Consider the following 54,106-nt stretch of genomic DNA (forward strand, 5'->3'; position numbering starts at 1 on the left):
GCCGCCGATGGTCTTGCCCAGGCACAGAGCGAGCCTGTGCTTGGTGCTCTCGAAATCCTGGCTGGCCAGCAGCTCGCGCAGATACACCGTCTCGCGCTTGGCGTTGGGCAGCTCGACGCCGATCGCGTTCTTGCCGGGGATCACCGCCACGCGCGCCGAGATCGCGCTCATCGAGCGGGCGATGTCGTCGGCCAGCGAGATCACCCGCGAGGACTTCGTCCCCGGCGCGGGCTCGAGCTCGTAAAGCGTCACGACGGGGCCGGGGCGGACCTGGGTGATCTCGCCGCGCACGCCGAAATCCTCCAGCACCCCTTCCAGCAGCGTCGCGTTCTGTTCGAGCGCATCGGTCGAGATCGAGGTCGCCGGCAGCTTTTTCGGCTCGGCGAGATAGGTCAGGGGCGGCAGTTCGAAGCCTTCGGCGAGGAGCGAGGGCTGGGCCTCGCGCTGGATGCGCTTGCCGGGCTTGGGCGCGGCCGGCGGAGCGGTGACGCGCGGCGCGTTGAGATCGCGCAGATCCTGCGCGTCGTCATCGTAGAAGGGCGCGTCCTCCGGGGCGGGGCGCGCCCCGGGCAGCGGCTCGGGAGCGAAGGCCGGTGCCTGGCGGGCCGCCGCCTCGCCGAATTGCGGCTCTCGGCGGACGCGGCCCATCGCCGGAGCGGGTTCCATGGCGCGGCCGACGCCGCTCGCCACGGGCTGCGGCGCATGCGGCAGGCGGCGCAGGATCATGCCGCGCAGCGCCATCGCGCCATGGGCCAGCCAACCGATCAGGATGACCGCGAGGCCGGGCTCGTCGTCGCGCCGCTCCTCGGTCTCGCTCCAGGATTCATCCTCCTCCTCGCTCTCATGCAGCGGATCCTCGTCGGTGACGAAGCCGAAGCCGGCCGCCGCGGTGATGGAGAGGATGGCGATGCCGGCATAGAGGAAGCCGACGAGGCTGCCGAGCGCCTGGCCGGCGATGCCGACGAGGTTGCGGGTGCCGAAGAGCAGCCCGTCGCCGATGACGCCGCCCATGCCGGTCGGCAGCGGCCAGCGCGGCGTGGCCGGCAGGGCGCTGGCGACGGCGCCGGTGGCGGCGATGCCGATGATCCAGAGCCCGAGCTTGAGCGCGCCGCGGTCGAAGATGTGGAACCGCATCAGCCGCAGCGACCAGATCACCGGCGGGAAGAGCAGCGCCACCACGCCGAGCCCGAGCAGCTGCATCATCAGATCGGCGAGCATGGCGCCGGGCCGGCCGAGCCAGTTGCGGACCGCGCCGCTGGTGGCGTTGTTGAGGCTGGGATCGTCGACCGACCAGGTCGCGAGCGCGATGGCGATCGCGCCGGTCAGCGCGAGCAGGCCCAGCCCGGTGATCTCGGCGGCGCGTCGCGACAGAAACTCCCGCGCCGGGTCGGGCAGGCGGTCCATCAGCGAGGAAGAACGTCGGATCGTGCGCATGCTCTGGGGCCGTTTGGGCTGGTGGCCATGATGGCAAGGGCCGGAGGGAGATCGCGATCCGGCCTGTCCCGCACGTTAGGAAGCGCAGGTTAAGACCCGCTTAACCTTGGGCGTCGATCGGCGCCCGCGGGGCAGCGGGCACGAAAAACCCCGGCGGTCTCCCGCCGGGGCCTCGATGTTTCACGTGAGTCGGGCCGCGCGGGCCGGCTCAGGAATGATAGGCGCGCTCGCCATGCTCGGCGATGTCGAGGCCTTCGCGCTCCTGGTCGGGGGCGATGCGCAGGCCGATGACGACGTCGACGATCTTGTAGAGGATCAGCGAGCCGACGCCGCTGAACACCAGGGTGAACAGCACAGCCTTGATCTGCGCCATCACGGCCGTGCCGAACTCATAGGTGCCGACCGCGAGTTCGCCGGGCTTGCTGGTGTAGTCGGGGATGCCGGCGCCGCCGAGATCGACATTGACCAGGATGCCGGTGGCGATCGCGCCGATGATGCCGCCGATGCAATGGATGCCGAAGACATCGAGCGAATCATCGTAGCCGAGGGCGTTCTTCACCGTCGAGCAGAAGACGAAGCAGACCCCGCCGGCGACGAAGCCGAGGATGATCGAGCCCATCGGTCCGGCGAAGCCGGCCGCCGGGGTGACGGCGACCAGCCCGGCGACCGCGCCCGAGACCATGCCGAGCATCGAGGGCTTGCCCTTGACCGCCCATTCCACGAAGAGCCAGGCGACGGCCGCCGCCGCGGTGGCGACGAAGGTGTTGACCATGGCGAGCGCCGCCGTGCCGTTGGCTTCGAGGTTCGAGCCGGCATTGAAGCCGAACCAGCCGACCCAGAGCAGAGCCGCGCCGATCAGGGTCATGGTCAGCGAATGCGGCGCCATCAGCTCCTTGCCGTAGCCGATGCGCTTGCCGAGCAGGATGCAGCCGACCAGGCCGGCGATCCCCGCATTGATGTGCACGACCGTGCCGCCGGCGAAATCCAGCGCACCCCATTTGAAGAGCATGCCGGCATCGGCGTTGACCGCGTCGAGCGCGGCCTGCGCCGCGGCCTTGCCGTCGGCGGGGGCATCGGCGAGCGCCTTGGCGGCGGCGGCGACGACGTCGGGACCACCCCAGTACCAGACCATATGGGCCATCGGGAAATAGATGAAGGTGACCCAGAGCACCGTGAACAGCAGCAGGGCCGAGAACTTCATGCGCTCCGCGAAGGCGCCGACGATCAGCGCCGGGGTGATGCAGGCGAAGGTCATCTGGAAGCAGACATAGACGAATTCCGGGATGACCACGCCGTTGGAGAAGGTCGCGGCCACGGTCGTCGCGTCGACGCCGCGCAGGAAGGCCTTGGAGAAGCCGCCGACGAAATCGTTGAGGCCGCCGCCATTGGTGAAGGCGAGGGAATAGCCGAAGACGATCCACATCAGCGAGACGATGCAGACGATGGCGAAGACCTGGGTCAGCACCGACAGCATGTTCTTGCTGCGCACCAGGCCGCCATAGAAGAGGGCGAGGCCGGGAATGGTCATCAGCAGGACCAGCACGGTCGAGGTCATCATGAAGGCGACGTCGCCCTTGTTGGGCACGGGGGCGGCCGGCGCCTGGGCCAGCGCGGTGCCGGCGCAGCCGGCGAGGGCCAGCCCGGCCAGACCCGCCCGGAGAGAGGTCTTGAAGGTCATGTCTTGAACTCCTGGAATGGCGCGAAGGCTCAGAGGGCGTCGCCGTCGGTTTCGCCTGTGCGGATGCGCACGGCTTTCTCGATCGCCGAGACGAAGATCTTGCCGTCGCCGATCTGGCCGGTGCGGGCGGCGGCGGTGATCGCCTCGATCACGCGCCCGACCAGCTCGTCGGCCACGGCCACCTCGATCTTGATCTTGGGCAGGAAGCTCACCGCATATTCGGCGCCGCGGTAGATCTCGGTATGGCCCTTCTGGCGGCCATAGCCCTTCACCTCTGTCACAGTCAGCCCGTGCACGCCGATGGCGGTGAGCCCGTCGCGCACCTCCTCCAGCTTGAACGGCTTGATGATAGCCATCACGATCTTCATTGCAGGGTTTCCCCGTTCCGCCGCCCGGTCGTCAGCCCCGGCGAGCCTGTTGCGCATCGCGAGCCTCGGACCGGGCACGCGTCACAGCGTGCAATTCAAGGCGCATGCCAACTCCCGCGCTGCAGCAAGACTGGCAGAACGGGGGCAACGGCGGCGAAAACAGGGAATGGGACCGGGCTTCTGCCTAGGAAAGCGGCAGATGATCGCGAATTAGGCGCCAGCCGTCATGACCTACGGTCAGGACGGGGACGGACCAGCCCTTCCTGTGCGACGGAAGCGACCAGCCGTCCCGCTCGGTCGAAGACCAGCCCGCGGGAAAAACCGCGCGCGCCGGACGAGGAAGGGCTGTCCTGAGCGTAAAGCAGCCATTCATCGGCGCGGAACGGGCGGTGGAACCACAGCGCATGGTCGAGGCTGGCGCCCTGGATATCGGGATCGAAGACCGTCTTGCCATGGGCGATGAGGCTCGAATCGAGCAGCATCAGGTCTGAGGCATAGGCGAGCACGCTCTGATGGATCGCCGGATCGTCCGGCAGGGGCTGGGTGGCCTTGATCCAGACGTTGAATTTCGGCTCGCGGCCGCCGCTGCCGGCATAGCGTTCGAGCTCGACCGGCCTGATCTCGATCGGCCGCTCGCGCAGGTAATAGGCGCGCACCGCGGCGGGCATGCGCGGCAGGATCGTCTCGCGCATCGCGTCGCGGTCGGGCAGATCCTCCGGCATCGGCACCTCGGGCATCGGCATCTGGTGGTCGTAGCCCTCCTCCGCGGCCTGGAAGGAGGCGGACATGGCGAAGATCGCCTCGCCCTTCTGGATCGCCAGCACGCGGCGCGTGGTGAAGGAGCGGCCGTCCCGCAGCCGGTCGACCTCGTAGATGATCGGCGTCTCGGGATCGCCGGGCAGCAGGAAATAGGCGTGCAGCGAATGGGGCTGGCGTTCCTCGACCGTCTTGCAGGCGGCATAGAGCGCCTGGCCGATGACCTGGCCGCCGAACACCCGCTGCCAGCCGACACGGGGGCTGCGACCCCGGAACAGATTGCGTTCCAGCGGCTCGAGGTCGAGGATCGACAGCAGAGAGTCGCTGATTTCCGACATGATGGGCAGCTCGCTGGACGGCAGGCAGGTGACAGGCTCGGCGGCAAGCCGCACAAGGCTCGCGCAGGGTGCATCAGCACCAAGCGGCGATCCGGCGTCAAGCCACCGCGCCGGCGAAGCCGCGGCGGGGAGCCCGAAGGGAGAGTTCTGATGGCGTCGTCACAGCGTGCTGCGCGCGACAGGATCGCGATCGCCGGCGGCGGGATCGCCGGGTTGGCACTGGCGCTGGCCCTGAAACAGGCGCTGGGCGCGCGGTTCGAGATCCTGCTGGCCGATCCCGGGCTGGCCGCGGCGCCGCGCGGGGATAGTCGCGCCTATGCCGTCGCCGCCGCGGCGCAGAAGATGCTGGAGGCCCTGGGGGTCTGGGATGCGGTCGCGCCCACCGCCCAGCCGATGACCGAGATGGTGGTGACCGACAGCCGCAGCGGCGATGCGGTGCGCCCGGTGTTCCTGACCTTCGACGGCGAGGTCGAACCCGGTCAGCCCTTCGCCCATATGGTCGAGAACGCCGCGCTGCTGGCGGCGCTGCTCGCCGCCTGCCAGAGCGCCGGCGTCGTCCTGCGCGCCGAGGCCCTGCGCCGCTACGCCGCCGAGGAGGATCGAGCCATGCTCGTCTTCGCCGGCGGCGAGACGCTGCCGGCTGCTCTGCTGGTGGCGGCCGACGGCGCCCGGTCGAAGCTGCGGGAGCTGGCGGGAATCGGCTGGGTCGGCTGGGATTATCGGCAATCCGGCATCGTCGCGACGCTGAGCCATGAACGGCCGCATCACGGCCGCGCGGTCGAGCATTTCCTGCCGTCCGGCCCCTTCGCGATCCTGCCGCTGCGCGATGGCGGGACGCTCGGCCATCGCTCCTCGATCGTCTGGACCGAGCGGGCGGAGAACGTCCCGGCGCTGCTCTCTCTGGACCAGGCGGATGTGCTGGTCGAGATCGAGCGGCGCTTCGGGCTGGAGCTCGGCGAGATCGCCCTGGAGAGCCCGGTCAAGGCCTATCCGCTGGGCTTCGGCGTTGCCCGCTCCTTCGTCGCGGAGCGGCTGGCGCTGCTCGGCGACGCCGCCCATCTGATCCACCCGATCGCCGGGCAGGGCCTCAATCTCGGGCTGAAGGATGTCGCGGCGCTGGCCGAGACGATCGTCGACGCGGCCCGGCTCGGGCTCGATCCCGGCTCGGCCGAGGTGCTGGCCGGCTATGAGCGGGCGCGCCGCTTCGACACGGTCGCGATGGGCGTCGTCACCGACGGGCTGAACCGGCTGTTCTCCAACGACGTCACGCCGGTCAGGCTGATGCGCGATCTCGGGCTCGGGCTGGTCGACCGGCTGCCGGGGCTGAAGCGCTTCTTCATCCGCGAGGCCTCCGGTCTCGCCGGCGAGACGCCGCGCCTGCCGAAGGGGCAGGCGCTCTGATCGGCCGAATCAGCCGTCGAGCTGGCGGGCCTCCTCCGGCAGCATGATCGGGATGCCGTCGCGAATGGGATAGGCGAGTTTCGCGGCGCGGCTGATCAGCTCCTGCTTCGCCGCATCATATTCCAACGTGGTCTTCGTCACCGGGCAGACCAGGATTTCCAGGAGTTTTGGGTCGATCCGGGTGGCGGGGCTGTCGGGGCTGGTCTGCATGGTTCTGGCCTTTCGGGTGAAATGGGGCCCTGCGCCGCATGGCGCAGGGTGGGATGATCAGCGCCGCGGCAGATCGGCCAGCATGCCGGCCGCGACCATCAGCTTCGGCAGGGACAGGCCCGACATGGCGATGGCGTTGACGGTGCTGCGCGTGCGCTCCGCCTCGGCCCCGCGCCGCTGCAGCCAATCCTCGAGCGCCTCGGGCCCGGCGGCGGCGGCCGCGATCTCCTGGGTCAGGCCGGCATGGGCGTCGATGAGCGTCTCCACGGCGCGGTCGCGGGCGAGATGCTCGTAATCATCGGTCGCGGGGACAGCCAGCGCCGCCTCCTCGAGATGCGACAGGCCGAAGACCGAATCGACACCGAAATGAATGCGCGCGACCTCGCCGATGCTGCGGCCGGTGCGCTGCGCGATGTCGACGATATCCGTGGCCTGGGCGAGAGCCGGCAGGCTGGCGACGCGGCTCGCCAGCATCTCCGGCACGCCCTGGGCGGTCAGCACCGCGATGCGCGCCGTGCGCGCCTGGGCGACCGGCTGCGGCAGGATCGCCTCCAGCTCGGCGGCGAGCGCAGTCACGCCCGCGGCGTAATGCGAGACCGTCGCCTCGATCGCGCCCGGTCTGGCGACGCCCCGCCGCAGGAACCAGCGCATCCGGTCGGTGACGAGGTCCTGCGCGTCGCGGTAGAGGCCGAGCTGGATCGCGCCGGGGATCTGCGCGTCGAGCGCGTCGATGGCGCCGTTCAGGGCGATCAGGTCGAAGGAATCGCGGGCGATCGCGTAGGCCGCCGCGATCTCCGGCGCCTGCGCCCGGGCCTGGTCCATCAGCGAGGTCACGATGGCGGGACCGCCGCGATTGATGATGGCGTTGGCGAGCTGGGTCGCGACGATCTCGCGGCGCAGCCTGTGGCTGGCGATGTCGGCGGCGTAGCCCTCGCGCAGCGCCCGCGGGAAATAGCGGATCAGCTCGCTGTTGAGATAGGGATCGTCGGGGATGGCGGATTCCAACAGCGCATCGTGCAAAGCGAGCTTGGCATAGGCGAGCAGCACCGAGAGCTCGGGCCGCGTCAGCGCCTCGCCCCGCTTCTCGCGCTCGGCCAGCACCGCGTCGCTCGGCAGATATTCGACCGTCCGGTCGAGCCGCCCGGCCCCTTCCAGCGTCTGCATCAGCCGCCGCATCGCCGGGATCGCGGCGGTGCCCTGGGCCTCCGTCAGGGAGAGCGCGAGCGTCTGCAGGTAGTTGTTGCGCAGGACGAGCAGGCCGACCTCGTCGGTCATGGTGGCGAGCAGGGCGTTGCGGGCCCCCTCCTCCAGCCGCCCCTGCCGCACCGGATCGGCGAGCGCGATCTTGATGTTGACCTCGACGTCGGAGGTGTTGACCCCGGCCGAGTTGTCGATCGCGTCGGTGTTGAGCCTGACGCCGTTGCGCGCCGCCTCGATGCGGCCGCGCTGCGTCGCGCCGAGATTGGCACCCTCGCCGATGACGCGGGCCCGGATCTCCTGGCCGGTAATGCGGATCGCGTCATTGGCGCGGTCGCCGACCTCGGCATCGGTCTCGTCGCTGGCGCGGATATAGGTGCCGATGCCGCCGAACCAGAGCAGGTCGACGCGCGCCTTCAGGATGGCGCTCATCAATTCGGGCGGCGTCACCTCGGCGCGGGGCAGATCGAGCAAAGCCTGCATCTCCGGCGAGAGCGGGATGCTCTTGGCCTGGCGGGAATAGACCCCGCCGCCCGCGGAGATCAGCGCCTTGTCGTAATCCTGCCAGGAGGAGCGCGGCAGCGCGAAGAGGCGCTGGCGCTCGGCCAGCGAGACGGCGGGATCGGGCGCGGGGTCGAGGAAGATGTCGCGATGGTCGAAGGCGGCGACCAGCCGGGTCGCGGGCGAGAGCAGCATGCCGTTGCCGAACACGTCCCCGGACATGTCGCCGACGCCGGCGACGGTGAAGGGCGTGGTCTGGATGTCGATGTCGACCTCGCGGAAATGCCGCTTCACCGCCTCCCAGGCGCCGCGGGCGGTGATGCCCATGCCCTTGTGGTCATAGCCCTGCGAGCCACCGGAGGCGAAGGCGTCGCCGAGCCAATGGCCCTTCTCCAGCGAAATGGCGTTGGCGGTGTCGGAGAAGGTCGCCGTGCCCTTGTCGGCGGCGACGACGAGATAGGGGTCGTCGCCATCATGGCGGACGGTGTCGGCCGGCGGCACCACAAGCTCGCCGTCGAGATTATCGGTCAGCTCCAGCAGCGTCCGCACGAAGATGCGGTAGCTCTCCGTCCCCTCCGCCAGCCAGGCCGCGCGGTCGCCGGGCGGGGGCAGCTGCTTCGGGAAGAAGCCGCCCTTGGCGCCGACGGGCACGATCACCGCATTCTTGACCTGCTGCGCCTTGACCAGGCCGAGCACCTCGGTGCGGAAATCCTGCGGGCGGTCGGACCAGCGCAGCCCGCCGCGAGCGACCTTGCCGAAGCGCATATGGATGCCTTCGACGCGCGGGGAATAGACGAAGATCTCGTAGAGCGGCCGGGGCAAGGGCAGGCCGTCGACGCGGGCGCAGTCGAATTTGAAGGAGATGGTGCTGCGCGCATAGCCATCCGCGCCGATCTGGAAGAAGTTGGTGCGCAGCCCGGCATCGATCAGGTTGACCAGGCGGCGCAGGATGCGGTCCTCGTCGAGGCTCGTCACCCCGTCGAGCGCCGTCTCGATCGCAGCCCTGTGCTCGGCCATCCCGCTCTCGCGCGCGTCGGCGGACAGGCGGGGATCGAATTTCGCGATGAACAGCCGGACGAGCGCGGCGGCAATGCCGGCATGGCGGGTCAGCGCATCGGCGATGTAATCCTGCGCATAGGGCGCCCCGACCTGGCGCAGATAGCGCCCGAGCGCGCGCAGCAGCGCCGCCTCTCGCCAAGCCAGCCCCGCCGCCAGCACGAGCTGGTCGAAGCGGTCGGATTCGGCGAGGCCGCGGAACTGCGCCATCAGCGCCGCCTCGATCGCGGGATCGAGCGTGGCGACGTCGATCGTGCCGCCATCGCTGCGCTCCAGCGTCATGTCGTGCAGCCAGATGCGCGCCTCGTCGCTGCCCCGGCCCGTGCCGGGCTGCGGCATGATGTTGTAGGTCCGCTCGTTGACGACGCGGAAACCCATATTCTCGAGCACGGGCACCCGCGCCGAGAGGGAGATCGCGGCACCGCGCGAGAACACCTTGAGATTGGCGCGCGTCGTGGCGTCGCCTTCGCGGCGGTAGAGATTGACGGCGCGGGCGCGCTCGCCGCTCAAGGCCTGCAGCACCTCGATATCGGCCAGGGCATCGGAGGCGGAGAAGCGCTCGCGATAGGCGGCGCCGAAGGCTTCGGCATAGCGCTCGGCCAGCGCGCGGCCGGCCGGGCCGGCCTTCTGCCGGTCGAGCACGTCCTTGAGGCCGTCGCTCCAGGTGCGCACGATGGCGACGATCCCGGATTCCAGCGTGTCGCGGTCGATGCGCGGGGTTTTCCCCTCGTCGCGGCCGATGATGTAATGGGTGCGCGCCAGCGGCCCCTCGGGATAGGCGGGGTAGGCGGCGGAGATGCGGCCCTGATAGATGCGCGCCAGGAACTCGCCGACGCGGCGGCGGACCTGCGTGTCGTAACGATCCTTGGGGATGAAGACGAGGATCGAGACGAAGCGGTCGAATTCGTCGACCCGGGCGAGGGCGCGGATGCGCGGGCGCTCGGTCAGCTGCAGGATGTCGAGCGCGAAGCGCTCCAGCGTCTCGCCGTCGATCTGGAACAGCTCGTCGCGGGGAAAGGCGTCGAGCACGTTCATCAGCGCGCGGCCGGAATAGCTGGCGGCGTCGAAGCCGGTATTGCGGGCGACGCGGGCGACCTTGAGCCGGAGATAGGGGATGGTCGAGGCGCTGCCGGTATAGGCGTTCGAGGTCAGGAGGCCGACGATGCGCAGCTCGCCGTCCAGCCGCCCATCCGGCGTGAACAGCTTCACGCCGACATAATCGAGATGGACGCGGCGGTGGACACGGCTCTTGACGTTGGCCTTGGTGATGATGAGCGCCTGGGGCTTGGCCAGGAAGGCGCGGATCTCCGGCGTGATCGCCACCAATTCGCGGTTCTTGCGCAGGACCTTGACCGTGGGATCGCGCAGGATGCCGAGGCCGGAGCCCTCGATCGGGTCGGCCGCCACGTCGCCGCCCGGGAAGCGATAGGCCCGGATGCCGAGCAGGGTGAAATTGTCGCCGGCGATCCATTCCAGGAACTGCAGCGCCTCGTTGACCTCATCCTCCGGCAGCGGCGGCGGATTGGCGCGGTAGGACTGGATGACCTCGGTGATGCGGCCGCGCATCGCGGCCCAATCCTCGACCGCGCGGCCGACATCGGCATAGACCCGCTCGAGCCCCGTCTTCAGCCGCTCGCGCGCCTCCGGCGAATCGATCCGGTCGAGATGGATATGCAGCAGGCTTTCCCGGCGCGTCCCCTCCGGCGCCCGTCCGGCCGCCTCCCCGGCCAAAGAGAGGAAGCCGCCATCGGCATCGCGCGCCACGGCGAGGATCGGATGGGCGACGAGGCGCGGCTCATAGCCCTGGTCGGTCAGCTCGGCCAGGGTCGAATCGAGCAGGAAGGCCTTGTTGTCGTTGATCACCTCGAGCACCGTCAGCTGGCGCTGCAGCCCGTCGCGCTCGAAAGCCTCGTCGCGGAACTGCAGGGTGATGGCCTCGGGCGGCCGCGGGCTCGCGAGATGCGCATAGGCCGCGGCGGCGGAACGCGCCAGCATCGGCGCGGGCAGCGCGACGAGATCCTCGGCGGCGACCCGGCCATAGAGCAGGCCGATGAAATCCGGCGGCAGGCCGAGATCCGGAGAGGCTGCAGCCTCGATGGCCGCGACCGCCGCCTTGGTCGCATTCGTCAGACGCTTTGCCATGTCCCGCCCTCTGTTATTTTGCCGCAGCGATGGCATAGGCTGAGGAGCCTTTCAACTTTCGTCGCAGACGCTACGTCAAATCGATTGAAACCGCGCGAGCCAAACCGGCCCCGGCGACGAATCACCGGGCGGCGCAGCCCCCTCAGGAGCGATCATGACCAGCAAGCATGACAAACCCATCGTCGGCGAGACGCCGGCGCGCCAGGACGAGCCGCCGATGGTGACGGCGCTGCCCCTGCCGCCGGGCACGCTCAGCGCGGAGAACCAGGCCTATTTCGAGAAATGCCAGGAGAAGCTCGGCTTCATCCCCAATGTGCTGCTCGCCTATGCGCATGACGATGCCAAGCTGACCGCTTTCGCCACGCTCTACAATGATCTGATGCTGGCGCCGTCGGGCCTGTCGAAGCTCGAGCGCGAGATGATCGCCGTGGCGGTGTCGAGCGTGAACCGCTGCTATTACTGCCTGACCGCGCATGGCGCTGCGGTCCGACAGCTCTCGGGCGATCCGGTGCTGGGCGAGCTGATGGCGATGAACTACCGCGCCGCCAATCTCTCGGTGCGCCACCGCGCCATGCTGGATTTCGCGGTGAAGCTCACCGAGACGCCGCATCTGGTGGGGGAAAGCGACCGCAACGCCCTGACCGCCGCCGGCTTCGGCCCGCGCGATCTCTGGGACATCGCCGCGGTCGCGTCCTTCTTCAACATGTCGAACCGCATGGCCTCGGCCGTCGATATGCGGCCGAACCCGCAATATCACGCGCAGGCGCGGTAGCAGCGCGTGAGATCGGGTGCGGGCGGCGGAAAAGAAAACGGCCAGCGGAGACCGCCGGCCGTGAGGTAGCCCGACTACGCTGGCCCGGCCATCCGAACTCCGGGGGGCTGGGGGGCTGACGATCCGAAGATCCTCAGGCCGGGCCGTCGAGGCAACGATGAGGAGTTGAGCCTGCCAGTGCGGCGCCGGATGGGCGCGTTTCCGGCGAAATTGCGGCGAGGCTGACGAAGCCGTGAGCGGCCGGCCGGGACCGGATCGGCGGCGCAGTTCGCCCGTCGCATGCCGGGGAGCACGTATCTTGCCAGCGAAGGAAGGCGGGCGCATCATCCCGCGACGAACCACCGGGCGGGCGCTGTCGCGCCGCTGATCGGGAGGCGCCATGAGTGACAGCGAAACGCCGCAGGCGACGGCGTCCGGCGGTGTGGTGGCGTTCCCCGCCCCTTCCCGCGCCGCCACCGTCACCTTCGACAGGCGGGAATTATCGGAGCTCCTGAACCTGTATGGCCGCATGGTCGCGGCCGGGGAATGGCGCGATTACGCCATCGATTTCCTCAAGGACAAGGCCCAGTTCTCGGTCTATCGCCGCTCCTCGGAGGTGCCGATCTACCGGATCGTCAAGGATCCGGCGCTGGCCAAGCGGCAGGGCGCCTATTCCGTCGTCGCGGCCACAGGGCTGGTGATGAAGCGCGGGCCGGAGCTCTCGCGTGTGCTGCGCGTGCTGGACAGGAAGCTCAGCGTCGTCAGCTGACGAAAGCCCTGCCGCGAAGACCCGCGTCACACAAAAAAACCCCGGCCTCTCGGCCGGGGTCGTCGTTTCTGTCGAGGCAGGAGCGGCTCACTCGTTGCGGTTGCCGAACAGGCTCAGCAGCATCTGGAACATGTTGACGAAGTTCAGGTAGAGCGACAGCGCGCCGTTCACCGAAAGCTTCGCGGCCGATTCCGAGTCGAGGTCGGAGTAGAGATACATCTCCTTCAGGCGCTGGGTATCCCAGGCGGTGAGGCCGGCGAAGACCAGCACGCCGATGACCGAGACCGCGAAGCCGAGCGCGCTCGACTGCAGGAACAGGTTCACCAGCGAGGCGATCACCAGGCCGACCAGGCCCATGATCAGGAAGGAGCCCATGCCGGAGAGCGACTTCTTGGTGGTGTAGCCCGCCAGGCTCAGCCCGCCGAAGGCCGCCGCCGTGATGAAGAAGACGCGCGCGATCGACTCGCCGGTGAAGACGAGGAAGATCGACGACATCGACAGGCCCATCACCGCCGCGAAGGCGAAGAACATGGCGCGCGCGGTCGAGGAGCTCATGCTCTCGGCCTTGAAGGAGAAGAACATGATGAAGGCCAGCGGGGCCAGCATCACCACCCATTTCAGCGGGCTGGCATAGAGCGCGGTGCCGAGCGGGGTCAGCGCCGTGACCTTGCCGGTCGGCGAGACGCCGGCGACGGCCAGCATCGAGATGCCGATGGCGACGAGGCCGGTGATGGCCAGGCCGATCGTCATGTTGTTGTAGACGCCGAGCATGAACGAGCGCAGGCCCTGATCCATCTCGACGGCGCTGGTCTGCTGTGCGCGGCCGGCACCCCAGACTGGAGCATTGCGGTCGAAGTTGCTCATCGAGCGAGTTCCCCTGACGTTGAAACCGAAGACGGGATCGCCCCCGGCGAACCTCATCGTCGCGCACGATCGTGGCGACGGTGAGAATATGAGGGGGATCGCGGCGGCTTTCAAGGGCCGTCATGATTAGCCGCGTCGGCTTCCAAGAAACGCCGGCGCATCCTCATGCTTAACGGGGCCTGCGGCATGTGTAGCAGGCGCCGCCGCGGAATCGATTTTACAAATTCCTTAGGTGAGAAGCGGGTGCTTTCGACAGTATTTGTAGCGTCCCGACAAGGCCAAACAGAACAGTCACGGCGATCGCGGCAGTGGCAGCCAGTATAGCGCCCGTGGGGTCGCCGACGAAGGCGATCTTCATCACCTGAGTCACGACCCCCCAGCCCGCCAGCGCGCCGGCAACCATGCCGAACATCGCCGAAACCAGGCCGATGGCGGCATATTCCAGGGCATAGGACAGCAGAATGAAGCGCCGCGTCGCGCCCAGCGTCTTCAGGATCATCGCGTCATAGAGCCGCGCCCTTTGTCCCGCCGCCAGCGCGCCGCCCAGTACGAGCAGGCTCGCGGCGATGGCGAGGCCCGAGGCACCGCGAATGGCGGTGGCGAGCTGGCCGACGATGGTGTTCACCGCTTCCAGCGCGTCCTTGACCCGCACCGCGGTCACCGCCGGAAACTCCACGGCGAGCCGGCGCAGCAGCGCGGCATCGCTGCCGGTTTCGGCTCCGGCCGCGGGCGTGACCGTGGCGAGATTGGTATGCGGCGCGCCGGCGAAGGTGTTGGGCGAGAACAGCATCACGAAATTGATGCCGAGCGAGCGCCATTCGACGGTGCGCAGATTGGCGACGCGGGCGGTGATGTTGCGGCCGAGCACGTTGACGGTGATCGTGTCGCCGAGCTTCAGGCCGATCCCGGCGGCGATCGGCGCGTCGAAGGAGACCAGCGGCTCGCCGCGATAATCGGCCGGCCACCACGCTCCCTCGGCGAGCTGCGAGCCTTCCGGCATATCGGCGGAATAGGTGATGCCGCGGTCGCCATCGAGGATCCAGGCCGCCTGCTCGCTGGCCTTCACCTCCTCGGCGCGGACGCCGTTCACCGCGACGATCCGCCCGCGCATCATCGGCACGCGCTGCAGGGCGGCGCCCGGCCGCTCCTGCGCGACGAAGGCGTCGAAGCGCGCGGATTCGCTGTTGGGAATGTCGAGGAAGAAGAAGCTCGGCGCCTTCTCCGGCAGCGCCTGGGTCAGCTGCCGGGTGATGCTGGCGTCGATGAAGGCGAGTGCCGAGAGCAGCGCGACGCCGAGCCCGAGCGAGAGCACGAGCGAGGGGGTCAGCGCGCCCGGCCGGTGGCTGTTGGCCAGCGCCATGCGCAAGGCGGGGCGTTTGGGGCGCGGCATGATCCGCGCCAGCGCCATCAGCCCCACCGAGACGCCGCGCAGCAGCAGGAAGACGCCGGTCATCACCGCGATATAGATCAGGGCGATGCGCCGCTCATAGGCGAAGCCGAGCGCGACGCCGATCAGCCCGGCCAGCGCCGCGGCGCCGACCAGCAGATAGAGCAGGCGCGGCCTGCGCGTATCGGGCTGGATCTGGTCGCGGAACAGGGCCGAGACCGGCACGTCATGCGCCCGGCCGAGCGGCAGGATGGCGAAGACAAGCGCGGTCAGCAGCCCGTAGAGCGCGGCGATGGCCAGCTCGGCCGGGGCGACCGTCGCCTCGAACGGCACCGGCAGGATGCCGGCCAGGACATAGCCCAGCGCGAAGGGGGCGGCGGCGCCGAGCACGAGGCCGATGCCGGTGCCGAGCATGGCGACCAGCATGACCTCGGTGAGGTGGATGGCGACGACGCGGCCGCCGCTGGCGCCGACCGCCTTCATCGTCGCGAAATCGAGCTTCTTGGCCTCGACGAAGCGGCGGACCGCATTGGCGACGCCGACGCCGCCGACCAGAAGCGCGGTCAGGCCGACCAGGGTGAGGAATTGCGTGAAGCGTTCGAGATTGCGCTGGAAACTCGGCGCGGCATTGTTGCGCGAGCGGATTTCCCAGCCGGCCTCGCGCTGCTGCGTACCGGCCGCCGCGATCAGCGCCTCCAGCGCGGCTTCATCGGCCCGCCCCTCCGGCAGCACGACGCGATAGGTCCAGCGCACCAGGCTGCCGGGCTGCAGCAGGCCGGTGGTGCGCAGCGTCTCCTCGGTCATCAGCAGACGGGGGCCGAAGCCGACCCCGGCCGCGATCTTGTCCGGCTCGGAGAGCAGATTGGCGCGCAGCTGGATGCGCGCCGCACCGACCGTGACCTCGTCGCCGGGGGCGAGGCCAAGCCGCCCGAACAGGACGGGATCGGCGATGGCGCCATGGACGCCGTCGCGCGTCGCCAGCAGCTCGCGTAACGGGGCCGGTGGCTCGGTCGCGACGGTGCCGAGGCTGGGATAGGCGTCGTCGACCGCCTTGATCTCGACCAGCGCCGCGCCCTTCTCGCCGGCATTGGCCATGCCGCGCATGGTGGCGATGCTGGAGACGGTGCCGCGCGAGCGCAGAAAGGCGAGCTCACCTGGCGTCGCCTCGCGATGCACGAGCTGGAAGGCGGCGTCGCCGCCGAGGATGCGGCGGCCTTCGCGCGAGAGACCCTCGGTGAGGCCGCGTGAGGCGGAGGTGACGGCGGCGATCGTCATCACCCCGAGCGCCAGACAGGCGATGAACACGCCGAAGCCGCGGAAGCCGCCGCGCAGATCGCGCCAGGCCAGTTTGAGCGCGAGCGGCAGGAAGGCGGTACCGCCGGCTCGGGCGGGCTGCGGCGTGACGGGTGCGTGCATCAGGCGACCGCCAGCCCGGCCTCGGCCCGGTCGATCCGCCCGGCGCGCAGGCGCACCGTCCGGTCGCACAGCGCGGCGAGGGAGAGATCATGGGTGACGAGCACCAGCGTCGCCGCGCGCTCGCGCCGCAAGGCGAAGATCAGGTCGACGATCGAGCGGCCGGTGGTCTCGTCGAGATTGCCGGTCGGCTCGTCGGCGACCAGGATCGCCGGATCGGGAGCGACGGCGCGGGCGATGGCGACGCGCTGCTGCTCGCCGCCGGAGAGCTGCGCCGGATAATGATCCATGCGGTCGGCGAGGCCGACATTGCGCAGCTCGGCCTCGGCCCGGCTGAAGGCGTCCGGGTTGCCGGCGAGTTCGAGCGGCAGGGCTACGTTCTCGCGGGCCGTCATGGTCGGGACGAGGTGGAAGGACTGGAACACGATTCCGATATGCCGGCCGCGGAACACCGCCAGCCCGTCCTCGTCGAGCTGGCCGAGATCCTGGCCGGACACCCTGACCAGCCCCGAATCCGGCCGCTCCAGCCCGGCCATCGTCATCAGCAGCGTCGATTTGCCGGATCCGGAAGGGCCGACCAGACCGGTCGCCTCGCCGCCGGCCAGTGCCAAAGAAACGCCCTTGAGGATATGGACGCGGGCGGCGCCACGCCCCAGACTAAGATGGACATCCTGCAATTCAATCGCCGGAGCGGGCATATCGCTCATCGTGACATGATCCTGATTTCAAGCTTTACGACCCGCTCGACCCGCGCTCGCGCACCGATCCAGCCTTTCCGGAGCCGCCCCGCCCCCGGCCGATATGGGCGCGCCCGGGCGCTTGTCCAATCATTGGCCGCGGTTTTTCTGGTGCAGGCCTGCTTCATCCTGGGAATGACCGCCATGGCCGAGGCCCAGAACCGACCGCTCAGGCTCGTGGCCCTGGGCGACAGCCTGTCGGCGGGCTACGGGTTGCCGGCCAATGCCGCCTTTCCCGCGGTGCTGGAAAAGCAGCTGCGCGCCGCCGGGCTCGCGGTCGAGGTCGCCAATGCCGGGGTCTCGGGCGATACCTCGCAGGGCGGGCTGGAGCGGCTCGACTGGTCGGTGCCGGACGGGACCGACGGCGTGATTCTCGAGCTCGGCGCCAATGACGCGCTGCGCGGGGTCGATCCGGCGGTGACCGAGAAGGCGCTGGACACGATCATCACCCGGCTGAAGGCGCGCGACATCCCGGTGCTGCTGACCGGCATGTATGCGCCGCGCAATCTCGGCGAGGCTTATTATTCGCGCTTCGACGCGATCTATCCGAGGCTTGCGCAGAAGCACGGGCTGGTGCTTTACCCCTTCTTCCTGGAAGGGGTCGCCGGTGACCGCCGGCTGAACCAGCCCGATCTGCTGCATCCTACGGCAGAGGGCATCGGCGTCATCGTCCAGTCCATCCTGCCGACCGTGCGGCGCTTCATCGCGACGCTGCCGGCCAAATCCTGACCGGGCGCGAGCCCGCTCTCCCTCTCCCGCGCCGTCTGCGCCCGTCTTCCGGAGTTGCCTCGCCATGGACTACCGCCGTCTCGGCCGAACCGATCTCCAGGTCTCGGTGATCTGCCTGGGCACCATGACCTGGGGCCAGCAGAACACGGAGGCCGAAGGCCATGAGCAGATGGATTACGCGCTGGACCAGGGCGTCAATTTCTTCGACACCGCCGAGCTCTACTCCATCCCGCCCAAGCCCGAGACGCAAGGCTCGACCGAGCGCATCATCGGCAGCTGGTTCAAGGCGCGCGGCAACCGCGACAAGGTGATCCTGGCCTCGAAGATCGTCGGCCGCTCGGGCAATGACTGGTTCCGGGACGACAAGGGCCCGACCCGCGTGACCCGCCGGCAGATCGCCAAAGCCGTCGACAAGAGCCTGAAGCGGCTGCAGACCGATTACATCGACCTCTACCAGATCCATTTCCCGGAACGGCCGATGCCCTGGGGCTCCAATCCGACGCGCTTCAGCAAGGCGGCGTTCGAGCGGCCCGATGACGAGACCTCGATCGCCGAACAGCTCGACGGCTTCGCCGAGATGGTCAAGGCGGGCAAGATCCGCCATCTCGGCCTGTCCAACGAAAGCGCCTGGGGCACGATGAGCTTCGTGCGGCAGTCGGAGGTCGGCGGCGGGCCGCGCGTCCAGTCGATCCAGAACGCCTATAATCTCCTGAACCGGACCTTCGAGACGGCGCTGGCGGAGATCGCGCTGCGCGAGGATGTCGGGCTGCTCGCCTATTCGCCGTTGGCGCAGGGCTATCTCACCGGGAAATATCTCGACGGCGCCAGGCCCGCCGGGGCCCGCTCGACCCTGTTCAACCGCGGCCAGCGCTATGAGACGGCGGGTGCGGAGGATGCGATCCGCAGCTATATCGCGCTGGCGAAAGAGGCGGGTCTCGATCCCGCGCAGATGGCGCTGGCCTTCGTGAATGCGCGGCCCTTCGTCACCGCCAACATCATCGGCGCGACCTCCATGGCCCAGCTGAAGACCGATATCGCCGCGGCGCAGGTGACGCTGCCGGCCGATCTCGAGGCGAAGATCGACGCGATTCACCAGCGCGTCGGCAATCCCTGCCCCTGAGGGCGAGACGAGGCTGGGCCGATTCGCTGCAAGCGGGACGCCGGTTAGGCGGGAGCGCAGCCCTGGGGCGTTTCGCCGCGCCCCGCTTTCCGGGATCGGGCGGGTGCGAGGCTGCGGCCCCGGCTCACTTGCAGGCGTCTTCGGCGCGCTTGACCACCTGGGTCAGCCCGGCCAGCGAATATTTGTCGCTGGTGGTGTTGCCGCGCTTGGAGGTGCCCTTGATCTCGAGGGCCGAGCCCTTGCGCATCGCGTCGAGCATGCGCGGCTCCTCGGCCGGGTTCTTCAGCCACATGTTCTGGCCCTTGGCGACCAGCGCGAATTGCTCGGAGCCGATCACCGCCTGATGCTCGACATTCTCCTTGAGGTCGAAATTCATCACGAAGCTGATCTCGTTGCGGACGCCTTCGGCCGGGCGGCTGGAAATGAATAGCAACCCCTCGACATCCTTGAGATTGGCCGGCAGGCGGCTCTCGGCCTTGGACAGCGCGTAACAGACCTTGGAGCGGCCCTGCTGCGACGAGAAGGCCTGCCATTTCCCGGCCGTTTCCAGCAGCAGCGCCTGGGCCTGCCCGGTCGCGGCGCGCTGCGCCTGGGCGGGAGCGGTCGCGATGCAGGCCAGGCCGATCACGGCCAGGGACGCTGCAGCGACGGAGGAGGAGGCCCTGGGGCCGCGACGTCGATCGGTGTGAGTCATGCCTGCATCAATCATTAAAATTCTTAACATCGTCTTCCCGGGGGGATGGTCGATGGCCGCAGAGACGCTTCGGCGGGCGCCGCGACCTGCTGGAGGCGCGCAAAGGATGTCACGATCCTGGCGGAAATGCGAGCGCGCAGCCGGTTCCGTTCGGCCTCCGGGCATGGCACAGTCGCGGCGGACGACCATGCGACGCGGGTCACTCTGGATCGGATATGCGAATCATGGTCGATACGCGAGAACCTCGGATCACTTCCGTGACGCGGGACGGGAGAGATCGCCGATGACGGAGCCTTGCCGATTAGCCTGCCTCGACGCGCCGGGCTCGCCGTGATGCACTTCGCGAGCTCGCTCACGTGACCACTCCGGCCGAATTCGCAGCGCTGGTGGACGCCGTCGCGACGCGACGCGATCGCGAGGCCTTCGCCGTGCTGTTCGATCATTTCGGGCCGCGGCTGAACGGGTTTCTGCTGCGGCAGGGCTGCGATTCCGCGCTGGCCGAGGAGATCGTGCAGGACACGCTGACCACGCTGTGGCGCAAGGCCGATCTGTTCGACCCGGCCAAATCCTCGCTGTCGACCTGGCTCTACCGCATCGCCCGCAACCGCAGGATCGATCTGGCGCGGCGCGATCGCTCGGACAGGATCGATCCGGAAGATCCGATCCTGCACCCGGCGCCGCAGGCCGAGCCGGACCGGCTTATGGACGCCCAGCAGCGCGAGGAGGCGCTGCGCCTGGCGCTGGGATCGCTGCCGGAGGAGCAATTATCGCTGGTCAGGCTCGCCTTCTTCGAAGGGTTGTCGCATGCCGAGGTGGCGGAGCGGACCGGCCTGCCGCTGGGCACGGTGAAGTCGCGGATCCGGCTCGCCTTCTCGCGGCTGCGGCGGGCGCTGGAAGCGGAAGGCGTGGTGGAGGCGGGGTAGACGAGATGAAGGCGCTGCTATGCGAGGCGCTGGGGCCGCCGGAGACCCTGGTGATCCGCGACCTGCCGGAGGACCGGCCGGGACCGGGGCAGATCGCGATCGCGGTCAAGGCGGCGGCGCTCAATTTCTTCGATACGCTGATCATCCAGGGCCGCTACCAGACCAAGCCGGCGCTGCCCTTCTCGCCCTCGGCCGAATGCGCCGGGACGATCGTCGCGCTGGGCCCGGGCGTCAGCGGCTGGCGCATCGGCGAGCGCGTCGCGGCCTGGCTCGGCCATGGCGCCGCCAGGGAACGGGTGATCGTCGATGCGGACTCCGCGGTCCGAATCCCCGAGCGTCTGGACGATGCGCAGGCGGCGGGGCTGTTCGTCACCTATGGCACCGCGATGCACGGGCTGATCCAGCGCGGCGCGCTCGCGACGGGCGAGACCCTGGCCGTCCTCGGCGCGGCGGGCGGCGCCGGGCTGGCGGCGGTCGAGATCGGGGCGCTGCTCGGTGCCCGCGTCATCGCCTGCGCCTCCTCGCCGGAGAAGCTCGCTCTCGCCCGCGAGCACGGCGCGCAGGAGGGGCTTGATTACCAGGCGGAGGATATTCGCGCCGGGCTGCGCCGGCTGAGCGAGGGCCGTGGCATCGACGTGCTCTATGACACGGTCGGCGGCGAGATGGCGGAGCCGGCATTGCGGTCGATGGCGTGGGAGGGCCGCTATCTCGTGGTCGGCTTCGCCGGCGGCGAGATCCCGAAAATCCCGCTGAACCTGCTGCTGCTCAAGGGCTGCGACCTGCGCGGCGTGTTCTGGGGCGAGTTCGTGCGCCGCGACCCGGCGGCGCATCGCGCCAATATGGAGCGGCTGCTGGGCTGGGCGGCCGAGGGGCGGATCCGCGCCCATGTCCATGCGGCGCTGCCGGTGGAGCGCTGGGTGGAAGCCTATGCGCTGATCGGCGACCGCAAGGCGCGTGGCAAGATCGTCCTGACCTTCTGAGACCGGCCCGCCGCTCCGCCCGAAGACCGGCCGTCAGAGCGCGTCCATGGTGCGCCGCGCCTCCTCCCGATGCTCCGGCTTGATCGCCGTGGCGACCGCGGTCAGCGCCGCCGCGATCACGGCCGCGTCGTCGGTGAAGCCGAGCAGCGGCAGGATGTCGGGCAGCGCGTCGAGCGGCAGCACGAAATAGCCGAGCGCCGCCAGCAGCGTCATGCGGACGCGGCGCGGCGTCGCCGGATCACGGGTGCAGTACCAGGCGGCCAGAAGATCCTCGGTGAAGGGTATGCGCTTCGCGACACGCTTCAGCCGGGCGAGAAAGGTCTCGCCGAAGCGCTTCTCGTCGCGCAGGCTCTTGCGGATGGCGGCCATTTCCTCCGGCGTGAAGCGGGAGCTGAAACCCTCGCCCATATCGTCGTCTCCCCTGGTCGATGCGGCGGGCATATGGTCGAGCAGGGCCCTCGCCACAAGAGGCTTCCTGCACATCGGCCTTGACGCCTTGCGGCTTGAAATGCCCCTGCGTCGGCTTAAACCAGCGGCAGTCAATCAAGGACACAGCCTCATGAAGCTCGATTCCTCGCTCTCCGCTATCGTCACCGGCGGCGCTTCCGGCCTGGGCGAAGGCACGGCGCGCATGCTCGCCGCCCAGGGCGTCAAGGTCGCGCTGCTCGATATGAACGCCGAACGCGGCGAAAAGATCGCAGCCGAGATCGGTGGCGTGTTCTGTTCCTGTGACGTCACCGACGAGGCGGCGGTGGATGCGGCGCTCGACAAGGCGCGGGCCGCCCAGGGGGTGGCGCGCATCCTGGTGAATTGCGCCGGGGTCGCGCCGGGCCGGCGGATCGTGTCGAAGAAGCGCGACACCGGCGAGCTGATCGCCCATGACACCGCGCTGTTCGAGAAGACGCTGGCGATCAATCTGGTCGGCACCTTCCGGCTGATCGCGAAATCGGCGGCGGCGCTCGCGGCGCTGGAGCCGATCACCGCGGACGGCTCGCGCGGGGTGTTCGTCTGCACCGCCTCGGTGGCCGCCGAGGACGGGCAGATCGGCCAGGCCGCCTATGCCGCCTCCAAGGGCGGCGTCGCGGCGATGACCCTGCCGATCGCCCGGGATCTCGCGCAGATCGGCATCAGGGTGGTGACGATCATGCCCGGCCTGTTCGAGACGCCGATGTTCGCAGGCCTGCCGGACGAGGCGCGCGCCTCGCTCGCGGCCTCGATCCCGCATCCCTCGCGGCTCGGCCGGGCCGGGGAATATGCGGCGCTGGTCAGGAGCATCATCGAGAACGACATGCTCAACGGCACCTCGATCCGGCTCGACGGCGCGATCAGGCTGGCGCCGCGCTAGGCCGCGGCCGCTCATTCGGCCGATGCGGGCGCCTTGATCTCGTGCTTCAGGATCAGCGGCGTCTGCGCCAAAGCGAAGGCCATGGTCAGGGGCATCACGCCCCAGACCTTGAAGGCCACCCAGAAATCCTGGGTCTGCGTCCGCCAGACGATCTCGTTCAGCGCCGCCAGCACGAAGAAGAACAGGCCCCAGCGGAAGGTCAGCTTGCGCCAGCCCTCCTCGTCGAGCTGCAGCACCGTTTCCAGCACCAGCTCCAGCAGGGAGCGCCCGAACAGAAGCCCGCCCAGCAGGATGCAGCCGAACAGCGCGTTGACGATGGTCGGCTTCACCTTGATGAAGAAGGCGTCGTCCAGCGCGATGGTCAGCCCGCCGAACACCGTGACCACCACCGCATTGACGATGGCCATGCGCGGGAGATGGCCCATCAGGATGCGCGACAGCGCCAGCGCGATCAGCGAGGCGACGATGAAGATGCCGGTGGCGACGAAGATGCGCCGGTCGCTGCTGACGCCGAAGAGCCGGTCGCCATAGGAATTGGCGAAGAAGAAGATCGCCAGCGGCCCGAATTCGAGCGCCAGCTTCAGCAGCGGGTTGATCTTGCCGGCCGCCGGGGGCCGCGCCGTGGTGGTCTCGCTCAATTCGCTTCTCCCAGCCCGGCCACCGCGCGGGCAAAGTCACGGGCCTCGAAGGGCTCGAGATCGTCGACACTCTCGCCCACCCCGATGAAATGCACGGGCAGGCCGAATTTCGCGGCGAGCGCGACGAGGATGCCGCCGCGCGCGGTGCCGTCGAGCTTGGTCATCACCAGGCCGGTGACCCCCGCCGTCTGCTGGAAGGCCTCCACCTGGCTCAGCGCATTCTGCCCGACGGTGGCGTCGAGCACGAGCAGGGCGGCGTGCGGCGCGTCCGGATCCATCTTGCGGATCACCCGCACCACCTTGGCGAGCTCGTCCATCAGGCCGGTCTTGTTCTGCAGCCGTCCGGCGGTGTCGATCAGCAGCACGTCGGTACCGGCCGCCTTGGCCTTCTGCAGCGCCTCGAAGGCCAGCCCCGACGCATCGGCGCCCTGCTGGCCGGAGACGACGCTCGCACCGGTGCGCTCGCCCCAGACCTTGAGCTGCTCGATCGCCGCGGCGCGGAAGGTGTCGCCGGCCGCCAGCATCACCGTCTTCCCCTCCGCCCTGAACTTGGCGGAGAGCTTGCCGATCGTCGTGGTCTTGCCCGAGCCATTGACGCCGACCATCAGGATCACGAACGGCTTTTTCGTGGCGTCGATCACCAGCGGCTGCGCCACCGGAGCCAGGATGGTCTCGACCTCGCTCGCCAGGATCGCCTTCACCTCGGCGGGGTCGATCTGCTTGTCGTAGCGGCCTTCGCCCACCGCCTTGGCTATGCGCGCGGCGGTGGCGAGGCCGAGATCGGCCTGGATCAGGATATCCTCGAGATCCTCCAGCGTCGCGGAATCGAGCCTGCGCTTGCTGAAGATGTCCGAGATCCCGGTGGTCAGCGCGGAGGAGGTGCGGGAGAGCCCCTCGGTCAGCCTGCGCCACCAGCTGCGCTTCGGCTGCGGATCGGCCACCACGGGCGCAACAGGCGGAACGGGCGGAGCGGGCGGAGCGGGTTCGGGCGCGGCCGGGGCGAGCGGCAGCGGCGCGCTCTCGCCCAGCATCAGATCGGGAGAGAGCAGCGCATCGGGCTCCGGCACCGGGGGCGGCGCCTCGGCCGCCGGTGCAACGTCCGGTCCGGCCTCGGTCGGCGCCGGCGCATCGGCCTCGATGCCGAACAGCCTGGAGAAGAAGCCGCGCTTTTTCGGGTCGGTCTCGCTCATCACTCGTCCTGTAGCCCAGCCTCGCCCGCTTCGGCAAAGCAAGGCGGAAACCTCGGTGCCAAGGCCGCGGCTTGCGTCCGCCGGCCGCCTTGGCTAGCGCAATGCCATGACAGCGCCGGATCAACCAGAGATTTCGCAGCCCTCGCCCGAGGAGACGGCCCTGCCGGTGCCGCTGCTCTACCGCGACGCGATGATGCTGGTGATCGACAAACCGGCCGGGCTGCCGGTCCATCGCGGGCCGCAGGCCAAGCGACGGGTGATCCCGGTCCTGACCGATCACCTGGACGCGCTGCGCTTCGGCCTGCCGCGCAAGCCGGAGGCCGCACACCGGCTCGACAAGGACACCTCGGGCTGCCTCGTGCTCGGCCGCCATCCCCGCGCCATGGCCGAGCTCAACCAGATGTTCCGCGACGGGCGCATCGACAAGACCTATTGGGCGATCTGCGAAGGCGGACCGGCCGAGGATCAGGGGCTGATCGATCTCGCACTCGGCAAGCAATCGCCCGAGCGCGGCTGGTGGATGAAGCCCGATCCGGCGGGGCTGCCGGCGCAGACGCGCTACCGCGTGCTCGGCCGCGGGCGCGGGGCGGCGGGGCCGCTATGCTGGCTGGCGCTGGAGCCGCTGACCGGGCGCACCCATCAGCTGCGGGTGCATTGCGCCGCTTCGGGCTTTCCGATCCTCGGCGACGAGATCTATGGGTCGGCCGGTCGCGATGCGGGTCCGGGGCTGCAGCTCCATGCGAGCAGCGTCGTCGTCCCGCTCTACCGGAAGCGTCCGCCGATCCGGGTCGAGGCGCCGCCGCCGGCGCATATGGAAGCCGCGCTCTCCGCCTGCGGATGGTTACCAAAGCCTTGAGATGCGGGGGCGATCCGCCCCGGCGCGTCAATCAATCCTCAAGACGATGCTGCTAGATCCCGGCTCAAGCCCCTCTGGCTCAAGGCCGACATGCTCGCTCCCACACCGTCCGTGTCCGATCTCTCCAGCCTCTCGACCATCGCCGAAGCCCGCGACAGCAGCGACGCGACGATGGCGGCCCTGCTCGGCTGGGTCGAAACCTATCTGATGAGGGGCAATCCCGATCTGGGGCGGGGCGGGGCCGTCTGCCCCTATACCCGCCAGGCTGCGCGGCTCAATGCCGTGCGCCTCGGCGTCGATCTCTCCGGGCCCGACCGGGAGGAGGCGGCCTTCGCCCGGCTGCGCGCAGGCTTCGCGGCGCTGGACGCCATCCCGGTCGCACCGGCCATGGCGCATTTCCGCACCGTGATCATCGGCTTTCCCAATTGTGCCGGCCCCGAGGGCATCGCGATGCTCCAGCGCATCCAGGCGGGGCATAAGTACCACGCGCTGAGCCGAAACCGGATGATCGGGCTGATGCATGACGGCTCGGAAGCGCGCGGGCTGTGGAACCCGGATTTCCGGCCGTTGCGGGCGCCGCTGCCGGTGCTCGCCATCCGCCAGATGGTGGAGCATGACGCGCCCTTCGCCCTGCGCCACCCGCTGCTCCTGCTGCCCTATCTCGCCCGCTTCCGCATGGCGGGGATGAAACGACTCTACGCCCATCTGCGCCCGGCGCGCTGACCGGATGTTCCTGCCGACGTCCGAAGCGGGCGAGGTGGCATGGCCCGGCCTGCGGCCGAAGCCGGCGGTGGAGCTCCAGATCATCGACGGCATGGCCGGGTTCCTGGCGCTCGGGGCCGAATGGGACCGGCTCTTTGCCCGCGCGGGCCGGCCGCATCAGCTGTTCCAGAGCCATGCGCTGCTGCGCCATTGGGCCAGGCATTATCTCGGCGAGGGCGACAGGCTGGCGATCCTCTGCGGCCGGGTGGAGGGGCGCCTCGCCATGGTCTGGCCGCTGGTCCGCCAGCGCCGCCTCGGCTTTCGCCTGCTGCGCTTCATGGGCGGGCCGATCGCGCAATTCAGCGATGTGCTGGCCGAGGATCGGCCGGGCCTGGTCGAGGCGGGATGGCGCGCCATCATGGCGAGCGGCGCGGATCTGCTGGAGATCCGCAAGCTGCGCGACGATTCCCGGCTGGCCGAGGTCGCGCTGCCGGTAGAGCCGGTCGTCACGGCGCGGGAGCTGGCGCTGTTCGCGCTCTGCGACCGGCGCGTCGCGGATGGCGGACCGGGGCCCGGCTATTCCGCCCGCGAGCGCTCCAACCATCGGCGCAGGCTGCGGCGGCTCGCGGAATGCGGCGCCGTCGACTTCGCGACCGGCACGGCGGGGGGCGAGGCGGCCGCCCTGGCGCGCGAGGCGGTGGCGCTGAAGCGCGAAGGCCTGGCCGCGCGCGGCATCTTCTCGCCGACGATCGCCGATCCGCGTTTTTCCGCCTTCTTCGCCGATCTCGCGGCGGAGAGCCCGGACAGCTCCCCGCTGCGGCTGGCCATGATCCGCATCGACGGGCGCCTGGCGGGCATCGACCTCTCGCTCGATTGCAAGGGCGTCACCTTCGGCCATGTCAACGCCGTCGACCCGCGCCATGCCGGCCAGGGGCTGGGACGCCTGCTCATCCAGCACAGCTTCGCCAGCGCCCAGGCGCGCGGCAGCAGCCGATTCGACATGCTGGCGCCGGCCGATCGCTATAAGCACGCCCATGCCGATGGCGCGACGGGGGTGAGCGATCTGACGCTGCCGCTGAGTCCGGTGGGCCGGCTGCTGTGCCGGGCGGGACTGCCGCATTGGCGGCCGCTGGCCAAGCTGGCGGCGAAGAGCACGCCCGGCCTGGCGCTGCTGCAGCTCGCGGCGCGGCGCTGGCCGAAGCGCTGATCAGGCGGTCAGCGCGTCCATCGCCCGCGCCAGCCTGACATCGAGCTCGGTCAGGCCGCCAGCATCATGGGTGGTCAGCGTCACGTCCACGGTCTTGTAGATATTGGTCCATTCCGGATGATGGTTCATCGTCTCCGCCAGCAGCGCGACCCGCGTCATGAAGCCGAAGGCCTCGCTGAAATCGCGGAAGACATAGCGCTTGGCGATCGCCTCCCGCCCCTCGACGGCGCGCCAGCCGGCGAGCGTCGCGAGCGCCTCGTTGCGGGCATCCGGGCCAAGGCGCTTTTGCATCATCATCTCCGCTGCACGTCGCCGCGCGGCAACCGGTTCGGATAGGCCGGACCGAGCGGATAGGCGGCCTCGACCACATAGGGTCCGCCGCCGATCGAATCGCGCGAGGACATCAGCGCGATGCGCCGCGCGGTGAAGCCGATCGGGCGGATGATCGGATGCATCGCCAGATAATGCGCGACATCCACCGGGGAGGCGTCGCGCAGCCGGGCGAGGGTGACATGCGGCACGAATTTCCGCGCTTCCGGCGGCAGGCCGAGCCGGCGCATCAGCCGCTCGATATCCGCCTGGAGCTCGCTCAGCTTCGCCGAAGGCTGCACCCGCGCGAACACCGCCCGCGGCTTGTCGCCGCCGAAGGTGCCGAGCGCGTCGAGCGTGATGTCGAAGGGGTAGCTGCGCAGCTCGCCCAGGAATTCGTCGACGTCATGGGCCATGCGCCGGTCGACATCCCCGAGGAAGCGCAAGGTGATGTGGTAATCCGCGGGCTCGATCCAGCGCGCGCCGACCAGCCCGCCCCGGTGCAGGGTCAGTGCCGAAGCGATGTCGGCGGGAATTTCCAGAGCTGTGAACAGCCTCGGCATGGGCGAATCATAGCCGAGTTATTGTGAACATGGCGAGACGGTCGGAGGCGGGCGACGGGGTCGGGACACAGTTTTCTCCGGCGCAGCGCACCCCATATGACGAGCGTGCTGCGGCGCCCCGGAGCCTGCATGGTTTCGCGATGCCGCCTCGCCATGCTATGGACTGCGCCAAATGGGGCCGCGAGCGGCCGTTTTCCGAGAGTTCCGATGATCGTTTCCGTCGCCGAGACCGCCGCGCCCGCGGCGCACGCCGCCATGCCGAAGCCGTCGCTGGTCGGGCGCACCCGGTCGGGCCTGGCCGAGGCCCTCAATGAGATCGGCGTGCCCGAGAAGGAGCGGCGCATGCGCGTCGGCCAGCTCTGGAACTGGATCTATCATTACGGCGTGCGCGACTTCGCGGCGATGACGACGATCGGCAAGGGGCTGCGCGCCGCCTTGGCCGAGCGTTTCAGCCTCGACCTGCCGGAGGTGACGGCGGAGCAGGTCTCGACCGACGGGACCCGCAAATGGCTGATCCGCATGGCGCCGACCGGCCCGCGCGACCGCGGCGCCGAGATCGAATGCGTCTATATCCCGGAAATGGATCGCGGCACGCTCTGCGTCTCGAGCCAGGTCGGCTGCACGCTGACCTGCACCTTCTGCCATACCGGCACGCAGCGGCTGGTGCGCAACCTGACCACCGAGGAGATCGTGGCGCAGCTGATGGTGGCGCGCGACCGGCTCGGCGATTTCCCCAACCGCTCCGCCCCGGACGGCGCCTTCGTCCCCAATGATGGCGGGCGCTTCGTCTCCAACATCGTCTTCATGGGGATGGGCGAGCCGCTCTATAATTTCGACGGGGTTCGCGACGCGATCGAGGTGATCACCGATAATGAGGGGCTGTCGCTGGGGCGCCGACGGATCACCGTCTCGACCTCGGGCGTGGTGCCGCAGATCGGGCCGCTCGGTGCCGAGATGGGGACGATGCTGGCGATCTCGCTGCATGCGGTGCGCGACGAGCTGCGCAACGAGCTGGTGCCGCTCAACAGGAAATACCCGATCGCCGAGCTGCTCGAGGCCTGCCGCAGCTATCCCGGCCTGTCGAACGCCAAGCGCATCACCTTCGAATATGTGATGCTGAAAGGCGTCAACGACAGCGATGCCGAGGCGCGCGAGCTGGTGCGGCTGCTCAAGGGAATCCCGGCCAAGATCAACCTGATCCCGTTCAATCCCTGGCCCGGCACGCGCTATGAATGCTCGGATTGGGACCGGATCGAGCGCTTTTCCGAGATCGTCTTCCGGGCCGGCTACGCCTCGCCGGTGCGCACGCCGCGCGGCCGCGACATTCTCGCCGCCTGCGGGCAGCTGAAGAGCGAGACGGAGAAGCTCTCGGCCCGGGCGCGGCTGATGCTCGACCAGGACGAGACGGCGGCGGCGGCCCAGGCGGCGCATTGACGATGCTGCGCTGGCTGCTGCTGATCCCCTTCGCCCTGATCTTCGCGATGGGCACCGGGCTGTTCGCGATGATGATCGCGAGCCTCGCCTCGCCCGAGGTGGCGCTGCTGATCGGCGGCGGCTTCGGCCGGCTGATGGACGCGCTCTTCGGCCTCGCCGAGGCCGGCTATGATCCGGCTCCCGCGGCGCAGGCGGCCTTCGCGCTGATCGGCCGGCTCGGCCTCGCCATCATCGTCGCGCCGGTCGTGTTCACGGCGCTGTTCAGCGAGATATTCCGGATCCGCAGCCTGCTCGTGCAGAGCGGGCTGACGGGCGCCCTCGCCGCGCTGCTGCCGCTCGCCGTGCTGCAATTCGCCCGGGCGCCGAGCCAGTCGGAAGCGCGCATTCTGGGCGCGCTGGTGCTGGTGGGAGCCATGACCGGCTTCGTCTACTGGCTGGTCGCAGGCCGCAGCGCCGGCGGCGAGCCCCGCCAGCCGGCCACCGGCTGAGCCGCCGCCTCATCCGGGCGGCAGCAGCCGCGAGCGGGTGAGGAAGCGGCGCTCCGTGCCGTTGTCCAAAGAGAACATACCGCCGCGGCCCTCGACCGCGTCGATGATCAGCCCGGTATGCCGCCAGAGCGCGGCTTGCGCGCCGCCGATATAGACTGGCACGCCCGCGATCTCGCCGAGTTTCACGTCGTGATCGCCGATCACGAAGCCGTCGCGGGGATAGCACATCGGCGAGGAGCCGTCGCAGCAGCCGCCGGATTGGTGGAACAGCACCGGACCGTGACGCGCGACGATCTCCTCGAGCAGAGCCAGCGCCCGCGGCGTGGCGACCACGCGCGCCGGTTCGTCTTCGCCAACGCCTCCCATGTCAGTTCGCCATGTCGATGACGATCCGACCCTCGATCTGACCCTTGTGCATGCGGTCGAAGATCAGGTTGATGTCATCGAGCCTGGCCGGGCTGACCGTCGCCTTGACCTTGCCCTCGGCGGCGAAATCCAGGGATTCCTGCAGGTCCAGCCGCGTTCCGACGATCGAGCCGCGCACCGTGATGCCCTTCAGCACCATGCCGAAGATGTCGAGCGGGAAGCCGCCCGGCGGCAGGCCGTTGAGCACCACCGTGCCGCCGCGGTTCACCATGCCGACGGCCTGGCTGAAGGCCTTGGGGCTCACCGCCGTCACCAGCACGCCCTGGGCGCCGCCGCCGGTCTCGCGCCTGACCGTGGCGGACGGGTCGTCATGCAGCGCATTCACGGTCAGGGTGGCGCCGAGCCGCCGCGCCAGATCGAGCTTGGCGTCGTCGATATCGACCGCCGCGACGTTGAGGCCCATCGCCCGGGCATATTGCACGGCCATGTGCCCGAGCCCGCCGACGCCGGAGATCACCACCCAGTCGCCGGGTTTCGTCTCCGTCACCTTCAGCCCCTTATAGACGGTGACGCCGGCGCAGAGCACGGGGGCGAGCTCCAGGAAATCGAGATTCGCCGGGAGATGGCCGACATAATTCGGGTCGGCCACGACATAATCGGCGAAGCCGCCATTGACGGAATAGCCGGTGTTGAGCTGGCTTTCGCACAGGGTTTCCCAGCCGCCGAGGCAATGGCGGCAATGGCCGCAGGCGGTGTAGAGCCAGGGCACGCCGACGCGGTCGCCTTCCTTGACGTGCTTCACCCCGGCGCCGACGGCGGAGACGAAGCCGACGCCTTCATGGCCGGGAATGAAGGGCGGGTTGGGTTTCACCGGCCAGTCGCCTTCGGCGGCGTGGAGATCGGTGTGGCAGACCCCCGAGGCGCGGATCGCCACCTGGATCAGACCCGGGCCGGGCTCGGGGATCGGGACTTCGTCGATGGTCAGCGGCTGTCCGAACGCGCGCACGACCGCGGCCTTCATCGTCTTCGCCATGGCATGGCCTCCTGGATGGGGTGTCGGCACCGGCGGCGCGCGGGTCGCGCCGCCGGCTTCCGCTCGTCAGAAGAAGCCGAGCTTCTGCGGGGCGTAGCTGACCAGCATGTTCTTGGTCTGCTGATAATGGCCCAGCATCATCTTGTGGTTTTCGCGGCCGATGCCGGAGTGCTTGTAGCCGCCGAAGGCCGCATGGGCGGGATAGGCGTGATAGCAATTGGTCCAGACGCGGCCGGCCTGGATGCCCCGGCCGAAGCGATAGGCGCGGGTGCCGTCGCGGGTCCAGATGCCGGCGCCGAGCCCGTAGAGCGTGTCGTTCGCCAGGGCCAGCGCCTCGTCGTCGTCCTTGAAGGTCGTCACCGAGACGACGGGGCCGAAGATCTCCTCCTGGAAGACCCGCATGCGGTTATGGCCCTTGAACACCGTCGGCTGGACGTAGAAGCCGCCGGCGAGATCGCCCGGCATCTCCTGGCGCGCGCCGCCGGCCAGCACCTGCGCACCCTCTTGGCGGCCGATGTCGAAATAGCTGAGGATCTTCTCGAGCTGCTCGGAGGAGGCCTGGGCGCCGATCATCGTCGCGGGGTCGAGCGGATCGCCCTGGCGGATCGCCGCGACACGCTGCAGCGCCTTCTCCATGAAGCGGTCGTAGAGGCTCTCCTGGATCAGCGCGCGGCTCGGGCAGGTACAGACCTCGCCCTGGTTGAGCGCGAACATCACGAAGCCCTCGACCGCCTTGTCGAGGAAATCATCGTCCTGCGCCGCGACATCGTCGAAGAAGACGTTCGGGGATTTGCCGCCGAGTTCCAGCGTCACCGGGATCAGGTTCTGGCTGGCATATTGCATGATCAGCCGGCCGGTGGTGGTCTCGCCGGTGAAGGCGATCTTGGCGATGCGGCTGGAGGAGGCGAGCGGTTTGCCGGCTTCCAGGCCGAAGCCGTTGACGATGTTGACGACGCCGGGCGGCAGGATATCGGCGATCAGCTCCATCAGCACCAGGATCGAGGCCGGTGTCTGCTCGGCCGGCTTCAGCACCACGCAATTGCCCGCGGCCAGCGCCGGCGCCAGTTTCCAGACCGCCATCAGGATCGGGAAGTTCCAGGGAATGATCTGGCCGACCACGCCCAGCGGCTCGTGGAAATGATAGGCGACCGTGTCGTGGTCGATCTCGGAGAGGGCGCCTTCCTGGGCGCGGATGACCCCCGCGAAATAGCGGAAATGATCGATCGCCAGCGGGATATCGGCCGCCATGGTCTCGCGGATCGGCTTGCCATTGTCCCAGGTCTCGGCCTGCGCCAGCAAGGCGAGATGATCCTCCATCACCTGCGCGATGCGGTTGAGCAGCAGGGACCGTTCCGCGACGCTGGTGCGACCCCAGGCCTCGCGGGCCGCATGGGCCGCGTCCAGCGCGGCTTCGATGTCCTGTTCGTCGGACCGGGCGACGGCGCAGAGCAGCCTTCCATTCACCGGGGAGGTATTGTCGAAGTAACGCCCCGCCACCGGCGCGACCCAGCTGCCATTGATGAAATTATCGTAGCGGGTCTTGAAGGGCGGCGCCGAGACGCGGCTGAATTCGGGTTTGTTCATCGTTTTCCTCCTGCGGCGCCTGAGTTGGCGCTCTGCCGGCAGGATCGGTCCGGGCGGCTGCGCTTGTCAGCCGGGCCGGGGCATTTCCGCCGACCGGACTGTCTCAACCTTGCGACAGTTCCGGCGGGAATCACGCGCAGGCCTAGGCATGCCCGCGATCCAGCCCGAAACGGGCGAGCTTCCGGTGCATCGTCGCGCGGCTGACGCCGAGGGTACGCGCCGCCGCCGAGACATTGCCGCGGGCTCGCGCCAGAGCGCGCTGGACGACGCCGCGCTCGGCCGCGCCGAGATCCTCCGCGGGCGCCGCCTCGTCGCCGAGCAGCAGATCCTCGGCCGGGAAGGGCTCGGCGAGCCTGGCGTCGGTGAGGCCATGGGCGAGGCGCGCGGCGCGGCTCGCGCCGATGACGAGGTCCTGCCGGTCGACGGCGAGCAGCCCGCCGGCGCCATGCGCCCCGTCCGGCACCACCAATATGCGGGCCTTCGGAAAGGCGGCCTGGAAACAGCGGGCCTCGATGCGCCGCGCCGCTTCGATGGTGGCGCTCGCGATCAGCCTGAGGATCGGCGGCGTCACATCGGCACGACAGGTCGAGACGTCGAGCGTCGCGATCAGCCGGCCGCGCGGATCCCAGATCGGCGCGACCGTGCAGCTCAGGCCGATATTGCGGGTGAGGAAATGCTGGTCGCGGCAGATCGTCACCGGACGCGCTTCGGCGAGGCAGGTGCCGACACCATTGGTGCCCTCGCAGGCCTCGCTCCAGACCATGCCGGTCCAGAGGCCGCGATTGCGGAAATCGAGATCGTCGCCCGGCATGCCGCGGCGCTCGAGCGGTACGCCCTCCTGATCGGTGAGCAGGACGCAGCAGCCGGCCTCGCCCACCGCCTGGAACAGCCGGTCCAGCGAGACGCGGCTGAGATCGATCAGCGGGCGCAGCCGGTCGCGGGCGCGCTCGAATTCCGGCCGGTCGAGCTGGCGCGGCGGGCCGGCCTGGTTCGGGTCGAGCCCATAGCGCAGGGCCGAGCGCGACCATGAGGCGGCCACGGCGGATTGCGCGACGGCGGCCGTGTCGCTCAGCGTCGCGAAAACCCGGTCGGCGTGACCTGCGTGCCCGGCGTCAGCCATGCTCGACACCCGTTTCCACCCGATGCGCGGCGGATTCTTGGATCGCCTGCCCTGTCGGGACGTCGGGCGGCCGCGCTTTCCGCGGATGTTCCGGCCAAGCCGGCGGCACTGTCAAGCCGATCGGCTGATATACTTCCGTAGCGTCAGGAGCGGCAGGGCCGGCTTGCGTCGCCGCGTCCCGTCCGTGTCGCGAATTGTCCTGGGCCGCCTCAATCGCCGATCGCCACCCCCTCGCGCCGTCCATCGGCGCCGCCGACGAAGCCTTCCGGCGTCTTCACGATCGCCTGGATGCCGGAGGTCATCTCCAGCAGCCTGACCTCATGGCCCCGCGCCTCGAGCGCCGCCTTCCAGCCCTCGGCCTCGGTGCCCTTCTCCAGCTCGGTCGGGCCGTTGCGGCTGCCGAAATTGCCGAGATCGACCGCCGCCTGCGGATCCATCTTCCAGTCGAGCAGCGCGACCAGGGTCTTGGCGACATAGCCGATGATCTGGCTGCCGCCGGGCGATCCGACGACGGCATAGAGCCTGCCGAAGGCATCGAAGACCAGGGTCGGCGCCATGGAGGAGCGCGGCCGCTTGCCGGGCTCGACGCGGTTGGCGACAGGCTTGCCATCCTCCTGCGGCAGGAAGGAGAAATCGGTCAGCTCGTTGTTCAGCAGGAAGCCGCCCGCCGTCATCAGCCGCGCGCCGAACCCGTCCTCGATGGTGGTGGTCATCGAGACGGCGTTGCCGTCGGCATCGACCACCGAGATATGGCTGGTGCCGTTCTCCACGCCCTCCGAGGGGCTGAGCAGCATGGCGCGCTTGTTGGGCGGTTCGCCGGCCCGGGCGCGCCCCAGCGAGCTGCCGGGCATGATCAGCCCGCCGCGCGCGCGGATATAGTCGGCGTCGACCAGCCCCTGCGTCGGGACCGCGACGAAGGCGGGATCGGCGAGGTAGAGCGCGCGGTCGGCGAAGGCGAGGCGCCCCGCCTCGCTGAACCAATGCGCCGCCTCGGCCCCTGGCCCCATCCGGGCGAGGTCGCGGCTCTCCAGCATGCCCAGCATCTGCTGCACGGCGACGGCGCCGGAGCTGGGCGGGCCCATGCCGCAGATCCGGTAGACGCGATAGGGGCCGCAGATCGGCTGGCGCTCCTCCACGCGATAGCCCGCGAGGTCGGCGAGGGTGATGTCGCCGGGGTTGGCGGCGTGGCCGGTGACAGTCGCGACGATGTCGCGGGCGATCTCGCCCTCGTAGAAGGCGCCGGCGCCCTTCTCGGCGATGCTGCGGAGCGTGCCGGCGAAGGCCGGGTTCCTGAGCGTCGCGCCGACCGGTTTCGGCCTGCCGTCGGGCTCATAGAAATAGGCCGCGGCGCGCGGATCGCGGGCGAGGTTCTTTTCGCCCGCCAGCAGGCCGTTGAGCCGCGGCGATACGGCGAAGCCGTCCTCGGCGAGGCGGATCGCCGGGGCGAAGAGCTCCGCCCAGGGCAGCCGTCCCCAGCGCTTATGCGCTTCCTCCAGCAGCCGCACCGTGCCGGGCACGCCGACGGAGCGCCCGCCGATGACGGCATCGAGGAAGCGCATGGGTTTGCCGTCCGCCCCGATGAAGCGCTCCGGCTTCGCCGCGGCCGGCGCGGTCTCGCGCCCGTCCAGGGTCGAGACCTGTCGGCGCGCCTCGTCCCAATAGACGAAAAAGGCGCCGCCGCCGATCCCCGAGCTCTGCGGCTCCACCAGGTTCAGCACCAGCTGGATCGCGATCGCCGCATCGGTGGCGCTGCCGCCGGCGCGCAGGACGTCGCGCCCCGCCGCGGCGGCGAGCGGATTGGCCGCCGCCGCCATGAAGCGCTGCGCCTGGCTGGCGCTCTTGGCGATCCTCCCGGTCGCCGCCTCCGGAGCCGGGGCGAGAGACTGGGCCCGGACCGGGGCCTGGCCCGGCAGCAGCCCCGGAGCAGCGGAGAAGGCGAGGGCTGCGATCAACCTGGTGAAATGGTGCATCGGCGGGTCTCCGGCTCGGCTGCCTGAAATCCTAACCCGGTCGCGTGACGCTGCGCCACTGCGGAAGCGGGATGGAGCCCTGTTTCGGCATCGTGGTCACGAGGCTTGGAGCGGCGGGATGCGCTGGTCTATGGTCACCTCGCTCGTCCGGGCAGCAGCAGAGAGGCCAGCATGTCGCTTTCTTTATCGTTCCCGCCGCGCCGCAGCCTGCGGCTCGCGCTCGCGGCGCTGCTCGGGCTCGCCCTGGCCGGCTGCGGCGTCAACAATGTGCCGACGCTGGAAGAGCGGGCCAAGGCGGCCTGGTCCGAGGTGCAGAACCAGTATCAGCGCCGCGCCGACCTGATTCCCAATCTCGTCGAGACGGTGAAGGGTTTTGCCGCACAGGAGCGTGAGGTGCTGACCGCCGTGGTCGAGGCGCGCGCCAAGGCCTCGCAGGTCAAGGTCGATGCCTCGACGATCACCGATCCCGCGAAGTTCAAGGAATATCAGGACGCGCAGAACCAGCTCAGCGGCGCGCTGGGCCGGCTGCTGGTGACGGTGGAGCGCTATCCGGAGCTGAAGTCGAACCAGAACTTCCTCGCTCTGCAGTCGCAGCTCGAGGGGACCGAGAACCGGGTCACGGTCGCGAGGCGCGACTACATCCAGGCGGTCCAGGCCTTCAACACCGAGATCCGCACCTTTCCAGGGGTGATCTGGGCCAAGCTGTTCTGGGGCGCCAAGGCGATGGAGACCTTCGCGGCCACGGCCGGGGCGGAGCGCCCGCCCGCGGTCAAGTTCTAGCGATGGCGCCTTGGGGGCGGCTGCGCAGCCGGTCGGGCAGCCGGTTCTCCGGCGCCGCCGCATCGGCGCTGGCCGCGGCGGCTTGGCTGCTGCTCGGCCTCACCGCGCTGGCGTTGGCGGCGGTCAGTTATCCCGCCCTGACCGGGCGCATCGTCGACGGCGCGGCGATCCTGCCGCCGGACGCGCTGCAGCGCATCGAGGCGAAGCTGAAGGCGCATGAGGACAAGACCAGCGACCAGATCGTGGTCGCGACCGTCCCGTCGCTGCAGGGCGTCTCGGTCGAGGATTTCGCCAATGGGCTGTTCCGCTTCTGGAAGCTCGGCGAGAAGGCGCGCAACAACGGGGTGCTGCTGCTGATCGCGCCGAGCGAGCGCAAGCTGCGCATCGAGGTGGGCTACGGGCTGGAAGGCGCGCTGACCGACGCGCTCGCCAAGGTGATCATCACCACGGCGATCGCGCCGAAATTCAAGACGGGCGATTTCGCTGGGGGCACGGAGGCGGGTGTCGACGCGATCCTCTCGATCCTGGCCGGCGATGCCGAGGAGTGGCAGCGACGGGCCACGATCCGCGACGACACGCGCAGCGGCGGCGATCTCGCCGGGGTGATCTTCGCGATGATCGTCATCGTCATCATGGCGTCGATCCTGATCAACGGCTTCAGGCAGGCCACGGGGGCGAGGCGCCACCGCATGCGCAACGGGCGCTGGGTGACGCTGCCGGCCAGCACCGGCGCCGGCTGGGGCACGGGTTCGTCGGGCTGGGGCTCGGGCTCCTCCGGCGGCAGCTGGGGGTCGGGCTCCGGCGGGTTCTCCGGCGGCGGCGGGTCGTCGGGCGGTGGCGGCGCTTCGGGAGATTGGTGATGGATGCCGGGGATCGGGACGCGATAGCCGAGGCCGTGCGCCGGGCCGAACTGGGCACCGCCGGCGAGATCGTGGTGGTGATCGACCGCGCGGCGGGCAGCTATCGCAGCGTGCCGCTGGTCGTGGCGCTGGTTCTGTCGCTGCTGACGCCCTGGCCGCTCCTGTCGCTCACCGCGACCAGCGCGCCGCGGATCTTCCTGGTGCAGCTGATCGCCGCAGCGATCCTGCTCGCCGCCTTCCTCTGGTATGGCCGGGGCGGGCGCCTGGTCCCGGGCTTCATCAAGCGCCGGCGCGCCCATGACGCGGCGCTGCGGGAATTCACGGCCCGCGGCCTGTCGCGCACGGCGGGACGGACCGGCGTGCTGCTCTATGTCGCGCTGCAGGAGCGCTATGCCGAGATCCTGGCCGACAGCGCCGTCGACGAACGGGTCGACCCGTCGGTCTGGCAGGGGGTGATCGATCCGCTGCTCGATGCGGCGCGGCAGGGGCGGCTGCGCGAGGGGGTGATCGCGGCGGTGGAGCGGGTCGGGCTCGTGCTGGCCGAGCATGCGCCGCGCCGGGAGGGCGATCTCGACGAGCTGCCCAACAAGGTGGTGCTGCTTTAGCGGCGCGCGGCCCGGCGCGGCGGAACCTCCCAGCCGGCGCAGCGGTTTGGCCCAGGCGGCAGAAGCCGGCCGGCGTCAGGGGAGGCCAGGATGCAGAGATATTTCAGGTTCCGCTCGACCGGGAGCCCCGGGGTGATGGCCGTGACCGATGATCGCGCGGGGGCGCGGCTTCCGGCCGAGCAGGGCCCGTGGCAGTTCGATGCCGAGGTCGCGACGGATCGGGACTGGCATGGCGGCCCGCCCAAGGCGGTCGCTGCGGCGGGCGTGCTGGAAAACGGTTTCGCGCTGTGGGACGCGCCATCCGCCCCGGCTGCGGCCGGCGGCGAAGAGATCATCCATATCGACGTGAAATCGGGGCGCTGAGCCGGTATCAGCGGGTTTGTGCGGCGGCGAGGATCGCACCGGGCATCATGCCGTAGCGGCCGGGCTGCTCGGCCTGCAGCAGGACGACATAGCCATCCGCCCCCGCGACGCGGATCGTCTCGAGCGGGACACTGACGCTCGCCTCCCCGCCCTTCCAATCGCCGACGCGGACGAGACCGCGCACGACATTGGCATAGGTCACGGTGCGCCCGCCATTCTCGCCGCGCGCGATCGGCACGGTCACCTGGCCGGTGGTCGGCAACACCCAGATCGCCGCCTCGCGCCCGGCCGTATCGGGCAGCGGCGTCACGGTGATGGCCAGCACCGAGCCCTCGGTCTTGACGGCGATCCTTGCGATGAAGGCGGCGGGAGCCATCGCCTTCTCGATATCGCCGCGGTTCGAGCCGATGGCGTGGCCGGTGCCGTTGATCACGGCCTGCGGTGTATAGACCTGTCCGTCGCCCCGGACCTTGGAATATTGCTTCTGCCGCTTGGTGAAGGCGTCCTGGCCGAGCGTGTCCTTCCAGCCGAGATAATCCCAATAGGTCACCGGCAGCGTCAGGGCGATCAGGGCCGGGTTCTTCGCCAGCTCGACGAACAGCGCGTCCGCGGCGGGGCAGGAGGAGCAGCCCTGGCTGGTGAACAGCTCCACGACCGCCTTCGGCTGCGGCGCGGCCATCTGCACCGATGCCGTCTGCGCCATGGCCGGCATCGCGCCCCAATGGAGCACGGCGGCCGCGACGAGCATCGTGAGGGAAACGCGGATTGTCATAATTCACTTACTCCAGAGCATGTCCGATCCCTCGGATCAATGCTCCAGCCCTTGCCTCGACGCGGCTTCTTCACGCGGACCGGGATCCGGCCCGTTCGAAAGACGCTTCGGCGCCATGGTGGCGCCAATGGATTACCAAAGCGCCTTGTCGGTCTCACTTGGAAATCACGTTGCCTTGAAAACAGGCGCCGTGCCCTCAGCGAGCGCGGCGAGATCCGGAATCGGGCCCCTGATCATGTTGGGCCGCCAGCGCCGGTGCATCCACAGCCATTGCTCGGGATGTTCGCGCACCCAGCCCTCGACCACGGCGGTCATCATCGCCATGGCGCCGGCGACGTCGATCTCGCCGCCGGCATCGCGCGGCAGATCGAGCGGCGGGGTCAGTTCCAGCCGGAAGCGGTGGCCGGGCAGGCGGATGACGCGGACGCCATGGACCGGGCATTCGAAGCGCCTGGCGAATTTGCCCATGATCGGGTTGGTCAGAGCCGGGCGGCCCATGAAGGGGACGACGACGCCGCGGGTGAAATGCTGGTCGATCAGCATGCCGAGATGGCCGTCGCGCTCCAGCACGTTCTGCATGGCGAAGGCGGCGCCCTGTTTCGCAGCAGCCAGCCCGCCCATCGCGCCGGAGCGGATCTCGTGGACTACGCTGGCGATGGCGGGGTCGTTGGGGGCGCGGAACACGGCGGTGGTGTCGAGCCCATAGACCTGGGCGCAGATCGCCGGCAATTCCCAATTGGCGAGATGGGTCGAGAAGATCAGCCCGGGCCGCGCATCGTCGCGCAAGGCGATGAAATGGTCGATGCCGGAGACCTCGACCCGCGAGGGCGCGTCGGGATTGCGGTCGTCCCAGTCGAAGAGCGTGCCGAGATGGGCGTATTCCGCCGCGGTCCGGCCGAGATTGTCCCAGGCGCCGCGCGCGATCCGCCTGATTTCGGCCTCGTCCTTCTCCGGAAAGGCGGCGCGGATATTGGCGACAGCGACGCGGTTGACCGGGATCAGCGGGCTCACGCTGCGCAGCAGCCAGCCGCCGAGATCGCTGGACCGCTCCGGCCCGAGCCAGCGCAGCACGCCGAACAGCGCCCGCACGAGGCCGATCATCACCGTGGCACCGAGCCGAGCGGCCAAAGCTTTCAGTCGTCTCACCCGCGCCCGGTCCTGTCATGCCCGCGCGCCTGGATGCGGGCCGTGAAAGCGCGACTTGCGGCAGGAAAAACCCGCCGTCAAGTCCTGAAGCCCTGCCGCGCCCGGCTCAGAAGGTGACGATGACCTTGCCGAAGACCTGACGACCTTCGAGCCGGGCCAGGCCCTTCTCGAACTCCGCCAGCGGAAACACCGAATCGATCACCGGTTTCATGCCGGCGGCCATCTTGTCGAGCGATTGGCGGATGTTCTCGATCCGGCAGCCGAAGGAGCCGGTGATCCGGTATTGCTGCTGGAAGAGCTGCATCAGATTGATGCTCGCGGTTGCACCGGAGGTGGCGCCGCAGGTCACCAGCCGGCCGCCGCGCTTCAGGCAGAGCAGCGAGCCGTTCCAGGTATCGGCGCCGACATGTTCGAAGACGACGTCGACGCCCTTGCGCTTGGTGAGGCGGCGCACCTCGCCCTCGAAACGCTCGGTCTTGTAGTTGATGACGTGGTCGGCCCCCAGCGCCCGCGCCTTCTCGCCCTTCTCGTCGTCGCCGACGGTGGTGAAGACGGTGCAGCCGATCGCCTTCGCCATCAGGATCGCCGCCGTGCCGATGCCGGAGCCGCCGGCATGGACGAGGACGGATTCGCCCGGCTCCAGCCGGGCATTGTCGAACAGCATGTGCTGCACGGTGCCGAAGCCGATCGGCGCGCAGGCGGCATGCTCGAAGGAGACGCCCGGCGGCGCCTTGATCACCAGCCGCGCCGCCTTGTTGAGATATTCGCGGGCAAAACCGTCGATATGGAAACCCATGATCCCGGCGACGTTCTCGCAGAGATTGTCGCGGCCTTCGCGGCAGGCCCGGCATTGGCCACAGGTCTCGGCGCCATAGGCGGTGACGGTGTCGCCGACCGACAGCCCGGTGACGCCTTCGCCGACGCAGACGATCTCGCCCGCCGCCTCGACGCCCGCCGCCTGCGGCATCTTGCGCTTGGCGAAGGCCATGCCGCGAAAGCCCCAGACATCGAGATAGTTGAGCGCGACGGCGCGGATGCGGATCTGCACCTCGCCGGCCGCCGGCGGCGGCGGCGGGTCGATCTCCTCGAGACGGAGGTCGCGGTCGCCATGAAGCTGGAGGGAACGCATCGGTGCTGTCAGCCTTTCAGATTTTTGACGGCGATGGCCGCGCCAGGCGCCGATCGGCGATAGGAAAGCGCCCGGCCGGTATCCCCGCATCCCGGCGGATGGCGAATTCCGCCGTCATCGTGCGTCTCCGGTCTTCATGAACGCTAGCATCCGTCTCAGCGATGCACACCCATCTGCGCGGTCAGACCGCCATCGATCGGCAGGACGACGCCGGTGAGATAGGCGGCCGGTTCGCTCATCAGGAAGGCGGCGACGCCCGCGATCTCCTCGGGCCGGGCGAAGCGGCCGGCCGGGATCTGGCCTTCCATCTTCTCGCGATAGGCGGCGTAGGGTGCCATCATGTCGGTGTCGACGAAGCCCGGCGCTATGACGTTGACGGTGACGCCGCGCTTGCCGGTCTCGATCGCGAGCGTCTTGGCATAGGAGATCAGCGCCCCCTTGGAGGCGGCATAGGCGGCGTTGCCGGGATTGCCGCGCAGCGCCGCGACCGAGCCGATGGCGACGATGCGGCCGGCGCGGGCGCGGATCATCGCCCGCATCACGGTCTTGGCGATGCGCGTGAAGGCCCAGAAATTGACCTGCATCGCGGCTTCGGCCTTGTCCTGCGCCATCATCGCCGCGAGCGCGTCATAGGGCTGGCCGGCATTGTGGACGAAGCCGAAATAGCTCTCCGCCTCGCGCTCCTCGCAGAAGCCGTCCAGCGCCGCCTTATCCGCCAGATCGAGCGGCAGCGCGCGGATCTCGCGGCCCTGATGCGCGGATGCAACCGCCTCGGCCAGAGCGAGGGCCTGGTCGCGGGACGAGCGATAGGTGAAATCGACATCGTGACCGGACGCCGCCAGGGCCCGGACGATCGCGGCGCCGACGCCCTTGGCGCCGCCAGTCACCAGAATCCGGCTCATGCCGCGTCGGGCCCGGCGGTGAGGACGAGGCAGGTGTTCTGCCCGCCGAAGCCGAAGGAGTTGGAGAGTACCGTCCGCACTGTCGCGTCGCGCGCCGTATTGGGCACGACGTCGAGCGGGATCGCCGGATCCGGATTCCGGTAGTTGATGGTCGGCGGGATGCGGCCATTGGCGATGGTCAGGAAGGAGATCACCGCCTCCACCGCGCCGGCCGCCGTCAGCGTATGGCCGAGCATGGATTTGTTGGAGGAGATCGGCAGCGTCGCCATGCGCTCGCCGAACACGGCGGCACAGCTCATCGCCTCCATCTTGTCGTTCTCCGGCGTCGAGGTGCCATGGGCGTTGACGTAATCGACGTCCCCGGGGTTCAGCCCGGCATCGGCCAGCGCATCCTGCATGGCGAGGATCGCCGGCTTGCCGTCGGGGCTCGAGCGCGTGCGATGGAAACCGTCGCCGCGTTCGCCGCAGCCGGCGACGATGCCGAGGATGGTGGCGCCGCGCGCCAGCGCATGGTCGTAATCCTCCAGCACCAGCGCGCCGGCGCCCTCGCCCATGACGAAGCCGTCGCGATTCTTGGAGAAAGGCTTGGCGGCGGCTTCCGGCGGATCGTTCTGGGTCGACAGCGCCGATAGCAGCGAGAAGCGCACCAGCGATTCCGCGCTGACCGAGCCATCCGTGCCGATGCACAGCGCGGCGGCCGTCTCGCCGCGGCGGATCGCCTCGACCCCCATCTGGATCGCCGTCGCGCCGGAGGAACAGGCGGTCGAGAGCGAGATCGGCGAGCCCTTGGTGCCGAAGCGCTCGGCGATGTGGTCGGCGACGGCGCCGAACAGGAAGAGCTCGTGAAACGGCTTGTGGCGATGGCCGGCCGCGGTGGCGAGCAGGCCGTCATAATCGACATCGCCAGAGATGGCCTGCGCCAATTCCTGCTTCTGGCGCCATTCCATCTCGACGGGCGGCACGGCCATGAAGAGCTCGCCTGGAAAATCCCCGGGCTGGCCGAGGCCGCTCTGGCCGATCGCCTCCTCGGCGGCCAGGGTCGCCAGCTTCTCCGAGAGCTCCGGCGCGGAGACCGGGCCGTCGAACAGGAAATCGACGGTGCCGGCGATGGTGGTGCGCAGCCCCTCGATCGGGAAGCGGGTGATGCGGTGGATGCCGGAGCGGCCGGCGGTCAGCCCGTCCCAATTCGCCTGCTTGCCCTGGCCGAGCGAGGTGACGATGCCGAGGCCGGTGACGGCGACGATCGGCCGGCCCTTGGCGTCGCGATGCTGTGTGCTCATGGCTTCACCCTCACGCTGCAACCAGATGGGCGGCGCCCTCGCCGCGCCAATGCCCGGCCCCGGTGACGATCGCATCGCGCGTCTGCCCGGCGGCGATCGCCGCAGCGGCCAGAGCGACCGCGATCGGGAAGGCGGCCTCCAGCGCATGGCCGACGAGATCGCCGGAGGCGATCAGGCGCGCGGCGCCGGAGCGCTTCAGCGCCGCCTCCTCCTCCGCCGTCACGCCGGCCGCACCGCTGGCGGCGGAGATGGCGAGCCTGTTCTGGTCTCCCGCGCCGAACCCGGCGAGCAGCCCGGCCAGCGCCTGCTCGACCGAGCCGGGCCGGCGCCGGCTGCGCGTCGCGCCGACCGCGGCGAGCCGCGCATGGATCGTGGCGCCGCGGGCCCTGGCATGCTCCGCCGGCTCGAGCACCAGGAAGGCGGCGGCGCTGCCGCTGATGATGCCGGGGCCGTCCTCGCGCGCGAAGACCGGCGCGAAACCGCCCTTGCGCAGATAGCCGCCGGCCTCGAGCAGCAGCAGCATGTCGCGCCGCTCGGCATTATAGGCGCCGCCGACGAGCATGACGTCTGCCTGGCCCGCCGCGATCCGGGCATGGGCGGTGCGGATCGCGTCGACGCCGGCCTGCTCCTCGCCCATGAAGGTGCGGGAGGCGCCGGTGATGCCGTGGACGATGCCGATATTGCCGGCGAGCAGGTTGGAGAGCTGCGCCAGGAACAGGGTCGGCCGCAGATCGCTCATCAGCCGCTCGTTGAGATAGGCGCCGGCATCGTTGGCGCCGCGCATGCCGGTCAGGATGGCGGAATCGACCGCATGGTCGCGCTCGCCGCCGCCGGCCGCGACGATGACCTGCAGCAGGCTCTTGGCCTGCGCGTCCTCCTTCAGCCCGGCATCGTCCAGGGCGAGCCCCGCGGCATAGACGCCGAGGCGCTGCCAGGGCTCCATCTGGCGCTGGTCGGATTTCTTGGGGATCTGCCGGTCGAGCTCGAGCGGCTTCAGCGGGTGGACCGGATAGGGCGCGAAGCTCTCGGTATCGACATGGGGGGCCGGCGGGTCGGCCAGCGCCGCGGCATGCAGCGCCATGCCCTCGCCGAGGCTGGAGGCGAGGCCGATGCCAGTGATGACGACGTCGCGCTGGATCATCGGGCAGGCTCCGGCTGCAGGCCGATCTTCTGGATGCGCGCATCCATCAGCCTGCGCATATCGGCGGGAAAGGGCATCAGGCGGAAGCGCAGCTCCGCATCGCAGATCGGCTTGCCGGCGATGGTGATCTTCGCCCGGGTCGCCGCATAGCCGGAGCCTTCGATCACCAGCTCGGCCTCGACGTCGAGCACCGCCTCGGGCTCGACGAAGGTGCGGAAGCGCGCCTTGTCGACGGTCATCAGGAACGGCATTTGCGTCAGCCCGTTCAGGGCGAGCAGCAGATAGCCGGAGGCCTGCGCCATGGTCTCGGTCAGCAGCACGCCCGGCACCAGCGGGTGGCCGGGGAAATGCCCCTCGAAGACCGGCGTCTCGGTCGCGCCCGGCACGGTCGAGCGGGTGACGATGCGCTTCTGCGCCGGCTCGAATGCCACGACCGTGTCGATCATGTCGAAATATTCGAGGCGCATGCGGTTCCAATCGTCACGGGGCGCGCCGGAGGCTCGGCGCGCGAGGACAGGCCCGGATGCCGGCCCTGTCGCGGCTATGCTCTAACGGGTGCGGCGCCCCGGCTCAAGGCAGGGACGCCGGCGAGGCCGAACGGAGATGCGATCGCCGCCCCGATTCCATCCCGGCAGGCCGCTCCGCGGGCGGCGCTGCTTCGGTTGGCGTGGCGGCGGGCTGGTGACGATGCGACGTCAGGCCTTCTTGGCGGCGGCCAGCTCGTCGATGCGGCGGCACAGATTCTCGAGCACGAAATACTGCTCGGCCGGGGCCTTGCCCTCGTTCACTTCCTGCGTCCACTGCTCGAGCGGCAGCTTGATGCCGAAGGCCTTGTCGATGGCGAAGGCGATGTCGAGGAAGGCCAGCGAGTCGATGCCGAGATCGTCGATGGCATGGCTCTGGGGCGTGATCTTCTCGCGCGGAATGTCGCAGGTCTCCGAAATGATTCCGGCGACCGTCTCGAATGTGGCGGACATGCGGGTGCTCCCGTCTGGTGTCGATGATGGCGGTTGGCATCCGGACGCGGGGATCCCAGCGTCTGCCCCAGGCCCCCCGCCGAGGAAGGTTGTGACGCCCCCTTACACCGCGAGGCGGGATTGGACAACCACGGCTGCTCTGCTCATGAAGAAGGGGCCCGAGGGCCCCTTCCGTTCGCGCCGGCGCTTTGCCTGCCTCAGGCGGCGAGGCCGCGCAGCACATAGTGCAGGATGCCTTCGTTCCTGAAGTAGTCGATCTCGTCCAGCGTATCGATGCGGCAGAGGATCGGGACTTTCTTGACCTTGCCGTCGGCGGAGGTGATCTCGGCCTCCAGCATCTGGCGCGGCTTGACGGTGGCGAGGCCCTTGATCGTCACGGTCTCGTCGCCCTTCAGGTCGAGCGAGGCCCAGCTCGTGCCCTCCGGCAGGGTGAAGGGCACCACGCCCATCCCGACGAGGTTCGAGCGGTGGATGCGCTCGAAGCTCTGCGCGATGACGGCCTTGACCCCGAGCAGATTGGTGCCCTTGGCCGCCCAGTCGCGCGAGGAGCCATTGCCGTATTCGACGCCGGCGAAGACGACCAGCGGCACCTTCTCCTGCTGGTAGCGCATCGCCGCGTCGTAGATCGGCAGCTCTTCCTTGCTGGGGTAGTGGATGGTGTAGCCGCCCTCGCGGCCATTGGGCCCCATCATGTGGTTGCGGATGCGGATATTGGCGAAGGTGCCGCGCATCATCACCTCGTGATTGCCGCGCCGCGTGCCGTACTGGTTGAAGTCGGCGACGTCGACGCCGTGCTCCATCAGATATTTGCCCGCGGGCGAGGCGGCCTTGATCGAACCGGCCGGGGAGATGTGGTCGGTGGTGATCTTGTCGCCGAACAGGCCCAGGATGCGCGCGCCGACGACATCGGTGACGGCCGGCGGCTGCTTGCCAATGCCGCGGAAATAGGGCGGGTTCTGGACATAGGTGGATTCGTCTTCCCAGGCATAGGTCTGGCCGACCGGGACCTTGACGGCCTGCCAATTGGCGTCGCCCTTGAAGACATCGGCGTATTTGGCCTTGAAGATCGCCTTGGTGACGTTCTTGGTGATGAAGGCCTGGATCTCCTTGTTGCTCGGCCAGATGTCCTTCAGGAACACCGGCTTGCCGGCCCGGTCGACGCCGAGCGGCTCGCTGGTCAGGTCGATCTGCACCGAACCCGCCAGCGCATAGGCGACGACCAGCGGCGGCGAGGCGAGGTAGTTCGCCTGCACGTCGGGCGAGACGCGGCCCTCGAAATTGCGGTTGCCGGAGATCACCGCCGCCGCGATCAGCCCCTGATCGTTGATGGTCTTGGAGATCTCGGCCGGGAGCGGGCCGGAATTGCCGATGCAGGTGGTGCAGCCGAAGCCGACCAGGTTGAAGCCGAGCGCGTCGAGATCGGTCTGCAGCCCCGCCTTGGCGAGATATTCGGCGACGACCTGCGAGCCCGGAGCCAGCGAGGTCTTCACCCAGGGCTTGACCTTCAGCCCCCTGGCGACGGCATTGCGGGCGAGCAGGCCGGCGGCCATCAGCACCGAGGGGTTGGAGGTGTTGGTGCAGGAGGTGATGGCGGCGATGACGACGTCGCCATGGCCGAGATCGAAGTTCTTGCCCTCGACCTTGACGCGGCGCGACAGCTCGACGCCCTTCTTGTACTCGCTCTCCATGGCGGCGGCGAAGCCGGCCTTGATCGAGCCGAGATCGGCGCGGCCCTCGGGGCGCTTGGGGCCGGCCATCGAGGCCTGGACCGTTGAGAGATCGAGCTCCAGCGTATCGGTGAACACCGGATCGGGCATGGAGCGGGTGGCGAAGAGCCCCTGCGCCTTGGCGTATTTCTCGACCAGCGCGACGCGGCCGGCCTTGCGGCTGGTGGTCTCGAGATAGTTCAGCGTCTCCTCGTCGACCGGGAAGAAGCCGCAGGTCGCGCCGTATTCCGGGCCCATATTGGCGATGGTCGCGCGGTCCGCCAGGGTCAGCGCATAGAGGCCGGGACCGAAGAACTCGACGAATTTGCCGACCACGCCCTTCTTGCGCAGCATCTGGGTGACGGTGAGGACGAGGTCGGTGGCGGTGATGCCCTCGCGCAGCTTGCCGGTGAATTTGAAGCCGATCACCTCGGGCAGCAGCATGGATTGCGGCTGGCCGAGCATGGCGGCTTCCGCCTCGATGCCGCCGACGCCCCAGCCGAGGACGGCGAGGCCGTTGACCATGGTGGTGTGCGAATCCGTGCCGACGACCGTGTCGGGATAGGCGACCTCGACGGTCTCCGTCACCTTGCCCTTCTTCACCTTCTCCTTGGTGGTCCAGACGGTCTGGGCGAGATATTCGAGATTGACCTGGTGGCAGATCCCGGTGCCGGGCGGCACCACCCGGAAATTGTCGAAGGCGCCCTGGCCCCATTTCAGGAAGCGATAGCGCTCGCCATTGCGCTGGTATTCGAGGTCGACATTCTGCTTCAGCGCCTTGGGCGAGCCGAATTCGTCGACGATGACGGAATGGTCGATGACGAGGTCGACCGGGACCAGCGGGTTGATCTTCTTGGGGTCGCCGCCGAGCGCCTTGACGCCGTCACGCATCGCGGCGAGGTCGACGACGGCGGGCACGCCGGTGAAATCCTGCATCAGCACGCGGGCGGGGCGGAAACCGATCTCCTTGCCGGCCTTGCCCTTGTCGGAGAGCCAGGCGACGAAGGCCTCGATATCGGTCTTGGTGACGGAGCGGCCATCCTCGAAGCGCAGCAGGTTCTCGAGCAGGACCTTCATCGAGAAGGGCAGGCGGGAAATGCCGTCCAGGCCATTCTTCTCGGCGGTCTTGAGGGAGTAATAGACATATTTCTTGGTGCCGACGGTCAGCGTCTTGCGGCACTTGAAGGAATCGAGCGAAGCCATGCGGACGGATCCTGATCAAGGGGTTGCGGTCGCGGTTCGAGGAACCTTACGGTCCGTCGAATCGAAGGCCTGATGCGCAGGTCGCGCGCGCCGCCCCGGGAGTGCCCGAGCCCCGCGCCGGATCGGCGTGCGGCGTAGCCACGCGCTCTATAGATCAATTCCAAGAAGCCCGCTACATGGTCGAAAGGCCTGCGGGACGGGAAACTTTGGGGAAGAGGCGGAGCGGTCGGCCAGTGTCAGAACCCCACCGGTTTGCGCCCCTGAGGCTCCGCGCCAGCGGGCTCGCCTGTCGCCGCGGCGGCCGGCTGATCTTCGAGGATCTCAGCTTCGCGCTGGCCGGCGGCGAGGCGCTGGCGCTGACCGGGCGCAACGGCGCCGGCAAATCGAGCCTGATCGCCATGCTCTGCGGGCGGCTGCGGCCGGCGGCGGGGGAGGTGGCGCTCGACGGCGCGGACGATGCGCCGCTGGCCGAGCTCAGCCATCTCGTCGGCCATCGCGACGGGCTCAAGACCGCGCTGACGGCGCAGGACAATCTCGGTTTCGCGCAGGATTGCCTCGGCGATCCCGGGCTGACGCCGCTGGCGGCGCTGGAGCGGGTCGGCCTGCCGCATGTCGCGGCGCTGCCCGTCGGCTATCTCTCGGCCGGGCAGCGGCGGCGGGTGGCGCTGGCGCGGCTGCTGGTGGCGCGCCGGCCCTTCTGGCTGCTGGACGAGCCGATGTCGGCGCTGGATCTGGCGGCGCAGGCGATGCTCTCAGGGCTGATGCAGGAGCATTGCCGCATGGGCGGTGCGATCCTCGCCGCGACGCATGGCCCGCTCGGCCTGGCCGAGGCGCGCGAACTCAGGATCGGCGCATGAGCCGGGCCTTCATCGCGATCCTCAGGCGGGATCTGGCGCTGGCGGCGCGGGCCGGCGGCGGCGGCGAATTGGCGCTGGTCTTCTTCCTGACCATCATCGTGCTGGTGCCCTTCGCGCTCGGCCCGGATCTCAACCTGCTTTCGCGGATCGGGCCGGCCATCCTCTGGATCGGGGCGCTGCTGTCGATGCTGATCGGGCTCGACCGGCTGTTCCAGAGCGACGAGGAGGATGGCTCGCTCGATCTGATCCGCGCCTCGGCGCTGCCGCTCGAACTCGCGGTGCTGGCCAAGGGGCTGGCGCATTGGCTGGTGACGGGGCTGCCGCTGGCGCTGGCCGCGCCGCTGCTCGGCCTGCTGGTCGCGCTGCCCGGCGCGGCGATGGCGCCGGTGGCGGGGACCCTGCTGGTCGGCACGCCGGCCCTGAGCTTCATCGGCGCGGCCGGGGCGGCGCTGACCGCGAGCCTGCGCCGCGGCGGGCTGATCCTGCCGGTGCTGGTCGCGCCGCTGACCATTCCCGTCCTGATCTTCGGCGTCTCCGCCTCGAACAGCGCGCTCGGCGGCACCATCCCCTTCCTCACCCCTTTCCTGATCCTCTGCGCGCTGTCGCTGCTGGCGATCGTGGTCGGGACCGTGGCGGCCGCGGCGGCGCTCAGGCAGGCGGAATGAGGCTGCCTGCGACGCCGGGGCGAGATTGTCCGGCCCTCGCGCTGTTGCTACATGCTGACGCGACCAATCAAAAGAAAGGCCGCCCGCCGCGCCATGGCTAGCCTGATCGAACTGGCGAATCCGACACGCTTCATGCGCCTCTCGGCCGTTCTGTTGCCCTGGATGCTGGGTGCGATGGCGCTCGCTCTGGCCGTCGGATTCTATCTCGCCTGGTTCGTCGCACCGGCCGACTACCAGCAGGGCGAGACCATCCGCATCATGTTCGTGCATGTGCCGGCCGCCTGGCTGGCGCTGATGTTCTATTCGATGATGGCGCTGTCCGGCATCGGCACGCTGGTCTGGCGCCATCCGCTGGCGGATGTCGCGCAGAAGGCGGCGGCGCCGATCGGTGCCTGCTTCGCGCTGATCTGCCTCTTGACCGGGGCGTTCTGGGGCAAGCCGATGTGGGGCACCTATTGGGTGTGGGACGCCAGGCTCACCTCGATGCTGGTGCTGCTGCTGATCTATCTCGGCATCATCGCGCTGTGGCGCACGCTGGACGATCCGTCGCGCGCCGGACGGGCGGTGGCGATCCTGACGCTGATCGGCTTCGTCAACATCCCGATCATCAAATTCTCGGTCGATTGGTGGAACACGCTGCACCAGCCCGCCTCGGTCTTCCGCATGGGCGGGCCGACCATCCACCCCTCGATGCTCTGGCCGCTGCTGATCCTGGCGCTCGGCTTCACGCTGCTCGGGCTGAGCCTGCATCTGATCGCGATGCGCGCCGAGATCATGCGGCGGCGGGTGCGGACGCTGACCATTCTGGAGGCCGAGCGCCTCGACCGGCTGGCGGCCCAGGGCGCGCCGGCATGAGCGCGCTCGGTCCCCATGCCGGCTTCATCCTGGCGTCCTATGCGGCGGTGGTGCTGGTGCTCGGCGGGCTGATCGCGGCGGTGCTGCGCGATCACGCGGCGCAGAAACGGGCGCTGGCGGCGCTCGAGCAGCGCGGCGCCGGGCGGCGCTCCGACAGGGCCGCGTCATGAGCGCGCCGCAGCTGCCTGCCGAGCCCGAAGCGGGGCGGCGCTCCAGGCTGGTCTTCCTGATTCCGCTCCTGCTGTTCGGCGGGCTGGCGCTGCTGTTCCTGATCGGCCTCTACCAGGGCGACGCCTCGAAAGTGCCCTCGGCGCTGATCGGCAAGCCGGCGCCGGCGATCACGCTCGCGCCGCTGGAGGGGCTGCAGCGCGACGGCCGGCCGGTGCCGAGCTTCGGCATGGACGATCTCCGCGGCCGCGGCACCATCGTCAACGTATTCGCGAGCTGGTGCGCGCCCTGCCGGGTGGAGCATCCCTTCCTCGTCGCCTTGTCCGAGGCGCCGGCGGTCAAGGCCGGGCGGGTGGCGCTGCTCGGCATGAACTACAAGGACGAGCCGGAGAACGCCCGCCGCTTCCTCGGCGCGCTGGGCAATCCGTTTTCCGCCGTCGGCACCGATAGTGCGGGCCGCGCCGCGATCGAATGGGGGGTTTATGGCGTGCCGGAGACCTTCGTGATCGGCCCGGACGGCCGCATCCTCGAGAAGCATGTGGGGCCGATCGACGGCGCCGCCGCTTCGCGGCTGCTGGCGCGCGCGACCGCGGGGAAGTAGGAGCCGGGCCGCCGGCTTGCTCCGCGGGACCGTGCCGGCTCAGGCCGCCATCAGGCTGTCGAACAGAGCGCGGCCATCGGTGCCGCCGGTCAGCGAATCGATCAGGTTCTCGGGGTGAGGCATCAGGCCGAGCACGTTCAGCCCCGGGGAATAGATCCCGGCGATGCCGTTCAGCGAACCGTTCGGGTTGGTCTCAGGCGCGACCCGGCCCTGCGCGTCGCAATAGCGGAAGGCGACGAGCCCTTCGCCCTCCAGCCGCGCCAGCGTCTCGGCATCGGCGATGTAATTGCCTTCGCCATGGGCGATGCAGACATCGATCACCTGCCCCTTGCGGTAGCGACGGGTGAAGGCGGTGTCGGCCCGCTCCACCGTCAGATGCTGGCGGCGGCAGACGAATTTCAGATCGGCGTTGCGCACCAGGATGCCGGGCAGCAGGCCCGCCTCGCAGATGATCTGGAAGCCGTTGCAGATGCCGAGGACGAGCCCGCCGCGGGCGGCATGGGCGCGGGTCGCGTCCATGATGTTGGCGCGGGCCGCAATGGCGCCGGTGCGCAGGTAATCGCCATAGGAAAACCCGCCGGGCACCACGACCAGATCGGTACCGGCCGGCAGATCCGTATCGGCATGCCAGACGGGCACGACCTCGGCCCCGGCGAGCCTCAGCGCGCGGCTGACATCGCCATCGCGGTTGGAGCCGGGAAAGGTGATGACGGCGGCTTTCATGGGCTCATCCTCCAGGGCTTTCGCGCAGCCGCGCGGCTGCGGCGGCCGGCAGCGTCGATCAACCCGTGATCTCGACGCGGTAATTCTCGATGACGGTATTGGCGAGGAGCTTGTCGCAGGCCGTCTTGAGCGCGGCCTCGGCCGCCGCCTGGTCCGAGCCGGAGAGCTCGATATCGAACAGCTTGCCCTGGCGTACCGACTCGACGCCGGCGATCCCGAGCGATTTCAGCGCGCCTTCGATGGCCTTGCCCTGCGGGTCGAGCACGCCGGTCTTGAGGGTGACGGTGACGCGGGCTTTCATGAGGCTCTCCGGAGCGGCTTGATTGCGCGTGGCTTAGCGGCGAATCGCTGCCGGCTCAACCTCTTCAGGCGAATCAGCGGCTCTGCCAGGTGGCGGCCGCATCCTGCCTCGCCCTCTCGGCATCGGGGCTGACGGCGAGAGCCACCACCAGCCGGCCTTCGCTGCGACCATAGAGAATGGCGGTCGCCGCGCTCTTGCCGCCGTCGCCGGCGGTGATCTCGACGAGCAGGCCCTTGCCGTCCCGCTCCGAGAACCGCGCCACCGCAGTGGCGGATTTCGGCCGCGCCGCGGGTCTGGCCGCCGCCCCGCCCTTGCCAGAGCTGTCCTCGCGTCGGGTGGGCGCCGCGAAGGCGCGGGCCAGACGCAGCGGGTCGGAATCCAGCGCCCTTTCCATCTCGCTCGCCTGCGCGCCCTCGAAGGCGAGCAGCGCCGCGAAGCCCGGCCGGGCGCAGCTGTCGCGCGGGCAGATCGAGATCGCCTTGGCGCTGACCCCGTCGTTCAGCACCCAGGCCTTGATCGGCAGAGGGCGCCAGCCCGCATCATAGGGCAGCGCCGCGATCGGCCAGTCCCAATGATTGCTGCAGCCGCCGAGCCCGAGGAGGATGGCCAGGACCACAGCAAAACGGGAGCGCGAAGGCCCCCGTTCACTCACACCGATGGCGGCCGTGCCGGACACGGATCCGCGCTACTGCACCAGTCGCGGACCGGCCGGGCCGGCCTTTTCGTTCTCGCCGAGAATGCCGAGGCGGCGCGCCACCTCCGTATAGGCTTCGATCAGCCCGCCCATGTCGCGGCGGAACCGGTCCTTGTCCATCTTGT

The 54,106-nt window shown here is 69.4% G+C and carries 55 protein-coding genes (1 of these 55 cut by a window edge); 22 read left to right on the plus strand and 33 right to left on the minus strand.

What is annotated here, in order from left to right:
• The 4 genes from ASG72_RS05775 to tesB form a co-directional block, all read right to left on the minus strand.
• On the minus strand, positions 1–1,434 hold a 1,434-nt coding region (locus ASG72_RS05775), incomplete at its 3' end, for a DNA translocase FtsK 4TM domain-containing protein (RefSeq protein ID WP_162246199.1).
• 208 nt (positions 1,435–1,642) lie between these two features.
• Entirely contained in the window at positions 1,643–3,112 is a 1,470-nt protein-coding gene (locus tag ASG72_RS05780; RefSeq protein ID WP_056710062.1) for an ammonium transporter, read from the minus strand.
• 29 nt (positions 3,113–3,141) lie between these two features.
• Positions 3,142–3,480, minus strand: coding sequence for a P-II family nitrogen regulator (locus ASG72_RS05785; RefSeq protein ID WP_056710064.1), 339 nt, complete (start codon positions 3,478–3,480; stop codon positions 3,142–3,144).
• 224 nt (positions 3,481–3,704) lie between these two features.
• Entirely contained in the window at positions 3,705–4,574 is an 870-nt protein-coding gene (gene tesB / locus ASG72_RS05790) for an acyl-CoA thioesterase II (RefSeq protein ID WP_056710066.1), read from the minus strand.
• Positions 4,575–4,724: 150 nt separating this feature from the next.
• On the opposite strand from tesB, the gene ASG72_RS05795 reads away from it, so the two are divergent.
• Positions 4,725–5,975: a ubiquinone biosynthesis hydroxylase gene (locus ASG72_RS05795; protein ID WP_056710068.1), complete on the plus strand. Its 1,251-nt coding sequence runs from the start codon at positions 4,725–4,727 to the stop codon at positions 5,973–5,975.
• A 9-nt stretch (positions 5,976–5,984) separates the two neighbouring features.
• On the opposite strand, the gene ASG72_RS05800 is transcribed toward ASG72_RS05795, so the two are convergent.
• Positions 5,985–6,185, minus strand: coding sequence for a Trm112 family protein (locus ASG72_RS05800; RefSeq protein WP_056710071.1), 201 nt, complete (start codon positions 6,183–6,185; stop codon positions 5,985–5,987).
• Between the two features lie 57 nt (positions 6,186–6,242).
• Complete coding sequence (locus ASG72_RS05805; RefSeq protein ID WP_156395825.1) at positions 6,243–11,081, minus strand: NAD-glutamate dehydrogenase; 4,839 nt, start codon at positions 11,079–11,081, stop codon at positions 6,243–6,245.
• A 217-nt stretch (positions 11,082–11,298) separates the two neighbouring features.
• On the opposite strand from ASG72_RS05805, the gene ASG72_RS05810 reads away from it, so the two are divergent.
• Positions 11,299–11,853: a peroxidase-related enzyme gene (locus ASG72_RS05810; protein WP_056710159.1), complete on the plus strand. Its 555-nt coding sequence runs from the start codon at positions 11,299–11,301 to the stop codon at positions 11,851–11,853.
• 379 nt (positions 11,854–12,232) lie between these two features.
• Positions 12,233–12,601, plus strand: a complete 369-nt coding sequence (locus tag ASG72_RS05815; protein WP_082540127.1) for a DUF2794 domain-containing protein — start codon at positions 12,233–12,235, stop codon at positions 12,599–12,601.
• Positions 12,602–12,688: 87 nt separating this feature from the next.
• Here ASG72_RS05815 and ASG72_RS05820 read toward each other — a convergent pair whose 3' ends face one another.
• From ASG72_RS05820 to ASG72_RS05830, 3 genes are all read right to left on the minus strand, one after another.
• Complete coding sequence (locus ASG72_RS05820; RefSeq protein ID WP_056710162.1) at positions 12,689–13,465, minus strand: Bax inhibitor-1/YccA family protein; 777 nt, start codon at positions 13,463–13,465, stop codon at positions 12,689–12,691.
• A gap of 217 nt (positions 13,466–13,682) precedes the next feature.
• On the minus strand, positions 13,683–16,268 hold the full coding sequence (locus ASG72_RS05825; protein ID WP_056710074.1) for an FtsX-like permease family protein: 2,586 nt from the start codon (positions 16,266–16,268) through the stop codon (positions 13,683–13,685).
• On the minus strand, positions 16,268–16,972 hold the full coding sequence (locus ASG72_RS05830) for an ABC transporter ATP-binding protein (protein ID WP_056710076.1): 705 nt from the start codon (positions 16,970–16,972) through the stop codon (positions 16,268–16,270). The genes ASG72_RS05825 and ASG72_RS05830 overlap by 1 nt, the downstream gene beginning before the upstream one ends.
• 165 nt (positions 16,973–17,137) lie before the next feature.
• Here ASG72_RS05830 and ASG72_RS05835 point away from each other — a divergent pair, with 165 nt between their 5' ends.
• Both ASG72_RS05835 and ASG72_RS05840 read left to right on the plus strand, forming a co-directional pair.
• Positions 17,138–17,731 carry an arylesterase gene (locus ASG72_RS05835; protein ID WP_056710164.1) on the plus strand — a complete coding sequence of 198 codons (594 nt, stop codon included), beginning with the start codon at positions 17,138–17,140 and terminating at the stop codon, positions 17,729–17,731.
• Between the two features lie 64 nt (positions 17,732–17,795).
• Positions 17,796–18,851 (plus strand): aldo/keto reductase, encoded by a 1,056-nt coding sequence (locus ASG72_RS05840; RefSeq protein WP_056710078.1) that lies wholly within the window; start codon positions 17,796–17,798, stop codon positions 18,849–18,851.
• 124 nt (positions 18,852–18,975) lie between these two features.
• Here the strand turns inward: ASG72_RS05840 and ASG72_RS05845 are convergent, their stop codons facing one another.
• A complete protein-coding gene (locus tag ASG72_RS05845) occupies positions 18,976–19,545 on the minus strand; it encodes a hypothetical protein (RefSeq protein ID WP_244488719.1) in 570 nt (189 codons plus the stop codon).
• A 356-nt stretch (positions 19,546–19,901) separates the two neighbouring features.
• Between ASG72_RS05845 and ASG72_RS05850 the strand changes: the two genes are divergently transcribed.
• Complete coding sequence (locus ASG72_RS05850; protein ID WP_056710082.1) at positions 19,902–20,468, plus strand: sigma-70 family RNA polymerase sigma factor; 567 nt, start codon at positions 19,902–19,904, stop codon at positions 20,466–20,468.
• Positions 20,469–20,473: 5 nt separating this feature from the next.
• Positions 20,474–21,448 carry an NADPH:quinone oxidoreductase family protein gene (locus tag ASG72_RS05855; RefSeq protein ID WP_056710084.1) on the plus strand — a complete coding sequence of 325 codons (975 nt, stop codon included), beginning with the start codon at positions 20,474–20,476 and terminating at the stop codon, positions 21,446–21,448.
• Positions 21,449–21,481: 33 nt separating this feature from the next.
• Here the strand turns inward: ASG72_RS05855 and ASG72_RS05860 are convergent, their stop codons facing one another.
• Positions 21,482–21,817 carry a YkvA family protein gene (locus ASG72_RS05860; RefSeq protein WP_056710165.1) on the minus strand — a complete coding sequence of 112 codons (336 nt, stop codon included), beginning with the start codon at positions 21,815–21,817 and terminating at the stop codon, positions 21,482–21,484.
• 190 nt (positions 21,818–22,007) lie between these two features.
• On the opposite strand from ASG72_RS05860, the gene ASG72_RS05865 reads away from it, so the two are divergent.
• On the plus strand, positions 22,008–22,793 hold the full coding sequence (locus ASG72_RS05865; RefSeq protein ID WP_056710087.1) for an SDR family NAD(P)-dependent oxidoreductase: 786 nt from the start codon (positions 22,008–22,010) through the stop codon (positions 22,791–22,793).
• Positions 22,794–22,804: 11 nt separating this feature from the next.
• Here the strand turns inward: ASG72_RS05865 and ASG72_RS05870 are convergent, their stop codons facing one another.
• Together ASG72_RS05870 and ftsY are read right to left on the minus strand one after the other, a co-directional pair.
• Entirely contained in the window at positions 22,805–23,431 is a 627-nt protein-coding gene (locus ASG72_RS05870; RefSeq protein WP_200939902.1) for a septation protein A, read from the minus strand.
• Positions 23,428–24,621 (minus strand): signal recognition particle-docking protein FtsY, encoded by a 1,194-nt coding sequence (gene ftsY, locus ASG72_RS05875; protein WP_056710089.1) that lies wholly within the window; start codon positions 24,619–24,621, stop codon positions 23,428–23,430. The genes ASG72_RS05870 and ftsY overlap by 4 nt, the downstream gene beginning before the upstream one ends.
• Positions 24,622–24,811: 190 nt before the next feature.
• On the opposite strand from ftsY, the gene ASG72_RS05880 reads away from it, so the two are divergent.
• The 3 genes from ASG72_RS05880 to ASG72_RS05890 all read left to right on the plus strand — a co-directional run bounded on the left by ASG72_RS05880 (position 24,812) and on the right by ASG72_RS05890 (position 27,386).
• On the plus strand, positions 24,812–25,477 hold the full coding sequence (locus ASG72_RS05880) for an RNA pseudouridine synthase (protein WP_244488723.1): 666 nt from the start codon (positions 24,812–24,814) through the stop codon (positions 25,475–25,477).
• 90 nt (positions 25,478–25,567) lie between these two features.
• Positions 25,568–26,200, plus strand: a complete 633-nt coding sequence (locus ASG72_RS05885; RefSeq protein WP_156395827.1) for a DUF6875 domain-containing protein — start codon at positions 25,568–25,570, stop codon at positions 26,198–26,200.
• Positions 26,201–26,204: 4 nt separating this feature from the next.
• Positions 26,205–27,386 (plus strand): GNAT family N-acetyltransferase, encoded by a 1,182-nt coding sequence (locus tag ASG72_RS05890; protein ID WP_056710096.1) that lies wholly within the window; start codon positions 26,205–26,207, stop codon positions 27,384–27,386.
• On the opposite strand, the gene ASG72_RS05895 is transcribed toward ASG72_RS05890, so the two are convergent.
• Together ASG72_RS05895 and thpR are read right to left on the minus strand one after the other, a co-directional pair.
• Positions 27,387–27,677 carry a 4a-hydroxytetrahydrobiopterin dehydratase gene (locus ASG72_RS05895; RefSeq protein ID WP_056710170.1) on the minus strand — a complete coding sequence of 97 codons (291 nt, stop codon included), beginning with the start codon at positions 27,675–27,677 and terminating at the stop codon, positions 27,387–27,389.
• Positions 27,678–27,679: 2 nt separating this feature from the next.
• Positions 27,680–28,258, minus strand: coding sequence for an RNA 2',3'-cyclic phosphodiesterase (gene thpR, locus ASG72_RS05900; RefSeq protein WP_056710098.1), 579 nt, complete (start codon positions 28,256–28,258; stop codon positions 27,680–27,682).
• Between the two features lie 207 nt (positions 28,259–28,465).
• On the opposite strand from thpR, the gene rlmN reads away from it, so the two are divergent.
• Positions 28,466–29,692: a 23S rRNA (adenine(2503)-C(2))-methyltransferase RlmN gene (gene rlmN / locus ASG72_RS05905; protein WP_056710099.1), complete on the plus strand. Its 1,227-nt coding sequence runs from the start codon at positions 28,466–28,468 to the stop codon at positions 29,690–29,692.
• A gap of 2 nt (positions 29,693–29,694) precedes the next feature.
• The gene (locus tag ASG72_RS05910; RefSeq protein ID WP_056710100.1) at positions 29,695–30,180 is read left to right on the plus strand and encodes a hypothetical protein; all 486 of its coding nucleotides are present in this window, start codon (positions 29,695–29,697) and stop codon (positions 30,178–30,180) included.
• 9 nt (positions 30,181–30,189) lie between these two features.
• Here the strand turns inward: ASG72_RS05910 and ASG72_RS05915 are convergent, their stop codons facing one another.
• The 5 genes from ASG72_RS05915 to ggt all read right to left on the minus strand — a co-directional run bounded on the left by ASG72_RS05915 (position 30,190) and on the right by ggt (position 36,253).
• Positions 30,190–30,546 carry a DUF779 domain-containing protein gene (locus ASG72_RS05915; protein WP_056710101.1) on the minus strand — a complete coding sequence of 119 codons (357 nt, stop codon included), beginning with the start codon at positions 30,544–30,546 and terminating at the stop codon, positions 30,190–30,192.
• Between the two features lies 1 nt (position 30,547).
• Positions 30,548–31,579, minus strand: coding sequence for an alcohol dehydrogenase AdhP (gene adhP, locus ASG72_RS05920; RefSeq protein ID WP_056710103.1), 1,032 nt, complete (start codon positions 31,577–31,579; stop codon positions 30,548–30,550).
• A 66-nt stretch (positions 31,580–31,645) separates the two neighbouring features.
• Positions 31,646–33,163: an aldehyde dehydrogenase gene (gene adh, locus ASG72_RS05925; RefSeq protein ID WP_056710105.1), complete on the minus strand. Its 1,518-nt coding sequence runs from the start codon at positions 33,161–33,163 to the stop codon at positions 31,646–31,648.
• Positions 33,164–33,305: 142 nt separating this feature from the next.
• On the minus strand, positions 33,306–34,283 hold the full coding sequence (locus ASG72_RS05930; protein WP_056710107.1) for a GAF domain-containing protein: 978 nt from the start codon (positions 34,281–34,283) through the stop codon (positions 33,306–33,308).
• Positions 34,284–34,492: 209 nt separating this feature from the next.
• Positions 34,493–36,253: a gamma-glutamyltransferase gene (ggt, locus tag ASG72_RS05935; RefSeq protein WP_056710110.1), complete on the minus strand. Its 1,761-nt coding sequence runs from the start codon at positions 36,251–36,253 to the stop codon at positions 34,493–34,495.
• Between the two features lie 171 nt (positions 36,254–36,424).
• Between ggt and ASG72_RS05940 the strand changes: the two genes are divergently transcribed.
• The 4 genes from ASG72_RS05940 to ASG72_RS05955 all read left to right on the plus strand — a co-directional run bounded on the left by ASG72_RS05940 (position 36,425) and on the right by ASG72_RS05955 (position 38,861).
• The gene (locus ASG72_RS05940) at positions 36,425–37,033 is read left to right on the plus strand and encodes a LemA family protein (protein ID WP_056710172.1); all 609 of its coding nucleotides are present in this window, start codon (positions 36,425–36,427) and stop codon (positions 37,031–37,033) included.
• A gap of 2 nt (positions 37,034–37,035) precedes the next feature.
• The gene (locus ASG72_RS05945) at positions 37,036–37,893 is read left to right on the plus strand and encodes a TPM domain-containing protein (protein WP_082540130.1); all 858 of its coding nucleotides are present in this window, start codon (positions 37,036–37,038) and stop codon (positions 37,891–37,893) included.
• Positions 37,893–38,498, plus strand: a complete 606-nt coding sequence (locus ASG72_RS05950) for a TPM domain-containing protein (protein ID WP_056710112.1) — start codon at positions 37,893–37,895, stop codon at positions 38,496–38,498. The genes ASG72_RS05945 and ASG72_RS05950 overlap by 1 nt, the downstream gene beginning before the upstream one ends.
• Positions 38,499–38,633: 135 nt before the next feature.
• Positions 38,634–38,861, plus strand: a complete 228-nt coding sequence (locus ASG72_RS05955) for a hypothetical protein (protein WP_056710115.1) — start codon at positions 38,634–38,636, stop codon at positions 38,859–38,861.
• A 7-nt stretch (positions 38,862–38,868) separates the two neighbouring features.
• Here ASG72_RS05955 and ASG72_RS05960 read toward each other — a convergent pair whose 3' ends face one another.
• The 9 genes from ASG72_RS05960 to acnA all read right to left on the minus strand — a co-directional run bounded on the left by ASG72_RS05960 (position 38,869) and on the right by acnA (position 49,117).
• The gene (locus tag ASG72_RS05960; RefSeq protein ID WP_244488720.1) at positions 38,869–39,633 is read right to left on the minus strand and encodes a DUF1223 domain-containing protein; all 765 of its coding nucleotides are present in this window, start codon (positions 39,631–39,633) and stop codon (positions 38,869–38,871) included.
• 165 nt (positions 39,634–39,798) lie between these two features.
• Positions 39,799–40,734, minus strand: a complete 936-nt coding sequence (locus tag ASG72_RS05965) for a lipid A biosynthesis lauroyl acyltransferase (RefSeq protein WP_056710119.1) — start codon at positions 40,732–40,734, stop codon at positions 39,799–39,801.
• Between the two features lie 151 nt (positions 40,735–40,885).
• Positions 40,886–41,908 carry a zinc-binding dehydrogenase gene (locus ASG72_RS05970; protein WP_056710121.1) on the minus strand — a complete coding sequence of 341 codons (1,023 nt, stop codon included), beginning with the start codon at positions 41,906–41,908 and terminating at the stop codon, positions 40,886–40,888.
• Positions 41,909–42,063: 155 nt separating this feature from the next.
• Complete coding sequence (locus ASG72_RS05975) at positions 42,064–42,810, minus strand: SDR family oxidoreductase (RefSeq protein ID WP_056710123.1); 747 nt, start codon at positions 42,808–42,810, stop codon at positions 42,064–42,066.
• Entirely contained in the window at positions 42,807–44,090 is a 1,284-nt protein-coding gene (locus ASG72_RS05980) for a beta-ketoacyl-ACP synthase (protein WP_056710124.1), read from the minus strand. The genes ASG72_RS05975 and ASG72_RS05980 overlap by 4 nt, the downstream gene beginning before the upstream one ends.
• A 10-nt stretch (positions 44,091–44,100) precedes the next feature.
• The gene (locus ASG72_RS05985; protein ID WP_056710125.1) at positions 44,101–45,231 is read right to left on the minus strand and encodes a beta-ketoacyl-ACP synthase; all 1,131 of its coding nucleotides are present in this window, start codon (positions 45,229–45,231) and stop codon (positions 44,101–44,103) included.
• Positions 45,228–45,698 (minus strand): 3-hydroxyacyl-ACP dehydratase FabZ family protein, encoded by a 471-nt coding sequence (locus ASG72_RS05990; RefSeq protein ID WP_056710126.1) that lies wholly within the window; start codon positions 45,696–45,698, stop codon positions 45,228–45,230. Before ASG72_RS05990 ends, ASG72_RS05985 begins: the two co-directional genes overlap by 4 nt.
• A gap of 228 nt (positions 45,699–45,926) precedes the next feature.
• Complete coding sequence (locus ASG72_RS05995; protein ID WP_056710128.1) at positions 45,927–46,208, minus strand: acyl carrier protein; 282 nt, start codon at positions 46,206–46,208, stop codon at positions 45,927–45,929.
• Between the two features lie 197 nt (positions 46,209–46,405).
• Positions 46,406–49,117: an aconitate hydratase AcnA gene (gene acnA, locus ASG72_RS06000; RefSeq protein ID WP_056710130.1), complete on the minus strand. Its 2,712-nt coding sequence runs from the start codon at positions 49,115–49,117 to the stop codon at positions 46,406–46,408.
• A gap of 233 nt (positions 49,118–49,350) precedes the next feature.
• On the opposite strand from acnA, the gene ccmA reads away from it, so the two are divergent.
• From ccmA to ASG72_RS06020, 5 genes are all read left to right on the plus strand, one after another.
• Positions 49,351–49,974, plus strand: a complete 624-nt coding sequence (gene ccmA, locus ASG72_RS06005; protein ID WP_244488721.1) for a heme ABC exporter ATP-binding protein CcmA — start codon at positions 49,351–49,353, stop codon at positions 49,972–49,974.
• Positions 49,971–50,639 carry a heme exporter protein CcmB gene (ccmB, locus tag ASG72_RS06010; RefSeq protein ID WP_056710132.1) on the plus strand — a complete coding sequence of 223 codons (669 nt, stop codon included), beginning with the start codon at positions 49,971–49,973 and terminating at the stop codon, positions 50,637–50,639. The genes ccmA and ccmB overlap by 4 nt, the downstream gene beginning before the upstream one ends.
• 93 nt (positions 50,640–50,732) lie before the next feature.
• Positions 50,733–51,494 carry a heme ABC transporter permease gene (locus tag ASG72_RS06015; RefSeq protein WP_056710134.1) on the plus strand — a complete coding sequence of 254 codons (762 nt, stop codon included), beginning with the start codon at positions 50,733–50,735 and terminating at the stop codon, positions 51,492–51,494.
• Complete coding sequence (gene ccmD / locus ASG72_RS20260) at positions 51,491–51,664, plus strand: heme exporter protein CcmD (protein ID WP_082540131.1); 174 nt, start codon at positions 51,491–51,493, stop codon at positions 51,662–51,664. The genes ASG72_RS06015 and ccmD overlap by 4 nt, the downstream gene beginning before the upstream one ends.
• On the plus strand, positions 51,661–52,263 hold the full coding sequence (locus ASG72_RS06020) for a DsbE family thiol:disulfide interchange protein (RefSeq protein ID WP_056710136.1): 603 nt from the start codon (positions 51,661–51,663) through the stop codon (positions 52,261–52,263). The genes ccmD and ASG72_RS06020 overlap by 4 nt, the downstream gene beginning before the upstream one ends.
• A 39-nt stretch (positions 52,264–52,302) precedes the next feature.
• Here ASG72_RS06020 and purQ read toward each other — a convergent pair whose 3' ends face one another.
• From purQ to purC, 4 genes are all read right to left on the minus strand, one after another.
• Positions 52,303–52,986, minus strand: a complete 684-nt coding sequence (gene purQ, locus ASG72_RS06025; RefSeq protein ID WP_056710139.1) for a phosphoribosylformylglycinamidine synthase subunit PurQ — start codon at positions 52,984–52,986, stop codon at positions 52,303–52,305.
• 58 nt (positions 52,987–53,044) lie between these two features.
• Positions 53,045–53,287, minus strand: a complete 243-nt coding sequence (purS, locus tag ASG72_RS06030; RefSeq protein WP_056710141.1) for a phosphoribosylformylglycinamidine synthase subunit PurS — start codon at positions 53,285–53,287, stop codon at positions 53,045–53,047.
• A gap of 73 nt (positions 53,288–53,360) precedes the next feature.
• Positions 53,361–53,903, minus strand: coding sequence for a hypothetical protein (locus ASG72_RS06035; RefSeq protein WP_056710143.1), 543 nt, complete (start codon positions 53,901–53,903; stop codon positions 53,361–53,363).
• Positions 53,904–53,972: 69 nt separating this feature from the next.
• On the minus strand, positions 53,973–54,106 hold the 3' end of the coding sequence (gene purC, locus ASG72_RS06040) for a phosphoribosylaminoimidazolesuccinocarboxamide synthase (protein WP_056710145.1). It continues 661 nt past the right edge of the window; only the last 134 of its 795 coding nucleotides appear in the window; its start codon lies beyond the right edge, outside the window; the stop codon is at positions 53,973–53,975.

Origin of the sequence: Allobosea sp. Leaf344 (assembly GCF_001426225.1) — a bacterium.
GTDB lineage: Bacteria > Pseudomonadota > Alphaproteobacteria > Rhizobiales > Beijerinckiaceae > Allobosea.

What these genes read in the sequence shown, in the direction of transcription:
- ASG72_RS05970 (WP_056710121.1), bottom strand. Translation starts at nt 41,908, where the DNA reads ATGCGTTCCCTCCAGCTTCATGGCGACCGCGACCTCCGTCTCGAGGAG.
- ccmB (WP_056710132.1), top strand. Translation starts at nt 49,971, where the DNA reads ATGAGCCGGGCCTTCATCGCGATCCTCAGGCGGGATCTGGCGCTGGCG.
- ASG72_RS06020 (WP_056710136.1), top strand. Translation starts at nt 51,661, where the DNA reads ATGAGCGCGCCGCAGCTGCCTGCCGAGCCCGAAGCGGGGCGGCGCTCC.
- ASG72_RS05830 (WP_056710076.1), bottom strand. Translation starts at nt 16,972, where the DNA reads ATGAGCGATATGCCCGCTCCGGCGATTGAATTGCAGGATGTCCATCTT.
- adh (WP_056710105.1), bottom strand. Translation starts at nt 33,163, where the DNA reads ATGAACAAACCCGAATTCAGCCGCGTCTCGGCGCCGCCCTTCAAGACC.
- ASG72_RS05945 (WP_082540130.1), top strand. Translation starts at nt 37,036, where the DNA reads ATGGCGCCTTGGGGGCGGCTGCGCAGCCGGTCGGGCAGCCGGTTCTCC.
- thpR (WP_056710098.1), bottom strand. Translation starts at nt 28,258, where the DNA reads ATGCCGAGGCTGTTCACAGCTCTGGAAATTCCCGCCGACATCGCTTCG.
- ASG72_RS05980 (WP_056710124.1), bottom strand. Translation starts at nt 44,090, where the DNA reads ATGAGCACACAGCATCGCGACGCCAAGGGCCGGCCGATCGTCGCCGTC.
- ASG72_RS06015 (WP_056710134.1), top strand. Translation starts at nt 50,733, where the DNA reads ATGGCTAGCCTGATCGAACTGGCGAATCCGACACGCTTCATGCGCCTC.
- ASG72_RS05940 (WP_056710172.1), top strand. Translation starts at nt 36,425, where the DNA reads ATGTCGCTTTCTTTATCGTTCCCGCCGCGCCGCAGCCTGCGGCTCGCG.
- ftsY (WP_056710089.1), bottom strand. Translation starts at nt 24,621, where the DNA reads ATGAGCGAGACCGACCCGAAAAAGCGCGGCTTCTTCTCCAGGCTGTTC.
- ASG72_RS05955 (WP_056710115.1), top strand. Translation starts at nt 38,634, where the DNA reads ATGGCCGTGACCGATGATCGCGCGGGGGCGCGGCTTCCGGCCGAGCAG.
- ASG72_RS05915 (WP_056710101.1), bottom strand. Translation starts at nt 30,546, where the DNA reads ATGGGAGGCGTTGGCGAAGACGAACCGGCGCGCGTGGTCGCCACGCCG.
- ASG72_RS05800 (WP_056710071.1), bottom strand. Translation starts at nt 6,185, where the DNA reads ATGCAGACCAGCCCCGACAGCCCCGCCACCCGGATCGACCCAAAACTC.
- purQ (WP_056710139.1), bottom strand. Translation starts at nt 52,986, where the DNA reads ATGAAAGCCGCCGTCATCACCTTTCCCGGCTCCAACCGCGATGGCGAT.
- purS (WP_056710141.1), bottom strand. Translation starts at nt 53,287, where the DNA reads ATGAAAGCCCGCGTCACCGTCACCCTCAAGACCGGCGTGCTCGACCCG.
- ASG72_RS05885 (WP_156395827.1), top strand. Translation starts at nt 25,568, where the DNA reads ATGCTCGCTCCCACACCGTCCGTGTCCGATCTCTCCAGCCTCTCGACC.
- acnA (WP_056710130.1), bottom strand. Translation starts at nt 49,117, where the DNA reads ATGGCTTCGCTCGATTCCTTCAAGTGCCGCAAGACGCTGACCGTCGGC.
- ASG72_RS05950 (WP_056710112.1), top strand. Translation starts at nt 37,893, where the DNA reads ATGGATGCCGGGGATCGGGACGCGATAGCCGAGGCCGTGCGCCGGGCC.
- ASG72_RS05780 (WP_056710062.1), bottom strand. Translation starts at nt 3,112, where the DNA reads ATGACCTTCAAGACCTCTCTCCGGGCGGGTCTGGCCGGGCTGGCCCTC.
- ASG72_RS05880 (WP_244488723.1), top strand. Translation starts at nt 24,812, where the DNA reads ATGATGCTGGTGATCGACAAACCGGCCGGGCTGCCGGTCCATCGCGGG.
- ccmD (WP_082540131.1), top strand. Translation starts at nt 51,491, where the DNA reads ATGAGCGCGCTCGGTCCCCATGCCGGCTTCATCCTGGCGTCCTATGCG.
- ASG72_RS05865 (WP_056710087.1), top strand. Translation starts at nt 22,008, where the DNA reads ATGAAGCTCGATTCCTCGCTCTCCGCTATCGTCACCGGCGGCGCTTCC.
- ASG72_RS05895 (WP_056710170.1), bottom strand. Translation starts at nt 27,677, where the DNA reads ATGCAAAAGCGCCTTGGCCCGGATGCCCGCAACGAGGCGCTCGCGACG.
- tesB (WP_056710066.1), bottom strand. Translation starts at nt 4,574, where the DNA reads ATGTCGGAAATCAGCGACTCTCTGCTGTCGATCCTCGACCTCGAGCCG.
- adhP (WP_056710103.1), bottom strand. Translation starts at nt 31,579, where the DNA reads ATGGCGAAGACGATGAAGGCCGCGGTCGTGCGCGCGTTCGGACAGCCG.
- ASG72_RS05965 (WP_056710119.1), bottom strand. Translation starts at nt 40,734, where the DNA reads ATGATCGGCCTCGTGCGGGCGCTGTTCGGCGTGCTGCGCTGGCTCGGG.
- ASG72_RS05930 (WP_056710107.1), bottom strand. Translation starts at nt 34,283, where the DNA reads ATGGCTGACGCCGGGCACGCAGGTCACGCCGACCGGGTTTTCGCGACG.
- ASG72_RS05810 (WP_056710159.1), top strand. Translation starts at nt 11,299, where the DNA reads ATGGTGACGGCGCTGCCCCTGCCGCCGGGCACGCTCAGCGCGGAGAAC.
- ASG72_RS05845 (WP_244488719.1), bottom strand. Translation starts at nt 19,545, where the DNA reads ATGACTCACACCGATCGACGTCGCGGCCCCAGGGCCTCCTCCTCCGTC.
- rlmN (WP_056710099.1), top strand. Translation starts at nt 28,466, where the DNA reads ATGATCGTTTCCGTCGCCGAGACCGCCGCGCCCGCGGCGCACGCCGCC.
- ASG72_RS05985 (WP_056710125.1), bottom strand. Translation starts at nt 45,231, where the DNA reads ATGATCCAGCGCGACGTCGTCATCACTGGCATCGGCCTCGCCTCCAGC.
- ASG72_RS05815 (WP_082540127.1), top strand. Translation starts at nt 12,233, where the DNA reads ATGAGTGACAGCGAAACGCCGCAGGCGACGGCGTCCGGCGGTGTGGTG.
- ASG72_RS05805 (WP_156395825.1), bottom strand. Translation starts at nt 11,081, where the DNA reads ATGGCAAAGCGTCTGACGAATGCGACCAAGGCGGCGGTCGCGGCCATC.
- ASG72_RS05825 (WP_056710074.1), bottom strand. Translation starts at nt 16,268, where the DNA reads ATGCACGCACCCGTCACGCCGCAGCCCGCCCGAGCCGGCGGTACCGCC.
- ASG72_RS05835 (WP_056710164.1), top strand. Translation starts at nt 17,138, where the DNA reads ATGACCGCCATGGCCGAGGCCCAGAACCGACCGCTCAGGCTCGTGGCC.
- ASG72_RS05975 (WP_056710123.1), bottom strand. Translation starts at nt 42,810, where the DNA reads ATGAGCCGGATTCTGGTGACTGGCGGCGCCAAGGGCGTCGGCGCCGCG.
- ASG72_RS05995 (WP_056710128.1), bottom strand. Translation starts at nt 46,208, where the DNA reads ATGTCCGCCACATTCGAGACGGTCGCCGGAATCATTTCGGAGACCTGC.
- ggt (WP_056710110.1), bottom strand. Translation starts at nt 36,253, where the DNA reads ATGCACCATTTCACCAGGTTGATCGCAGCCCTCGCCTTCTCCGCTGCT.
- ASG72_RS05910 (WP_056710100.1), top strand. Translation starts at nt 29,695, where the DNA reads ATGCTGCGCTGGCTGCTGCTGATCCCCTTCGCCCTGATCTTCGCGATG.
- ASG72_RS05890 (WP_056710096.1), top strand. Translation starts at nt 26,205, where the DNA reads ATGTTCCTGCCGACGTCCGAAGCGGGCGAGGTGGCATGGCCCGGCCTG.
- ASG72_RS05795 (WP_056710068.1), top strand. Translation starts at nt 4,725, where the DNA reads ATGGCGTCGTCACAGCGTGCTGCGCGCGACAGGATCGCGATCGCCGGC.
- ASG72_RS05990 (WP_056710126.1), bottom strand. Translation starts at nt 45,698, where the DNA reads ATGCGCCTCGAATATTTCGACATGATCGACACGGTCGTGGCATTCGAG.
- ASG72_RS05960 (WP_244488720.1), bottom strand. Translation starts at nt 39,633, where the DNA reads ATGACAATCCGCGTTTCCCTCACGATGCTCGTCGCGGCCGCCGTGCTC.
- ASG72_RS05860 (WP_056710165.1), bottom strand. Translation starts at nt 21,817, where the DNA reads ATGGCCGCCATCCGCAAGAGCCTGCGCGACGAGAAGCGCTTCGGCGAG.
- ASG72_RS05785 (WP_056710064.1), bottom strand. Translation starts at nt 3,480, where the DNA reads ATGAAGATCGTGATGGCTATCATCAAGCCGTTCAAGCTGGAGGAGGTG.
- ASG72_RS05855 (WP_056710084.1), top strand. Translation starts at nt 20,474, where the DNA reads ATGAAGGCGCTGCTATGCGAGGCGCTGGGGCCGCCGGAGACCCTGGTG.
- ASG72_RS05820 (WP_056710162.1), bottom strand. Translation starts at nt 13,465, where the DNA reads ATGAGCAACTTCGACCGCAATGCTCCAGTCTGGGGTGCCGGCCGCGCA.
- ASG72_RS05840 (WP_056710078.1), top strand. Translation starts at nt 17,796, where the DNA reads ATGGACTACCGCCGTCTCGGCCGAACCGATCTCCAGGTCTCGGTGATC.